This window comes from Pseudomonas sp. 22515 (assembly GCF_052044625.1).
Taxonomy (GTDB): domain Bacteria; phylum Pseudomonadota; class Gammaproteobacteria; order Pseudomonadales; family Pseudomonadaceae; genus Aquipseudomonas; species Aquipseudomonas alloputida.
On record NZ_JBQENN010000023.1, the window covers coordinates 49071 to 105774 of the forward strand.

A 56704-nucleotide genomic window follows, 5' to 3' on the forward strand; every position below is an offset into this window, starting at 1 on the left:
AGAGGCCGGTACAGGCCACTACTTGCCGGAGCGCTGGAACCGCGCCACTTCAACGAACAGGTCGGAGTTGGCCGGGTCGTCCAGGTAGGCCAGCACCCGCGCCGCCGGGCTATCGATCAGCACGCCATCGCCGTTGTCGTCCGGCACTTCGGTACTGCGACCGGTCAGTTCCTTGTTGTCCACCGCCTGCTGTACCTGCTCGACATCCAGGTTGTAGACCACCAGCTCCTTGCCATCGACGATATCGAAGCCGCCAATCAGGAAATTGCCACCCAGGCGCTTGGGCACGCCAGCCGACAAGTACCAGCGGTTGCCATGGCGTGACACGGTGAACACGTACTCTTCAGGCGCCTTGCCCTTGGCCGTGGCCACTGCCTTGTAGGCGTCGCCACCGCTACGGCTGATCACCAGTTTCAACGGCTCCCCCCAGGCGTCCTTGCTACTCCACTTGCCGAGCAAGGCCTTGGGCGCTGCCTGGTTGCTGGGCAAGGGCTCATGGAAGGTCACCAGACAACCGCCCAGCAGCAGGAATGACAAAGTCAACAACACCACACGCCAGGCTTTCATCAGGTTCTCCTTGAAAAGGTCGTTCTCGGCTCAGGCCGATGCCAGCACCAGCTGCAGGTATCGGGTAAGCATAGCGAGCATCTGCCCATCGGCTTGCGCATTCGCTTGCTTGAGCAGGCCTTGATATTCCAACTGCTCGATAATCGCCGTCAACATCTGTGCATCCTGCTCCGGCTGCCGCGAGCCCACGACCTGCAGCAATTGCCGGGTGCCGTGCAGCAGGATCTGCTCATGAGCGCACACCAGCTCAGCCAGTCGCGGGCACAGCAATGCTTCCTGGCGGAAAGCCTGCTCGGCCATCAGGAAGTCACGGCGGTTCAGCAGTTGCCGCTGAACGTAGTCGGCGGTCATGCGCGCCACCTCGTCAGCCAGCCGCGCCCGGGCCTGCGGGCTGCCATCGCCCTGTGCCAGCAACTGGCGCAACACCACCTCGGTGTTGGCCCACAGCTTGGCCATGTAAGCCGCACTGCGCTCGACGTACTGGGCAAAGGTATCGGTGAGCAGGTCCTCGATGTCCTTGAAGTAGTAGGTGGTGGCCGACAATGGTACGCCGGCCTCGGCGGCCACTGCCCGGTGGCGCACACCGCGCACGCCATCGCGCACGACAATGCGCATGGCGGCATCGAGAATCAACTGGCGACGCTGTTCGCTGCCTTGGCGGGCAGTCTTGCGGCCTTGGTATTGCACGCTTTCGGCGACGGCGGTGGCGATGCCGGCGGCGCCTTGGTCAGGCATGGCGGGTGTCACGGGGGATACCTCATGGGCAGTGTTTCGTCAGTGCTGGCCCCTTCGCGGGTAAACNAAGAGGCCGGTACTGACAACATAAAGCTTCAGGCAAGAAAAAGCCGCCTCGAAAGGCGGCTCGTTCAGCTCACTCAGGCCTGCGGACGCATGTGCGGGAACAGGATGACGTCGCGGATCGACGGCGAGTTGGTCAGCAGCATCACCAGGCGGTCGATGCCGATACCTTCACCGGCGGTCGGCGGCATGCCGTACTCCAGCGCACGAACGAAGTCGGCGTCATAGTGCATGGCTTCATCGTCACCCGCGTCCTTCTCGGCCACCTGGGCCAGGAAGCGCTCGGCCTGATCTTCGGCATCGTTGAGCTCGGAGTAGGCGTTGGCGATCTCGCGGCCACCGATGAACAGCTCGAAACGGTCGGTAACGGCCGGGTTGTCGTCGTTGCGACGGGCCAGCGGCGACACTTCGAACGGGTACTCGGTAATGAAGTGCGGCTGTTCCAGCTTGTGCTCGACCAGCTCTTCGAAAATCATCACCTGCAGCTTGCCCAGGCCTTCATGGCCCAGCACCTTGGCGCCGGCCTTCTTGGCAATCTCACGGGCGCGGTCGACGTCCTGCAGGTCGGCAGCGGTCAGCTCCGGGTTGTACTTGAGGATCGAGTCGAACACCGACAGGCGTACGAACGGCTCGCCGAAGTGGAAGACCTTGTCGCCGTACGGTACGTCGGTAGAGCCCAGTACCAGTTGCGCCAGCTCGCGGAACAGTTCCTCGGTGAGGTCCATGTTGTCGCGGTAGTCGGCGTAGGCCTGGTAGAACTCGAGCATGGTGAATTCAGGGTTGTGACGAGTCGAAACGCCTTCGTTGCGGAAGTTACGGTTGATCTCGAACACTTTTTCGAAGCCACCCACGACCAGGCGCTTGAGGTACAGCTCCGGCGCGATACGCAGGAACATGGCCATGTCCAGGGCGTTGTGGTGGGTTTCGAACGGCTTGGCTGCCGCACCGCCCGGGATGGTCTGCAGCATCGGCGTTTCGACTTCAAGGAAGTCACGCTCGATGAGGAACTTGCGGATGTGCGAGATCACCTGCGAACGCACACGGAAGGTGTGGCGGGTTTCTTCGTTGACCATCAGGTCGACGTAGCGCTGGCGGTAGCGCTGCTCGGTGTCGGTCAGGCCGTGGTGCTTGTCGGGCAGCGGGCGCAGCGACTTGGTCAGCAGGCGCACGTTGGTCATTTCGACGTACAGGTCGCCCTTGCCGGAACGGGCCAGGGTGCCTTCGGCGCTGATGATGTCGCCCAGGTCCCAGGTCTTGACCGCGGCCAGGGTTTCTTCCGGCAGGGTCTTGCGGTTGACATAGACCTGAATACGGCCAGTCATGTCCTGGATAACCATGAACGAACCACGGTTGAGCATGATGCGGCCGGCGACCTTGACCGGGATCGCGGCTGCTTCCAGCTCTTCCTTGGTCTTGTCCGCGTATTGCTTCTGCAGGTCGTTGCAGTAGCTGTCGCGACGGAAGTCGTTGGGGAAGGCATTGCCCTTGGCACGCTCGGCGGCAAGTTTTTCCTTGCGCAGGGCGATCAGGGCGTTTTCTTCCTGTTGCAGGTCTTGCGATTCGGTCTTCAGGTCGCTCATGTCGTCATTCTTTCCATCAGGTATTCGTTGCCCGTTCCGGGCAGGGCACGCGCTACCGGCGGCTGGCCAGGTAGCGCGGCATGGGTGTGCGGCTTACAGGCCCTGCTTGAGGCTCGCTTCCAGGTACTGGTCAAGGTCGCCATCGAGGACCTTCTGGCAGTCGCTGCGTTCGACGCCGGTACGCAGGTCCTTGATGCGCGAGTCATCCAGCACGTAGGAGCGGATCTGGTGGCCCCAGCCGATGTCCGACTTGCTATCTTCCAGCGCCTGCGAGGCGGCGTTGCGCTTCTGCATTTCCAGCTCGTACAACTTGGCCCGCAGCATTTTCATGGCGGTGTCTTTGTTGGCGTGCTGGGAGCGTTCGTTCTGGCAGGCCACCACGGTGTTGGTAGGCACGTGGGTGATACGCACCGCAGAGTCGGTGGTGTTCACGTGCTGACCACCGGCACCCGAGGAGCGGTAGGTGTCGATACGCAGGTCGGACGGGTTGATGTCGATCTCGACCTTGTCGTCGATCTCAGGCGACACGAACACCGCCGAGAACGACGTATGACGACGGGCGCCGGAGTCGAACGGGCTTTTGCGCACAAGGCGGTGCACGCCGATCTCGGTGCGCAGCCAGCCGAAGGCGTACTCGCCCTTGATATGCACGGTGGCGCCCTTGATACCGGCGACCTCGCCTTCGGAAAGCTCGATGATGGTGGCGTCGAAACCGCGCTTGTCGGCCCAGCGCAGGTACATACGCAGCAGGATGTTGGCCCAGTCCTGCGCTTCGGTACCGCCGGAGCCGGCCTGGATGTCCAGGTAGGCGTTGTTCATGTCCATCTCGCCGCTGAACATGCGACGGAACTCAAGCTGCGCCAGGTTCTCTTCCAGGCCTTCCAGCTCGGTCACGACGTCGCTAACGGCGTTCTCGTCATTTTCCTCGACGGCCATGTCGAGCAGGTCCTTGCAGTCGGCCAGGCCGCCGGACAGCTTGTCCAGGGTCTCGACGACCTGGGCCAGCATGGCACGCTCGCGGCCCAGTGCCTGGGCGTACTCGGGCTTGTTCCAGACGTTGGGGTCTTCCAGCTCGCGGTTGACTTCGATCAGGCGGTCATGCTTGTGATCGTAGTCAAAGATACCCCCGAATTGACTGGGAACGCTCGGTGAGGTCCTTGATGGTGTTCAGGATCGGTTGGATTTCCATGGGCTGGCTACTCGCGCGAATTCGGTGAAAAGCCCGCGAGTATAACCGAGTCCGCAGCATGGCGGCAGACCCGCCGGGCGGTCGTATGTAGATAGGGCAACCTGCGCTCTCACACAGGCCGCGCCGTCTCCAAGAGCTCAGGCGATGCCGACTTGGTTACGCCCACCGTTCTTGGCCAGGTAAAGACCTTTATCGGCCGCCGAAATCAGCTGCCGGCAATGGCTGCCGATAGCCGGAGTCTGGGTGGCCAGGCCGATGCTCACGGTCAAGCACGTATCAGCCGTCGACGCAGTATGCGGGATGCCAAGGCCCAGCACGGTCTGGCGCAGTTTTTCGGCCACCAGCCGCGCCCCACCTGGCGAGGTGTTGGGCAGCACCAGGGCAAACTCTTCGCCGCCATAGCGCGCCGGCAGGTCGGTCGGCCGCGAGCACGAGCTACGAATGGCTTCGGCCACCTGGCGCAGGGCCTCGTCGCCGGCCAAGTGGCCAAAGCTGTCGTTGTAGGCCTTGAAATAATCGACATCGATCATCAGCAACGACAACTGCTGCTGTTCACGCATGGCCCGGCGCCACTCCAGCTCCAGGTACTCGTCGAAGTGGCGACGGTTGGACAGCCCGGTCAGGCCATCGGAGTTCATCAGCCGCTGCAGCATCAGGTTGGAATCAAGCAACTGCTGCTGGCTGACGCGCAGGGCACGGTAGGCCTCATCGCGCTGCAGCAGGGTCAGGTAGGAACGCGAGTGGTAGCGGATGCGGGCCACCAGTTCGATGGTATCAGGCAGCTTGACCAGGTAATCGTTGGCCCCGGCGGCAAATGCTGCACTCTTGACCAGCGGGTCTTCCTTGGTCGACAGGACGATGATCGGGATGTCCTGGGTCACTGGGTTGTTGCGGTATTCGCGCACCAGGGTCAAGCCGTCCAGGCCAGGCATGATCAGGTCTTGAAGAATGACCGTGGGCTTGATGCGCATGGCCTGGGCCACCGCCTGGTGCGGGTCGGCACAGAAGTGGAAGTCGATGTTGTCTTCATCGGCCAAGCCACGCCGCACCGCTTCGCCGATCATGGCCTGGTCATCGACCAGCAGCACCATCGCCGAGTTCTCGTTGGTGGTCGCGAAACCTTCGATCGGTAAATCATTCATCATTGTTCACCCGATCACTACCGGCCTGGCGGCGTGATTCAATACATTTCGTCATTTTGCGAAAAATTCAGTCAAGCGCCCGGCAATGCGTTCCAGCGGGCGAATTTCCACGGCGGCATCAATAGCCGCAGCAGCCTTGGGCATGCCGTACACCGCGCTGCTGGCCTGGTCCTGGGCAATGGTCAGAAAGCCCTGCTGACGCATCAGCTTCAGGCCCTGGGCACCGTCGCGGCCCATGCCGGTGAGCAGCACGCCCACTGCATCACCATTCCAGTAACGTGCCACGCTCTCGAAGAACACATCGATCGAGGGCCGGTAGATTTCATTCACAGGTTCGGCAGTGTAGGCCAGTTGGCCATTCTGTAGCAGGCGAATGTGGTGGTTGGTACCGGCCAGGAGTACCTGCCCTGGCTGCGGCGGTTCGCCTTCACGGGCCAGACGCACCGGCAGGCCTGCTGCGCTGCTGAGCCATTCGGCCATGCCTGCGGCAAACACCTGGTCCACGTGCTGGACCAGCACGATGGCCGCCGGAAACGCGGCCGGCAAACCCTTGAGCAGCACTTCGAGTGCTGCCGGCCCCCCCGCCGAAGACCCGATTGCCACCAACCCGCGGCGCTGGGAAGCCTCGCGCAGCGGCGCAGCCACCGACCTTGCGGCAGGTGCCCGCTGCTGGCCGACCAGCCAGCCAATATTGAGGATCTTGCGCAACAATGGCGCCGCTGCTTCGCGGGCATCGCCAGCGCCCAGCGCAGGCGTGTCGACCACATCGAGCGCGCCATGGCCCATGGCCTCGAATACCCGGTGTACGTTCTGCTTGCGGTCGACCGTGACGATGACAATGGCGCACGGGGTTTCGGCCATGATCCGCCGGGTCGCCTCGACACCGTCCATCACCGGCATGATCAGGTCCATGAGGATCAGGTCCGGTAACTGCTCGGTGCAGCGCTGCACCGCCCCGGCACCGTTGCTGGCCACCCACACGACCTGGTGTGCGGGCTCCAGGGCAACCGCCCGGCGCAACGCTTCGACGGCCAGGGGCATGTCATTGACGATGGCGATCTTCATCCCTGAGCACCTCCGATCAGTTCCACAACAGCATCCAGCAACGCATCGTCGTGGAAACTGGCCTTTGCCAAATAGTAGTCGGCGCCGGCGTCCAGGCCACGCCGTCGGTCTTCCTCACGGTCTTTATAGGACACCACCATCACCGGCAATGACTGCAGACGCTGGTCGCGACGCACCAGGGTAACCAGCTCGATACCGTCCATGCGCGGCATGTCGATGTCGGTGATCAGCAGGTCGAAGTCCTCACTGCGCAGGGCGTTCCAGCCGTCCATGCCATCAACCGCCACTGCCACGTCGTAGCCACGGTTGCCCAGCAGTTTGCGCTGCAGTTCGCGCACGGTCAGCGAGTCATCGACCACCAGGATGCGTTTGCGGACAGCGCCACGGGCTCCGCTGCTGCCGCGTTCGATGCGTTCCAGGCTGCCGGTGCTGAGCAGTTTTTCCACCGAGCGTAGCAAGTCTTCGACATCGACAATCAGGACCACCGAGCCATCATCGAGCAAGGCGCCGGAGGAAATGTCCTGCACCTTCCCCAGGCGTGGGTCGAGCGGCATCACGACCAGCACCCGTTCCCCCACCAACCGCTCCACGGCCACCCCGTACAGCTGCTCGCGCTCACGAATCACCACTACCCGCAAGCTGGCTTCGTCGCTTTGCCCCGCCGGGCGATTGAGCAACTGGCTGGCCGCCACCAGGCCAATATGCCGGCCTTCGTGCCAGAAGTGCTGGCGCCCTTCGATCTGCACGATCTGCTCGGCGGTCACTTCCAGCGTGCGTTCGATATGCGCCAGCGGGAAAGCGTAAGCCTCCCCGCCCACCTCGACCACCAGGCTGCGAACGACCGACAGGGTCAGCGGCACCTGAAGATGGAAGCGACAGCCCTGCCCTGCCACCTGGGTCAATTCGATCGAGCCGCGCAGCTCGCGGATCAAGTGCTGCACCGCATCCAGCCCCACACCGCGCCCGGACACTTCGGTAACCTTGTCACGCAGGCTGAAACCGGGCAGGAACAGGAACGTCAGCAGCTCCGCCTCACTCATCCGCGTCACCGTGTCAGCGGGCGACAGGGCGCGCTCGACGATGCTGCTGCGCAGGCGCTCCAGGTCGATACCGGCGCCATCGTCGATCAGTTCCAGGCTGAGCATGCCCGCCTGGTGCGAAGCCCGCAGGCGGATCACCCCCTCGTCCGGCTTGCCCGCCAGCAAGCGCCGCTCGGGCAACTCGATGCCGTGGTCGACGGCATTGCGCAACAGGTGGGTCAGCGGTGCTTCGAGCTTTTCCAGCACATCGCGGTCAACCTGGGTCTTCTCCCCTTCCACCACCAGCCGCACCGGCTTGCCCAGCGAACGGCCCAGGTCGCGGACCATGCGGCTTTGCCCGGTCAGCACGTCGGCAAACGGCCGCATCCGGCAGGCCAGGGCGGTGTCATACAACAACTGCGCACGCTGACTGGCCTGCCAGCCGAACTCATCCAGGTCGGCCGCCTGCTGCTGCAGAATCTGCTGGGTTTCTGCCAGCAGGCGCTGGGTCTGTGCCAAGGCTTCGAGCACCTCGTTGCCCTGCCCCGTGTCTTCCAGCTGCATGCGCAAGCCGTCAAGCGCCTGCATACCTTGCCCGTGCATGCGCTTGAGGCGCTGCAGGGTAGCCAGGTATGGCTTGAGCCGCTGGGTTTCCACCAGCGACTTGCTGGACAGGTCAAGCAGGCTATTAAGGCGGTCGGCGGTAACACGCAGTACCCGCTCGGCACCTTCTCCAGCGCGCTTGCCAGCCTTGCGCCGCAGGGCGGGTTCGGGCTCTGGTTCCGGCGGTTCGGCTGGCATTACCCTAGGTGCAGGCGGCAGGGTTGCCAGCGGCGGCTCCGGCGGCACGGATGCAGCCAGCGGCACGACAGGCATGGCAGAGGCGCCCGGGTCGAGCAGGCTGGCCATTTGCGCAAGAAACACCGGCAAGGTCGCCTGCGCACCGGCATCGCCGGGGGTGGCAATACGCATCAACAGGTCGGTACCTTGCAACAGCGCGTCAATATGCTCGGCGGTCAGCCGTAGTCGGCCTTCCTGGGCCGCCACCAGGCAGTCTTCCATCACGTGGGCGACACTGACACCAGCATCCACCCCGACAATGCGCGCTGCCCCCTTGAGCGAGTGGGCAGCGCGCATGCAAGCCTCGAGCTGGTCGGCCTGGGTGGGGTTGCGCTCCAGTGCCATCAGGCCGGCACTGAGCACTTGGGTCTGCGCCTCGGCCTCCAGGCTGAACAGTTCGAGCAACGATGCGTCGCGCATTTGCTCTGGGGTCATGACAGGCTCCGCTGCACGGCAGACAGTAAATGTTGATCGTCCAGAACCCGCACGCTGCGGCCGCGCCACTGCAAGACTGCGGCGGTGAAGCGTGTGGCGTCCCGGCCACTGCCCAGCAACTGCGGGTCGAGCCGGTGAATACCGTCGATTTCCTCGACAGCCATCACCACCGGCCCACCTTCGGCGGCCAGAATCAGCATACGGGGCATCGCCCGTGCGCTGCGTTGCTCGGTGGAGCCGGCCTGCACGCCCAGCAAATCAGCCAGTGACAGGCACGGCACCAACGCTCCGCGTACATTGGCAACCCCGTGCAGCAGCCGCGAGCGCTGGTGCGGCAATGAATGCACCGCCTGCAACGGGGCGATTTCGGCCAGGCAGGCGGTAGCCAGCGCCAGCCACTCTTCGCCCAGACGGAACAGCAGCATGGAGCGACCGGTGTTTTCCGCGTCCGGCTGCACCGCTGCAGCCTGATGCTCCTGCACCAGCGCATAGCGGTCGAGCAAACGCGTGGCCGCAGCGGCATACACCTCGCAATTGCGGCAATGAACATGCCGCTCCAGCAGTGGGCACTGCTTGTCGCCGCGCACGCCAATACGGTTCCAGCAGTCGTCGATGTGCGCGTCATCCTCGGCGAGCAACTGCATCGCGGATTCACTGTTCATCGTTCAGACTCCCGGCCAGCCCGCGCCGCGCGCGCCTGAAGGCGCCGAGCGCCGGCCAGGTCACCCTGGGCCGCCAGCAAGGCGGCCAGGTGCACCAGCGCCTCGGGGTGCTGTGGTTCCAGGTACAGGGCCTTGCGATAGTGGCTCAGCGCCTGCTGCGCATCGCCTTCGGTATCACTGAGCAAACCCAGCCAGTAGTACACCTGTGCCGACGGCGGGTACTGGCTCAGGTAGCGTTGGCATTCGCTACGGGCCTGCTCGCTGGCACCGGCATTGGCCAGCCGGGCAATGTCGGCCAGCAATTCGCTGGCCCCCTCGTGCCTGTGCTCGCGGGCTGGCGCTGGCCTGGCCACCACGGGCAGCACACGCAGCGGACGCGGCAACGGCACACTGGGCTGCGGATAAACCGGTGCGGGCAACGTCGTGAACGCACGCTTGGCGGGTTGGGCGGGTGCCGCTGCCAAGGGGGCGCTGTCGCCGTCATGACGCACATACGCAAACGACTGGGCGATCCCCAATGGACGCATGCCCATGCGTGCCAACAAGCTGCCTTCGGCCGGGCCGATGAACAGCACACCCTGCGGATGCAGCAAGCGCTTGAGCACTTCGAACACACGCTGTTGGGTCGGTACGTCGAAATAGATCAACAGATTGCGACAGAACACGAAGTCATACAGGCCGTCGCGGCTGGCCAGCGCCGGGTCAAGTACATTGCCCACCCGCAGGCTGACTTGCTGGCGTACCCGCTCATGCAGGCGGTGGCCTTCGTCCAGAGCATCGAAGTAGCGCTCGCGAAAACCCAGTTCGCTACCCCGGAACGCATTGCGCCCATACACCGCCTGCACGGCCTTGGCTACTGAACTTGGGCTGATGTCCATTCCATCGACAAGGAATGCCCCAGGCGCCATACCGGCGTCAAACAAGGCCATGGCCAGCGAATAGGGTTCCTCGCCAGTAGAACACGGCAGGCTGAGTAATCGCAGCGGGCGCGCGCCAGCCAGTTTAGCCAGGCGTTTATGGGCCAGGCTGGCCAGCGCAGTGAAGGATTCGGGGTAACGGAAAAACCAGGTTTCCGGGACAATCACCGCTTCGATCAGCGCCTGTTGCTCATCTGCCGACTGCTGCAGGCGCAGCCAGTAATCGTCCAGGTCCATCGCACCCGCAGCCACGCAACGTTGGCGCAGCGCGCGTTCGACCATGGGCGCGCCCACCGACTCCACGTCCAGGCCAATACGCTCGCGCAAGAAGCGGAAGAAACGCTGTTCGTTCATGTTGGCATCCCTGTCGGGTCTTGCGTGTACAGCAATGCATGCACGGTGTCGGGCAGCAGGTCATTGACTTCGATGCGCTGCAGCAGCCCCTGGGCATCCTGGCGCACCGGGCCCAGATAAGGCGCTTCACCGGTGTCCACCCCATAGGGCTGGAACTCGTCCGGTTGGCAACGCAGGGTTTCGGTGGCCTGCTCCAGGATCAGGCCAAGCTGCAGGCCGCCTCGGTAGTGCACCAGTACCAGGCGGGTGCTGGTGCGTTGCACCGCCGGCTGGCCAAAGCTCAAGGCGGCAAGGTCGATGACCGGAACCAACTGGCCACGATGGGCGAGGATGCCCGCGACCCAGGCAGGTGCCTGGGCGATCGGCTTGAGCGGCTGACGCGGCAACACTTCGATCACCTCGTGCACGCTCAGGGCAAAACGCTGCGTTCTGATGCGAAACTGCAGGTACAACGCCCCCTCGGTGTTCGCCGCCCGCGCGGTGCGCAGTTGCAAGTCGTTCATCGCGGTCAGACTTTGAAGCGCGACACGCCGCCACGCAGGCCCGCGGCCACCTGGCTCAGCTCATCGATGGCATAGCTGGCCTGGCGCAGCGACTCGACAGTCTGGGTGCTGGCATCGCTGAGCTGGGCCAGTGCCTGGTTGATCTGCTCGGCACCGGTGGCCTGGGCCTGCATGCCTTCGTTGACCATCAATACGCGCGGCGCCAAAGCCTGCACCTGGTGAATGATCTGGCTGAGTTGCTCGCCCACCTGTTGCACCTCGAACATGCCGCGGCGCACTTCTTCGGAGAACTTGTCCATCCCCATGACACCGGCCGACACTGCCGACTGGATCTCGCGCACCATTTGCTCGATGTCGTAGGTGGCCACGGCGGTCTGGTCGGCCAGGCGGCGCACTTCGGTCGCGACCACGGCAAAGCCGCGGCCATATTCACCGGCCTTTTCCGCTTCGATGGCGGCGTTGAGCGACAGCAGATTGGTCTGGTCGGCAACCTTGACGATGGTTACCACCATCTGGGTGATGTTGCTGGCTTTCTCGTTGAGGATACCGAGCTTGGCATTGACCAGGTCGGCTGCGCCCATCACTTGGTGCATGGTCTCTTCCATGCGTGCCAGGCCCTGCTGCCCGGAGCCTGCCAGACTGGATGCCTGGTCAGCAGCCGTCGTCACTTCGGTCATGGTGCGCACCAGGTCCCGCGAAGTCGCGGCGATTTCCCGCGAGGTGGCGCCAATTTCGGTGGTGGTGGCGGCCGTCTCGGTGGCGGTGGCCTGCTGTTGCTTGGACGTGGCGGCAATTTCGGTGACCGAAGTGGTCACCTGCACCGACGAGCGTTGGGCCTGGGCCACCAGGTTGGCCAGTGCCTCGGCCATTTCGTTGAAGCCGCTTTCGATGGCACCGAATTCGTCCTTGCGATCCAGGCTCAGGCGCATGCTCAGGTCACCGGAACGCAGCTTGTCGAGGGCATGCACGATACGCTGCATGGGCGCTGTGATAGCGCGCAGCAGCAACAGGCCGCAGATGCCGGCAGCGACGATTGCCAGCAGCAGTGAGACCACCATGCTGCCCTTGGCCGTGTTGACTGCGTTGACGATATCGTTGGTGGCGGCATCGGCAGAGGCCCGATTATTCTCGATCACTTCATTCAGGTGCTCGCGCCCATCCTTCCAGGCCGGAGTGAGGACCTCGGTGATCAGCCGCTGGGCCTCGTCGTAGTTGCGCTGACCGTACGCATCCAGCACCTGGTTGACGATTTTGAGGTAGCTTTCTTCCAGTTGCACGAAGCTGTCGAAGCGGACCTGGTCGTCTTTGTCCTGGATGGTGGCCTGGTAGCTGGCCATGTATTGCTTCAGCCGGTTATCGAAGCTTCTGAACAGTTCCAGGTCGGCCGAAGTGATTTCACGATGGTTGGACAGGCCCACCAGTTGCTGGCTGGTGACGTAGCTGTCGACCCAGGCGCTGCGAATCATCGAGCTGTAGTAGACGCCAGGAATGCTGTCGGTCCCCACTGCCTCTTCGGCGGTTTCGATAGCCACCAACCGCGAGTAGGCGGCCACAATCATCAGCAGCATGATGGCGATGATCACGGCGAAACTTGCCAGGATCCGTTGGCGCAAGGTCCAGTTCTTCACATTCAGCCCTCAGGAATTCACAACGAGCGGGAAAAATCGCCGAAGTATAGCCCAGAGGTCTTACGGTTTATCGGGGGAAATGCGCGGAGTGGGTAAAAGCTGGCAAGGCTTGCCGTGACATTTTCCGCGCTCGGCTCGACAAGCGCAGAAAATGTCCTGATAAGCGCTGCTACTGCGCAACCGCATCCCTCACCTGAGCCTCCAGCTCCTGGCGCAATCCCGGGTCCAGCCGCAGTTGGCGTGCCAGCTCATCCAGGTAGGCACGCTCCATGAAGTTTTCCTGATCGACCATCATCACGCTGGCCAGGTACATCTCGGCAGCCATCTCCGGCGTTTGCGCAGCGCGGGCCACTTCGGCCGGGTCCAGCGGCTTGTTCAGCTCGGCATGCAGCCAGTGCTGCAATTCGCGGTCGCTGTCCAGGCGCGTGAATTCGCCCTCGATCAACGCCCGCTCGCGCTCGTCGATATGCCCATCGGACTTGGCCGCCGCCACCAGGGCGCGCAGTACCGCCTGGCTGTGCTGCTCGGCCTGGGCCGGCGGCAGGCGGTCGATGGTTTGAGGCTCGGCTGCGGCCCCCCGCTGGTTTGCCTGCCAGTTGCCGTAAGCTTTATAGGCCAGCACCCCCAGCGCGGCGAGGCCACCGTAAGTCAGGGCCTTGCCACCGTACTTACGGGCCTTCTTGCTACCCAGCAACAGGCCCAGAGCGCCCCCACCCAGCAGGCCGCCCCCTGCTCCGGACAACAACCCGCCCAACCCGCCTGAAGGGTTGCCAGGCTTGGTGGTGCCCCCCTGCTTCTCGAGCAGTTGCTGGCCGGATTTGAGGAGTTGATCAAGCAAGCCCCGGGTATTCATTCGCGTGTCTCCACGTAAGAAGATTCAAACGCCAGAGTAAGGCTTGGCCGAGCACACGCCATGCAGGGATTTGCTTCAGGATGTTGCGTTAGCTGGCAAAAAGCCAACTAGACTCGATATCGCCAATACCTCGCACTCACGCACTACGTTTATAACAATTGCTTCACTGCTTGCCTCATGACTGCCCGAACAAGATCGCCAAGAAGAGGGAACACCATGTCAGTGCACAAGACCGCATTGCTCGGCGCCACCACCTGCGCCATGCTGGCCAGCGCCAGCCTGCAGGCCGCCGAAGCGCCCAAGGCCCTGGGGGCCGGCGAGGGGCGCCTGGACATCGTCGCCTGGCCCGGCTACATCGAACGCGGTGAAAGCGACAAGGCCTACGACTGGGTGACCGGATTCGAAAAGGAAACCGGCTGCAAGGTCAGCGTGAAAACGGCCGCCACCTCGGACGAGATGGTCAGCCTGATGACCAAGGGCGGCTATGACCTGGTCACCGCCTCGGGCGATGCATCGCTGCGGCTGATTGCAGGCAAGCGCGTACAGCCGATCAACACCGCCTTGATCCCCAACTGGAAAACCATCGACCCGCGCCTGCAGAACGGTGGCTGGTATGTGGTCGACAAGCAGGTGTACGGCACGCCGTACCAGTGGGGGCCAAACGTGCTGCTGTACAACACCAACACCTTCAAGCAGGCACCCACCAGCTGGAGCGTGGTGTTCGAGCCGCAGAACCTGCCCGACGGCAAGCCGAACAAGGGCCGCGTGCAAGCCTATGACGGGCCGATCTACATCGCCGATGCAGCGCTGTACCTGAAGTCGGCCAAGCCCGAACTGGGCATCAAGGACCCGTACGAACTGAACGAGGCACAATACAAGGCCGTGCTGGAACTGCTGCGCCAGCAACAACCGCTGATCCACCGCTATTGGCATGACGCCACGGTGCAGATGAGCGATGTGAAAAACGAAGGCGTGGTTGCCTCCAGCTCCTGGGGCTACATGGTCAATGGCCTCAAGGCCGAGAACCAGCCAGTGGCCTCGACCATTCCCAAGGAGGGCGCGACCGGCTGGGCCGACACCACCATGCTGCACGCCGAGGCCAAGCACCCCAATTGCGCCTACAAATGGATGGACTGGTCGTTGCAACCTAAGGTGCAAGGCGATGTGGCGGCCTGGTTCGGCTCGTTGCCGGCTGTGCCGGCGGCGTGCACCGGCAGCGAGCTGCTGGGGGCCGAGGGCTGCAAGACCAACGGCTTTGACAACTTCGACAAGATTGCCTTCTGGAAAACACCGCAGGCCCAAGGCGGCAAGTTCGTGCCTTACAGCCGCTGGACCCAGGACTACATTGCGATCATGGGTGGTCGCTGAGGTTGTCTGAATGCCTGTACCGGCCTTTTCNTCACCGCCTGCAAGGGTGGCGCTCCTCCTGTAGGAGCGGGCTTGCCCGCGAAGAGGCCGGCACAGGAGACATATTCATACCTGGAGTCCACGCATGCCCCTAGCCGTCCAGTTCACCCAGGTTTCCCGCACCTTCGGCGAGGTCAAGGCCGTCGACCAGGTCAGCATCGACATCATCGATGGCGAGTTCTTTTCCATGCTCGGCCCTTCCGGCTCGGGCAAGACCACCTGCCTGCGCCTGATCGCAGGCTTCGAGCAACCCTCCAGCGGTTCGATCCGCATCCAAGGGGTCGAGGCCGCTGGCCTGCCGCCCTACCAACGTGACGTCAACACAGTGTTCCAGGACTATGCGCTGTTCCCGCACATGAACGTGCTGGACAACATCGCCTATGGCCTGAAGGTAAAAGGCGTGGGCAAGGCCGAACGCCACAGCCGCGCCGAAGAAGCCCTGGCCATGGTGGCCTTGGCCGGCTATGGCGCGCGTAAGCCGGCACAGCTGTCTGGCGGCCAGCGTCAGCGCGTAGCCCTGGCCCGGGCGTTGGTCAACCGCCCGCGGGTGCTGCTGCTCGATGAGCCACTGGGCGCGCTGGACCTGAAATTGCGCGAGCAGATGCAAGGTGAGCTGAAAAAGCTGCAACGCCAACTGGGCATCACCTTCATCTTCGTCACCCACGACCAGACCGAAGCACTGTCGATGTCCGACCGGGTCGCGGTGTTCAACCGCGGTCGTATCGAACAGGTCGACACCCCGCGCAACCTGTACATGAAGCCCAGCACAACCTTCGTCGCTGAATTCGTCGGCACGTCCAACGTGGTGCGGGGCGAGCTGGCCATGCAGCTCAACGGCAGCCCGGCGCCCTTCTCCATCCGTCCCGAGCACATTCGCCTGGGCGACCCGGTGGTGACCAGCCATGAGGTACAGGTCAGCGGCGTGCTGCGTGATGTCCAGTACCAAGGCAGCGCCACACGCTACGAACTGCAGCTGGAAAACGGTCAACTGCTGGCAGTAAGCCAGGCCAATGACCGCTGGCAAAAGCAGGTGCAGGCCTGGCAGCCCGGGCAACGCCTGCAGGCGCACTGGCCCCGCGAAGCCATGACGGTGCTGCAGGAAACCGAGGGCCGCTGAGATGAGCACACTGCGCGCCCTGTCCAACCTGCTGTACCGGCGCCCCAACCTGTACCTGGCACTGCTGTTGATCCCGCCGCTGACCTGGTTCGGCGCGATTTACCTGGGTTCGCTGCTGAACCTGCTGTGGCAGGGCTTCTATACCTTCGACGACTTCACCATGGCGGTGACCCCGGACCTGACCCTGGGCAACTTCGCCGCACTGTTCAACCCGTCGAACTTCGACATCATCCTGCGCACCCTGGGCATGGCGGTGGCGGTGTCGCTGGCCAGCGCGGTACTGGCCTTCCCCATCGCCTATTACATGGCGCGTTACACCAGCGGCAAGACCAAGGCGTTTTTCTACATCGCGGTGATGATGCCGATGTGGGCCAGCTACATCGTCAAGACCTATGCCTGGACCCTGCTTCTGGCCAAGGGCGGTGTGGCCCAATGGTTCGTCCAGCAGTTGCACCTGGACGGCCTGCTGCAGGCGGTGCTGGCCTTGCCGGGCGTGGGCGGCAGCACGCTGTCGACTTCGCACCTGGGGCGCTTCCTGGTGTTCGTGTACATCTGGCTGCCATTCATGATCCTGCCGATCCAGGCCTCGCTGGAGCGCTTGCCACCGTCGTTGCTGCAGGCTTCGGCCGACCTGGGCGCCCGGCCAGGGCAAACCTTCGTGCAGGTGATCCTGCCGCTGTCGATCCCCGGCATCGCCGCCGGCTCGATCTTCACCTTCTCGCTCACCCTGGGCGACTTCATCGTGCCGCAGCTGGTCGGGCCGCCCGGCTACTTCATCGGCAGCATGGTCTATGCCCAGCAAGGGGCGATCGGCAACATGCCGATGGCCGCCGCGTTCACCTTGGTGCCCATCGTGCTGATCGCGGTATACCTGGCCATCGTCAAGCGTCTGGGGGCCTTCGATGCACTCTGAAAAAGCGTCTGCAGGGCTGCGCCTGGCGGCCTGGGGCGGGTTGTTGTTCCTGCACTTCCCGATCCTGATCATCTTCCTGTACGCCTTCAACACCGAAGACGCGGCGTTCAGCTTTCCGCCCAAGGGCTTTACCCTGAAGTGGATCGACGTGGCCTTTGCCCGGCCCGATGTGCTCGAGGCAATCAAGCTGTCACTGCAGGTGGCTTGCCTGGCCACTTTGATCGCACTGGTGCTCGGTACGCTGGCCTCGGCGGCGCTCTATCGGCGCAGCTTCTTCGGCAAGGAGAGCATTTCGCTGGTGCTGATCCTGCCCATTGCCCTGCCAGGCATCATCACCGGTATCGCCCTGCTCTCGGCGTTCAAGACGCTGGGGATAGAGCCCGGGGTGTTCACCATCGTAGTCGGCCACGCCACGTTCTGCGTGGTGATCGTCTACAACAACGTGATCGCCCGCCTGCGGCGTACCTCGCAAAGCCTGATCGAAGCCTCGATGGACCTTGGTGCCGACGGTTGGCAGACCTTCCGCTACATCGTCCTGCCCAACCTCGGCTCGGCGCTGCTGGCGGGCGGCATGCTGGCCTTTGCCTTGTCGTTCGATGAAATCATCGTCACCACGTTCACCGCCGGCCATGAGCGCACCCTGCCGATCTGGCTGCTCAACCAGCTCAGCCGCCCACGCGACGTGCCCGTGACCAACGTTGTCGCCATGCTGGTGATGCTGGTGACCATGCTGCCGATTCTTGGCGCCTATTACCTGACCCGTGGCGGAGACAGCGTCGCGGGCGGTGGAAAATGACCCTGGAGGAGCCCCCGATGCAAACGCAGATGCTGATCAATGGCCAGCTGGTCGCTGGCCAAGGCCCGGCCTGGACCGTGCTCAACCCGGCGCTGGGCACTGCCCTGGCGCAGATCAACGAAGCCACCGAGGCACAGGTAGACAGCGCCGTACGCGCTGCCGACCAAGCCTTCGACAGCTGGTCGCAAACCAGCCCTAAAGAACGTTCGCAGGCCTTGCTGGCGCTGGCCGACGCCATCGAAGCCCATGGCGATGAACTGGCCCGGCTGGAATCGCAGAACTGCGGCAAGCCCCTGAACGCTGCACTGAATGACGAGATCCCGGCGATTGCCGACGTGTTCCGTTACTTTGCCGGTGCTGCGCGCTGCCTGGGCGGCTCGGCGGCAGGCGAGTACCTGCCGGGCCACACCTCGATGATCCGGCGCGACCCGTTGGGTGTGGTGGCGTCCATCGCGCCGTGGAACTACCCGCTGATGATGCTCGCCTGGAAAATCGCCCCGGCCCTGGCTGCCGGCAACACGGTGGTGATAAAGCCATCCGAACTGACGCCACTGACGGCCCTGCGCCTGGGCGAGCTGGCCCAGGACTTGCTGCCGCCGGGGGTGCTGAACATTCTCTTCGGCCGCGGCCAGACGGTCGGCAACCCGCTGGTCAGCCATCCAAAGGTGCGCATGGTGTCGCTGACCGGCTCGATCCCCACTGGCGCGCACATCATCAGCGCCACCGCCGACAGCGTGAAACGCATGCACATGGAGCTGGGCGGCAAGGCGCCGGTGCTGGTGTTCGATGACGCAGACATCGATGCCGCCATCGACGGCATCCGCACCTTCGGCTTCTACAACGCTGGCCAGGACTGCACCGCAGCCTGCCGCCTGTACGTCCAGGACGGGATCTACGAGCGCTTCGTCGAACGCCTGGGTAAAGCCGTAGCCAGCCTCAAGCCGGGCTTGCAGGAATCCGAAGAAACCGAACTGGGTCCGCTGATCAGTGCCCAGCACCGCGACAAGGTCGCCGGGTTGGTGCAGCGGGCCATCGCCCAGCCGCACATTCGTCTGGTAACCGGTGGCAAGCCGATAGCGGGCGATGGCTTTTTCTTCGAGCCTACCGTGCTGGCCGACGCCCTGCAGGACGACGAGATCGTGCGCAACGAAGTGTTTGGCCCGGTGGTTTCGGTCACCCGCTTCACCGATGAAGCGCAGGCACTGGAATGGGCCAACGACTCCAACTACGGCCTGGCCTCATCGGTATGGACCCGCGACACCGGCCGCGCCCACCGCCTGGCGGCGCGCTTGCAGTACGGCTGCACCTGGGTGAATACCCACTTCATGCTGGTCAGCGAAATGCCCCATGGCGGGCAGAAGCATTCGGGGTATGGCAAGGACATGTCGATGTATGGGCTGGAGGACTACACCTGTGTGCGGCATGTGATGATCAAGCACTAAGTGCTCGCGTTGACCGAGGGGCTTGAATGCCCCTCGGTCAACGTCTCAGAATTTTCCTTCAACCGTGATCTACGCCCTCCTACTGCACGTTCATTGAGCTCTCTTGACTGGTATCATAATCTGATACCATGAATAATCATCAGCAAGCCACACTTGAAGCACTACTTAAAAGGCCGGTTCCCAGAACACTGGAGTGGGCGCGGGTGGAGTCTCTGCTGGTATCGCTGGGTGCCAGGGTCGTAGAAGGAAGAGGATCACGGGTTCGCTTTGAACTCAATGGAGCAGTGGCAACCTTCCACCGCCCTCATCCGGACAGGCACGCCAAGCCCTATCAACTAAGAGACGCCCGCCAGTTCATTGAGCAGGCAGGAGTATTACCATGAATGTAATGACTTACCGCGGATACGCCGCTCGTATCGAATACAGCGACGAAGACCAGTTGTTGATCGGCCATGTCGCCGGTATTCGCGACGTGATAGGTTTTCATGGCGAATCAATCAGTGAGTTGCGCCAGGCGTTTGAAGAAGCCGTTGACGATTATCTTGAGACTTGCGAACGCCTTGGGCGGGAACCGCAGAAAACGTATTCCGGCAAGCTCAGCCTACGCCTTGAGCCTACCCTTCACGCCAGTGTGGCGGCCAAGGCGGAGCTGGCCGAAAAAAGCATCAACCAATGGGTAAGCGATATTCTCAGCAAGGCTGCCTATAGCTGAACCCAGGGCCGCTTTGCGGCCCTTTCGCGAAACACGGCCGCTCCTGCAAGGGCCGCGCAATGCATGGGTCAGTCGCGCAAATCCGACTCGTGAATCGGGTTGGCGCGGCTGGTCGCTCGCTGGTACTGCGCAGGCCAGGTGGCCTTGTTGCCGCCCAAGTCGTCGTCGGCATGCAGTGGCCAGTACGGGTCGCGCAACAGTTCGCGGGCGAGGAAGATGATATCGGCCTGGCCGGTTCGCAGAATGTGCTCGGCCTGGGCCGGTTCGGTGATCATGCCCACAGTGCCGGTGGCGATTTCCGATTCCTTGCGCACGCGCTCGGCAAAGCGGGTCTGGTAGCCGGGGCCGGTGGGGATCTCGGCGTTGACCGAGGTGCCGCCAGAAGAGACATCGATCAAATCCACGCCCAAACCCCGCAGGCGGCGTGCCAGTTCGACGGTTTCATCCGGATTCCAGCCATCCTCCACCCAATCGGTAGCCGATACCCGCACGAACAGCGGCAATTCGGCAGGCCAGGCCTTGCGCACGGCCTCGACCACCTCCAGGGTCAGGCGGATACGGTTTTCGAAGCAACTGCCATAGTGATCACGGCGCTGGTTGCTTAGCGGTGACAGGAACTGGTGCAGCAGGTAGCCATGGGCAGCATGGATTTCCACCACCTTGAATCCAGCCTTCAAGGCGCGCTCGGTCGAGGCGACGAAGGCGGCGATCACCTCCTGGATCTCGTCCTGGCTCAACTCGCGTGGCGGTGTGTGCTGCGGATCGAAAGCGATCTTCGACGGCCCCACCGGCTGCCAGCCGCCCTCCTCCAGTTTGACGCTGCCTTGTTTGCCAAGCCACGGGCGGTAGGTACTGGCTTTGCGCCCCGCGTGGGCCAGCTGGATGCCAGGCACGGCCCCCTGGGCACTGATGAAGCGGGTGATGCGTTGCAACGGCGGGATCTGGGCGTCGTCCCACAGGCCCAGGTCTTCGGCAGTGATACGGCCATCGGCGGTCACCGCCACGGCTTCAGTGATTACCAGGCCGGCGCCACCGACGGCGCGGCTGCCTAAATGGACGAGATGCCAGTCGTTGGCCAAGCCATCGACGGCTGAATACTGGCACATTGGTGACACGGCGATGCGGTTGGGCAAGGTCAGCTGACGCAGGGTGTAAGGCTCGAGCAGCAGGCTCATGAGGGCACCTCCCAAGGACTCCAATGGTGATCCGGCCTGGACACTCAATTACACGTCCCTGGCCCAGGTCCGGTCATAACTTCAGACTAGACCAGAATGGGTGGGGGGGAGGTTCCATGGGATTTTGGGTGGGGTGTGGGGTGCGGGTGTCAGGCTCTAAGGTGATGTCGCCGGTGAGATCGAGCGCCGCCCGCGCGGCGCATCGCGACGCAAGGCTCCCACATTTGTTGCAACGTGCCAATCCTGCAAGGCCATGGTTGCGCGCCTTGTCGGTCTGACGATGCCTGTGCGTTGTCGCTGTTATCGCCCCCCCAGCCTTCAGTCATGCGCCAAGGCTGACAACCATGGCCTCACAGACATGGCCACGTTGCAACAAATGTGGGAGCGGCCTTGCGTCGCGATGCGCCGCGCGGGCGGCGCTGGATTTCCGCTACACCACAAGAATCAAGGCAAGCCCCGCAAAACCGTCAGCGCGGCTCCATGTGGGCAATCATCAACTGCACACTTTCATTGCCGCGAAACTCGTTCACATCCAGTTTGTACGCCAACTCGACCCAACGCACGGTCGGGTTCGGCCACACTTCGCGATCGACGCCGAAGGCAATGCCATCCAGCCGTACCGAGCCACACTCGCTCTTGAGCACCACCTTCAGGTGCCGCTCGCCAACCACACGCTGCTCCACCAGCTGGAACACGCCATGGAACAATGGCTCAGGGAAGTGTTGGCCCCATGGGCCGGCATGGCGCAGGGCCTTGGCCAGGTCGAGGTGGAACTCCTCTACCGCCAGGCTGCCGTCGGACAACAGCCGGCCGGTCAGGTCTTCTTCGCGCAGTTGACGCCGCACCTCTTCGTCGAAGGCCTCGGCGAATGCCGGGAAGTTGCCTTCTGGCAACGACAAACCGGCAGCCATGGCGTGGCCGCCGAACTTGCTGATCAGGTGCGGGTGGCGCGCGGCCACGGCATCCAGCGCATCGCGAATATGGAGCCCCGGCACCGAGCGCGCCGAACCTTTGAGCATGCCGTCGCCAGCATCAGCGAACGCAATGGTCGGCCGGTGGTAACGTTCCTTCAGACGCGAAGCCAGAATACCGATCACCCCTTGGTGCCAATCGGCATCGAACAGGCACAAGCCGTAGGGCATGGACTCGACCGGCAGGTCCTTGAGCTGGGCCAGGGCCTCGCGCTGCATGCCCTGCTCGATGGATTTGCGGTCCTGGTTCAGGTCGTCCAGCTGCTGGGCCATGTCCTGGGCCAACGCCGCGTCTTCGCACAGCAGGCATTCGATACCCAGGCTCATGTCGTCCAGCCGCCCTGCGGCGTTCAACCGCGGGCCGAGGATGAAACCGAGGTCGGTCGAGGTGATGCGCCGGTGATCACGGCGGGCCACTTCGAGAATGGCCTTCAGCCCTGGTCGGGCTCGGCCGGCGCGGATGCGCTCGAGGCCTTGGTGCACCAGGATGCGGTTGTTGGCATCCAGCGGCACCACGTCAGCAACACTGCCCAGCGCCACCAGATCGAGCAGCTCGCCAATGTTCGGCTGTGGCTGCGCCTCGTAGCGCCCAAGGCTGCGCAAGCGAGCGCGCAGGGCCATCAACACATAGAAGATCACCCCTACCCCGGCCAGTGACTTGCTCGGAAAGCTGCAGCCCGGCTGGTTGGGGTTGATGATGGCATCGGCATCGGGCAACTGCTCGCCCGGCAGGTGGTGGTCGGTGACCAGCACCTTGAGCCCGGCGGCCTTGGCGGCCGCCACCCCGTCGACACTGGAAATGCCGTTGTCCACGGTAATCAGCAACTGCGGCTGGCGCTGCAGCGCCACCTCGACGATTTCCGGGGTCAGGCCGTAGCCATACTCGAAGCGGTTGGGCACCAGGTAATCGACATGGGCCGCACCCAGCAGGCGCAGGCCCAGCACCCCGACGGTGCTGGCGGTGGCACCGTCGGCATCGAAGTCGCCGACGATGAGGATGCGCTGGCGCTGGTCGATCGCTTCGACCAGCAGGTCCACACCGGCCTCGATGCCCTTGAGCTGCTGGTACGGCAGCAGGCGTGCCAGGCTCTTGTCCAGTTCGGCCTCGCTCTGCACGCCGCGCGCGGCGTAAAGGCGGGTCAGCAAGGGTGGCAGGTTACCCAGAAATGGCAGGGTCGGCGGCAGCGGACGAGGTTCGATACGCATGGGTTGCTTCAACCACGCTCACCGAGCAGCCACTGCAGTTGTACTTCATGCTGGCCACGGTCATCAGTCACGAATACCGTACCTTCACTGATCATCACGTCCCACTTGATGCTACGCGGCATGTCGGTCGCCAGGGTTTCCAGCACCTCTTGCGGCACAGCGGCAATGCTCAGGTTTTTCAGGTTCTTGACCGCGCTCACCACTTTACCCTCCCACACTCGCAGGCTGCCGTAAGCCAGCAAGCTGGTGCGTTCGGTACGACGCGAGCACCAGGTCAGACGATCGGCATCGGGCTGGCCAACTTCAATCCAGTGCAGCACGCGATCGTCCAGGCTCTTTTCCCACAGCGCTGGCTCATCGACATCCGACAGGCCGCGGCCAAACGACAAGTTCTCGTTGTACCAGAGCGCGTACGCCAACAAACGAACTGCCATGCGCTCTTCGGTTTCCGAAGGGTGCCGAGCGATAGTCTGTTTGACGCTTTCGTAGACGTTGCGATCAAGGTCGGTGAGATTCAATTCGAACTTGTAGGTGGTGGACGGCTGGGCCATGGTCGACGGGCTTCGTGCAAAAGAAAGTGGCACAGTCTACCCCATCCGCACCTTCCATGCCCCGCAGCAGTACCCGGCGTAACCGACGTGTGATAAAACCACGGCTCTGCCCAACTGCCACGGACACCCCATGTCGACGCCCAGCAAACCCCTCGCCGGCCTTAAAGTTGTCGAACTCGGTACCCTGATCGCCGGGCCGTTCGCCTCGCGTATCTGTGCCGAATTCGGCGCCGAAGTGGTCAAGGTCGAATCGCCCGATGGCGGCGACCCGCTGCGCAAGTGGCGCAAGCTGTACGAGGGCACCTCGCTGTGGTGGTTCGTGCAGGCCCGCAACAAGCAGTCGCTCACCCTCAACCTCAAGCACCCCGAGGGCCGCGATATCCTCAAACGCCTGCTCGCCGAGGCCGACATCCTGATCGAAAACTTTCGCCCGGGCGTGCTGGAAAAACTTGGTTTGGGGTGGGATGTGCTGCATGCGCTGAACCCGCGCCTGGTGATGGTGCGCCTGTCGGGCTTTGGCCAGACCGGGCCGATGAAAGACCAGCCAGGCTTCGGTGCCGTAGGCGAGTCGATGGGCGGCCTGCGCTACATCACCGGTTTCGATGACCGCCCGCCAGTGCGCACCGGGATTTCCATCGGGGACTCGATTGCCGCCCTGTGGGGGGTGATCGGCGCGCTGATGGCGCTGCGCCACCGGGAAGTCAATGGCGGCCAGGGGCAGGTGGTGGACGTGGCACTGTACGAGGCGATCTTTGCCATGATGGAGAGCATGGTCCCGGAATTCGATGTGTTCGGCTTCATCCGCGAACGCACCGGCAACATCATGCCAGGCATCACGCCCTCCTCCATCCACACAAGCGCCGACGGCAAGCATGTACAGATCGGCGCCAACGGTGATGCGATCTTCAAGCGCTTTATGCAGGCCATCGGTCGCGATGACCTCGCCAACGACCCGACCCTGGCCAGCAACGACGGCCGCGACCTGCGTCGTGACGAGCTGTACGGGGTAATCGACCGCTGGGCCAACAGCCTGCCACTGGAGCAACTGATGCAGGTGCTGACCACTGCCGAAGTGCCGGCCAGCCGTATCTATTCGGCCGAAGACATGTTCAACGACCCCCAGTACCTGGCACGCGAGATGTTCCTGCAGGCCAAGCTGCCGGATGGCAAGCCATTCCACATGCCCGGCATCGTGCCCAAGCTGTCGGAAACACCCGGCTCTAGCGAATGGGTCGGCCCGGCCTTGGGCGAGCATACCGAGGCGCTGCTCGGCAGCCTGGGCTACGACGCAGCGGCCATCGCCAGCCTGCGCGCAGCGGGCACGGTCTGATCCTGGCGCTGACCGGTTCCATGTGCGCGCCCCGCTGCCTACGCCACCTGGTCCTGCTCTGCGGGCTGCTACCTGCGTTGCTGTTGCAGCCCGCACATGCCAAGGAGCACCTCTTCTGGCTGGTACGCGACCTGCCACCGTTCACCATTTTTGATGGCCCGGAAGAAGGCCGGGGGGTCATCGACCAGTTGTTACCGCTGCTGATAAGGCAGATGCCCGAGTACGAACACAGCATCGTGCGGGTCAACCGCGCCCGCAGCCTCCAAATGCTGCAAGACCGTGACACCTTCACCTGCGACCCAACCCTGCTGTGGACACCGGAACGGGCCAAATATGTGCATTTTTCTGTTCCATCGCTGGGCGTGCTCAGCGGCGGCCTGGTGTTGCGCAAGGAAAACCAGGCGCTGGTGGCACCCTACCTCAACGGCCAGCAGGTAGACCTGCATGGCCTGCTGAGCAAGGCGCCGCTAAAGCTGGGGATTGTCGCGGAACGCAGCTATGGCACGCAGATTGACAGCATCTTGCGCCAGTTACCCGACAGCGCGCTCAGCCGCCACTACGGCAACGAGGCCACCGCCAACCTGCTGCAGATGCAGCAGTTGGGGCGCCTGCGCCTGGTGCTCGGCTACTGGCCTGAAGTGCGCTACCTGATCCAACAACAAGGCGGGTCACTGGCTGACTACCAGTTTCATACTGTGCAGGGCGTGGATCGCTACCAGTTTCTGCATGTGGGCTGTTCAGACAGCGAATTGGGGCGTGCGGCAGTTGCCCACATCGACCAGTTGCTGCCCACCCTGCGCCGGGATGTGTTGCCAGGGTTGTATGCCCGCTGGCTGGACCTGGCATTGCGGGAGGACTATCTGGAGGAAAGCCGGCGTTTCTTTGAGGACAAATAAGCCTAGCCGGTCTGCACGGTCGTTGCAGGAGCAGCCGAGGGATACGTGCCTGCCCAGAAAAAGAAACCCCAGGCGCTGGGGAAGACGCCCGGGGCCAAGCGAAAGCCCTTGAGGACTTCCCGTGACAGCCTTGCCGGCGCCGGAGCAAAGCACTGGCTGGCTGCCCTACACTGTCTGATAGGCCACTCAGGCAAAGGTTCCCTGCGGTTGTTGGCGATGCTGCAATGCCGCGATCACACAAGGCTGCAACCGCCCCTCAGCTATCTGCAGGTCTCGGTGCAAGCCGTCCACAAGGTCGATCAGCAGGCGTTGCTCCTGCAATTGGCGCTCGCTGACCGTGCGCCGCAAGGTAATACCTGAGAGAGGGTCGTGAACGGTCAGTTGACGATTACCACTGGGATCGGCGATGCCGAGGTGGGTTTGATAGGGCGTCAGGGCTTCGTTGAGCAGGCTGCAGATTCTTTCCATCCGGATCACTCGCTGCGTGGTGGGACCTAAAGTAACTGACCAGCAGGCGCCGCAGAAAGTTCGTCAAGCGCGCCCGCTTCAGTGAGCATGCGGGGCTGGCATGACAGTTTGAATACGCGACCCTGGGCGCACCTGCAGTGTTTGCAAGGCGTGCTGCAGGCGTGGCATCGACAGCGGCCAGGGCAACTCGTCGAGCACCCACATGCCACATTTTCTGGCCTCCTGGGCAAGGTTTTGACGCGTTGGGGCAGGCCGGCCGACGAACAGCAATGCGCGCACTCGTCGCTGCTGGGCGAGCAAAGCAAGGCCGGCCCGGGCTGGCATGGCGTGGTCAAGGATCAGCAAGTCAGGGCGACGCTCAGCGCAGAGGCAGGCGTCGAGGTCAGCGACGCTTTCGCTGATGCGCACGTTGAAGACGCCTTGGCCATTGAGGGCCTGGTGCAAGAGGATCTGGTGGGATGGGCGAGCCTGGTGAATCAACACATAGGGCTGGTGCATGAGCCGCTCCTGATGGGAGGACCGGCTAATTTATGCTTGGCGCTCGGCAGGCCGAATAGGATGTTTCTGATAGACCGGAGGGAAAAGGCTGAGACGTTGGGGCTGCGCTGCAGCCCCAAACGCCATGCAATTACAGCGGCTTGCCGCGGTTGCCATGCTGGCTGACAAAGCCCTGTACAGCCTTCAGGTCATTGGCCAGGACCGTGCAACGCTCTTCACGGCTGAACAGGTCGCTGAGGTGCGCGGGTAGCTCCAGCGCCTTGCCCACACCGGCCTTCTCCACCGCGTCCGGGAACTTGACCGGGTGCGCGGTACCCAGCACCACCATTGGCGTGTCCAGGCTGCGGCGGCACTCGCGGGCAGCCTTCACGCCGATTGCGGTATGCGGGTCGAGCACTTCACCGGTGGCGGCGAACACTTCTGCGATGGTCTCGCAGGTTTGCTCGTCGCTGACAGCCAGCGAGTCGAACAGTTTGCGGGCTTCGGTCCAGCGGTCTTGCTCGACGCTGAAGCCGCCACCTTGCTTGAAGTTGGCCATCAGCTCGGCAATCGCACCACCGTTGCGGCCATGCAGGTCGAACAGCAGGCGCTCGAAGTTGGACGAGACCATGATGTCCATCGACGGCGACAGGGTCGCGTGCAGGGTTTCCTTGACGTACTGGTTGCCGCTCATGAAGCGGTGCAGGATGTCGTTGCGGTTGGTGGCGACGATCAATTGGCTGACCGGCAGGCCCATGTTGCGCGCCAGGTAGCCGGCGAAGATGTCGCCGAAGTTGCCGGTCGGTACCGAGAACGCCACCGAGCGCGCCGGGCCACCCAGCTGCAGGGCTGCATGGAAGTAGTAGACGATCTGGGCCATGATCCGCGCCCAGTTGATCGAGTTGACGGCGACCAGGCGGGTGCCCTTGAGGAACGACTGGTCGGCGAAACTGGCCTTGACCATTTCCTGGCAGTCGTCGAAGTTGCCTTCGATGGCGATGTTGTGGATGTTGTCGCCAAAGATGGTAGTCATCTGGCGGCGCTGCACTTCCGATACACGCTGGTGCGGGTGCAGGATGAAGATGTCGACGTTGTCGCAACGGCGGCAGCCTTCGATTGCAGCGGAACCGGTATCACCGCTGGTGGCACCGATGATGACCACGCGCTCGTTGCGCTTGGCCAGCACATGGTCAAGCAGGCGACCGAGCAACTGCAGGGCAAAGTCCTTGAACGCCAGGGTCGGGCCGTGGAACAGCTCCAGCACCCACTCGTTGCTGTTCAGCTGACGCAACGGGGCGACCGCAGCGTGGGCGAACTCGCCGTAGGTTTCTTCGAGGATCTTCTTGAAATCGGCGTCGGCGATGCTGCCCTCGACGAACGGACGCATCACGCGGAAGGCCAGCTCGTGGTAGGGCAAGCCGGCCCACGAGGCGATTTCTTCCTGAGTGAAGCGTGGCAGGTTTTCCGGCACGTAGAGGCCGCCGTCGCTGGCCAGGCCAGCCAGCAGCACGTCTTCGAAATTCAGGGCCGGTGCCTGGCCGCGGGTACTGATATAGCGCATGGGTGCAAACCTTCGATGCTGGGGCCGGGGCCGCGCGGGCGGCCCATCGGCAATATTTGTTAGTTGAGCTGCTCGACGCGAATGCGCACAACCTTGCCGACCACGTCCTGCAGGGCTTCCAGGGCGACGATGGCGTCATTGATACGCTGCTCGACCACGCCATGGGTCACCAGGATCATTGGCACCAGGCCATCCTGTTCCTCGGCTTCCTTCTGCATGATCGACTCGATGTTGATACCGCGCTCCGAGAGGATGCTGGCGACCTGGGCCAGTACGCCCGGGTGATCCTTGGCCTGGATACGCAGGTAGTAGGCGCTTTCGCAGGCTTCGATCGGCAGGATCGGGTGGGCCGACAGCGAGTCTGGCTGGAAGGCCAGGTGCGGCACACGGTTTTCCGGGTCGGAGGTCATGGCACGGACCACGTCGACCAGGTCGCCGACCACTGACGAAGCGGTAGGCTCCATACCCGCGCCGGCACCGTAGTACAGGGTGGAGCCGGCAGCATCACCGTTGACCATGACAGCGTTCATCACGCCGTTGACGTTGGCGATCAGACGGTCGGCCGGGATCAGCGTCGGGTGCACGCGCAGCTCGATACCTTCGGCGGTGCGACGCGCCACGCCCAGGTGCTTGATGCGGTAGCCCAACGCCTCGGCGTAGTTCACGTCTGCCGTTGTCAGCTGGGTGATACCTTCGGTGTAGGCCTTGTCGAACTGCAGCGGGATACCGAACGCGATGGACGCCAGGATCGTCAGCTTGTGCGCAGCGTCAATGCCTTCTACGTCAAAGGTCGGGTCGGCTTCGGCGTAGCCCAGCGCTTGAGCTTCGGCCAGCACGTCCGGGAAGGCACGGCCCTTCTCACGCATTTCGGTGAGGATGAAGTTGCCAGTGCCGTTGATGATGCCAGCCAGCCAGTTGATGCGGTTGGCCGACAGGCCTTCGCGGATGGCCTTGATCACCGGGATGCCACCGGCTACGGCCGCCTCGAAAGCGACAATCACGCCCTTCTCGCGAGCTTTGGCGAAGATTTCGTTGCCGTGCACGGCAATCAGCGCCTTGTTGGCAGTGACCACGTGCTTGCCGTTTTCGATGGCCTTCAGCACCAGGTCGCGGGCGATGGTATAGCCACCGATCAGCTCGATGACAATGTCGATCTCCGGGTTGCTTGCAACTTCGAACACGTCAGCGGTAATGGGGGTACCGGTAATCTGGCAGTTCGGGTTCTGCGAGCGCATGGCGATCTGTGCCACTTCAATACCGCGCCCGGCACGGCGGGCAATCTCCTCGGCGTTGCGCTGAAGTACATTGAAGGTTCCGCCACCGACGGTCCCCAACCCACAGATGCCTACTTTGACCGGTTTCACTGTGAACTCCCCATTGAACGGCCGACACGTTTGCCGACCGTGAAACTTGCCGTCACCCCATGACGACGGCGTACTGAACTGGATTACTTGGCAAGTGCCAGCTTGGCGACCTGCGGTGCCGGCTGGTAGCCCGGAATGACTTGGCCGCTTTCAAGAACAATGGCCGGCGTGCCGTTGACACCGATCGACTGACCCAGCTGGAACTGCTTGCTGACCGGGTTGGTGCACTTGGCGGCCTTGATTTCTTCACCTTCGACCATTTTGTCCATCGCCCCACGGCGGTCGCTGGAGCACCACACCGCCTGCAACTGCTGGTCACCCGCCGAACCGAGGCCCTGACGCGGGAAGGCGACATAGCGCACTTCGATACCGCGACGGTTCAACTCAGGCACTTCGGCGTGCAGTTTGTGGCAGTACGGGCAGGTAGTGTCGGTGAACACGGTGATGTGCGACTTGGTCTCGCCTTTGGCAGGATAAACCACCATCTCGGCGGCTGGAATGCCGTTGATGAGCTTGGCGATACCTTGGCGTTCGGTTTTTTCGGTGAGGTTGACCGGCTTGCCGTCCTGGATCTGGAACAGGTAGCCCTGCATCACGAATTGGCCGTCAGCGCTGGCGTACAGCACGCGGCCGCCCTGCAGCTTGACTTCATACAGGCCGTTGAGCGGGCTGCTGGCCACGCTTTCCACGGGCACTTCCAACTCGAGGTTCTGCAACGATTTACGGATGGCCTGCTCGGCACCGGCGTTGCTATCGGTTGCCGCGGCAACGGCAAAGGTACTGGCCAGCGCCAACGCGGCGGCGGCGAAAAACTGGGTCACGCGCATGGGAACTCCTGAAGGCGGACAGGGGCCGGAGGGCGCCACCTGCGGAAAAAACGCGGTGACCGTGCGGCCCTTGGTGCAAACCGCTCAAGCCTACCACATCACGCTGCCAGTGAAGGGGGTCGCAAGGACCGGTCGGCGGAACATGAAAAACATTCATCCACGCGGGTGGTGCTGGGCGTGCAACTGCTGCAGGCGGGCCTTGGCGACGTGGGTATAGATCTGCGTGGTCGACAGGTCACTGTGGCCCAGCAGCATCTGCACCACCCGCAAGTCGGCACCGTGGTTGAGCAGGTGGGTGGCGAAGGCATGCCGCAGGGTGTGCGGCGACAGCGGCTTGTCGATGCCGGCAACCCGTGCGTGGTGTTTGATACGGTGCCAGAAGGTCTGGCGCGTCATCTGCTCGCCGCGCTGACTGGGGAACAGCACGTCGCTGGGTCGGCCATTGAGCAGTTCGGCGCGACCATCGCGCTGGTAGCGCTCCAACCACACCACCGCCTCTTCACCCATGGGCACCAGGCGCTCCTTGCTGCCCTTGCCCATCACCCGCAGCACACCCTGGCGCAGGTTGACCTGGTCGAGGGTCAGGCTGACCAGTTCGGTAACCCGAAGGCCGCACGCGTAGAGCACTTCGAGCATGGCACGGTCGCGTTGGCCAATGGCTTCGCCCAGGTCCGGAGCCTGCAACAGGGCTTCGACGTCGGCTTCGGACAGCGACTTGGGTAGCGGCTTGCCCAATTGCGGCATGTCGACCTGCAGGGTCGGGTCGATGGCCACCAGCTTTTCCCGCAGCAGGTAACGGAAAAAGCCGCGCAGGCCGGAGAGGAAACGCGCCGTGGAACGTGGCTTGTAGCCCTGATCCAGGCGCCAGGCCAGGTGATCGAGGATCAGGTCGCGGCCGGCGTCTGGCAGCGATACCGAATGCTCCTGCAGCCAGCCATTGAACAGGGCCAGGTCGCTGCGGTAGGACACGCGGGTGTTGTCGGACAGGCCTTTTTCCAGCCATAGGGCGTCAAGGAACTGGTCGATCAGGGGGTGGTCGAGGGCGGGCATGAAATCTCGGTGGCAAACGACGAAATGGCGCTTAGTCTTTCATAACAACGTCGGCATAGGGAGCCCGCATGAGCGAACAGCAGATCCTTCTGAGTGTGGGCGGCATCGGCGCAGCAGCGCTCGCCTGCCAGTGGCTGGCCTGGCGCCTGAAGCTGCCGGCGATTCTGTTTCTGTTGTTGGCCGGGATCCTTGCCGGCCCGGCGCTGGGATGGCTCGACCCCGAGGCGCTGTTCGGTCCATTGCTGATGCCGCTGGTGTCGCTGGCGGTGGCGCTGATCCTGTTCGAAGGCAGCCTGACCCTGCACCTGTCGCAGTGGCGCGAGATCGGCAGCGTGGTGCATCGCCTGGTCACGGTGGGTGCACTGGTCACCTGGCTGGTGATTGCACTGGCAACCCACTGGCTGCTCGGGTTCGACTGGCCGCTGGCGATTCTTTTCGGCACCCTGACGCTGGTGACCGGCCCCACGGTGATCGTGCCGATGCTGCGCGTGGTGCGGCCAAAGTCTGCGATCGCGAACATCCTGCGCTGGGAAGGGATCATGATCGACCCCATCGGCGCACTGCTCGCCGTGGTGGTATACAGCTTCATCATCGCCAGCGCCGAGGGTAACGGCCTGAGCCAGAGCCTTATCACTTTTGCCGGTGTGATCTTCTGCGGTACCGCCCTGGGCGCGGCAGGGGGCTGGGTACTGGGGCAAATCATGCGCGAACAGTGGCTACCAGAATATCTGCACAATCTCGCGTCTTTGGCGGCGGTACTGGGCATTTTCATCGCCGCCAACCAGATCGTGCACGAGTCCGGGCTGCTGGCGGTGACCGTGATGGGCATGTGGCTGGCCAACATGCGCGGGGTTGATGTGCGGCAAATCCTGCACTTCAAGGAAAACCTCAGTGTGCTGCTGATCTCCGGCCTGTTCATCCTGCTGGCTGCACGCCTTGACCTGCATGCCCTGCTGGGCCTTGGCCCTGCTGTGCTGGCATTGTTGCTGGTGATCCAGCTGCTGGCACGTCCGCTCAATGTTTGGCTGGCCACACTGGGCTCGACACTCAACTGGCGGGAGCGCGCGCTGCTGGCCTGGATTGCGCCACGCGGCATCGTTGCTGCGGCCGTTTCCGCTATTTTTGCCATCCGTCTGCACCAGGCCGGCCACCAGGATGCCTTGCTGCTGGTACCGTTGACCTTCGCGGTAATCATTGGCACGGTGGTACTGCAAAGCGCCACGGCCAGGCCGCTGGCACGCTTGCTCAAGGTCGCCGAACCGGCACCCAGCGGGTTTCTCATCGTCGGTGCCAACGAACCGGCCCGGGCTATCGCCAAAGCCCTTCAACAATTGGGCTGCCGGGTTTTGCTGACGGACTCCAGTTGGGAAAACATCCGCGCCGCACGCATGGACGGGCTCACGACCTACTTTGGCAACCCGGCCTCGCAGCATGCCGACGCCCATCTGGACCTGGTCGGCCTCGGGCACTTGCTGGGCCTCTCTCCCGCCGGCGAAATCAATGCCCTGGCCTGCGCCAGGTTCCGTCATGATTTCGGCCACAGCCGGCTGTTCGTGCTAGCCAGTGGCCTGGAGAAACAACGTAGCGACAAGCATCGGGCGGCCGAAGAACACCGTGGGCATCTATTGGGGGCTAAGCCGATGACCTACCTGCAACTGGCCAACCGTCTGCATCAAGGCGCCGAGCTGTATAGCACCAACCTGACCGAAGGCTTTGGCTGGGATGCCTACCAGGCACTGCATGGCGAACGGGCAAACTTGCTGTTCGCGCGCGATGGCCATGGCTGGGTCCATGTAGCCAGCCCTGATAACCCGTTGCAGCCACAACCGGGCTGGACCTTGGTGGCATTGATCGAGCCAGCAGCGCAACCGTAATGCTCAGGTGCCTGGTAGCACGGGCACCGGGCGCTTGTCCTCGTCAATGGCGACGAAGCTGAACACCCCATGGATTGCCCGATCACGGCCATCCAGGTACATGTTCTCGACAAACACATCCACCTGCACCTGCAAGCTGGTATTGCCGACCTTGATCACCGTACCCACCAGCTCGACGATCGAGCCCGCCGGAATCGGGTGCTTGAAATCGATACGGTCGGTAGACACGGTCACCAGCGGCAGGCGGCAGAAACGCGTGGCAGCGATGAACGACACTTCGTCCATCCAGGCCAGGGCGGTGCCGCCGAACAGGGTGTTGTGGTGGTTGGTGGTATTGGGGAACACCGCCTTGGTCACGCGGGTAACCGACAGTTCGGTGCGGCGCTGGATTTCCTGGTCTCGGGTCGTCATGGCAATCACATTCTTGGGGTTTCAAAACGCAAAAAAGCAGCCCGAAGGCTGCTTTTTTCTCGCTAGGCGGCCTCGGCCACCGGGCAAACTGCACTCAGGACAGTTTTTCCTTGATGCGAGCGGCTTTGCCGGACAGGTCGCGCAGGTAGTACAGCTTGGCTTTACGCACGTCACCACGACGTTTCACGGCCAGGCTGTCGATTTGCGGGCTGTAGGTCTGGAAGGTACGCTCTACGCCAACGCCGCTGGAGATCTTGCGCACGGTGAAGGCGCTGTTCAGACCGCGGTTACGCTTGGCGATAACGACGCCTTCGAACGCCTGCAGACGGGAACGCTCACCTTCCTTCACTTTAACCTGAACGACAACGGTGTCGCCTGGTGCGAAGGTCGGGATTTCCTTGCTCATCTGCTCGGCTTCGAGCTGCTGGATGATCTTGTTGGTCATGCTGTGCTCCTAAGATGGATACGCGATCCACCATCGATACGTTTAACTATCGTCCCGCTCGCGGAGATATTCCTCGAGCAGCTTCTTCTCTTCTCCAGAAAGCGAGCGACTTTCCAGAAGATCGGCGCGTCGTTCGAAGGTCCTACCAAGGGACTGCTTCATCCTCCAACGCCGGATATGTGCATGGTTGCCACTTAGCAACACGTCGGGAACACGCTGATCCGCATACACCTCAGGCCGGGTGTAGTGCGGGCAATCGAGCAGACCGTCGGTGAAGGAATCTTCTTCCGCCGAGTCCACATGCCCTAAAGCTCCGGGCAGCAGTCGCGTAACCGCATCGATCAGTACCATGGCCGGCAGCTCGCCACCGGAAAGCACATAGTCGCCAATCGACCACTCCTCATCGACATGAGCCTCGATAAAGCGCTCGTCGATGCCTTCATAACGACCGGCGATCAGGATCAACGATTCCTGTTCGGCCAGGCCTTTGACCGCCTGCTGAGTCAGCTTGCGGCCTTGTGGCGAAAGGTAGATCACCTTCGCCGCTGCTCCGGTCGCCTGCCTGGCGCTAACCAAGGCGTCTTCCAGAGGCTTGATTTTCATCACCATGCCCGGACCACCGCCAAACGGCCGATCATCTACCGTGTGGTGACGATCTGTGGTGTAGTCCCGCGGGTTCCAGCAAGTCACCTGAAGCAACCCTTGTTTCACCGCGCGGCTGGTAATGCCGTACTCCGTGATGGCCGAGAACATCTCGGGGAACAACGTGATGACGTCTACGCGAAGGTTACCCATCGTTTAGAAGTCCGCGTCCCATTCGACCCGCATCACGCCTGCTTCGAGGTCGATTGCCAGCACACATTGCTCCGTATAGGGCAACAGACGCTCGCGATCATCCAGGCTGCCTGCGCAGGGCTTGACCACCATTACATCGTTCGCACCGGTCTCCAACATGTGATCGACCTTGCCGAACAGTTGTTCGTCCTGGTTGATAACCTTCAGACCTACCAACTGGTACCAGTAGTACTCGTCGGCAGCCAGGTTGGGCAAAAGGCTCCGCGGGATGCAGATTTCGTAACCGCTCAGAAGACGGGCTTCATCGCGATCGTCGAGACCTTTCAGCTTCACGACCAGGCCCTTTTGGGAGCCACGACCGCTGACCAGCTCGACCTGCTTTACCTTGCCTTCGTGCCGAAGCGTCCAGCGTGGATAATCCAACAGGTTTTCAATCGGATCGGTAAAGGAATACACCTTCACCTCGCCGCGAACGCCGTGAACCGAAAAAATCTTGCCAACGACGATGAGGTCGTCAGCCTTTTCTGGCGTCGCGTTCATACTATTCAGGCAGCGGCCTTGGCAGCTTCCTTCAGCAGCTGAGCAACACGCTCAGACGGCTGTGCACCCTGGCTCAGCCAGTAGGTGACGCGCTCTTGGTTGACCGACAGCTTAACTTCGGCGCCAGCAGCGATTGGGTTGAAGAAACCTACGCGCTCAACGAAACGGCCGTCACGGGCGTTACGCGAGTTGGTCACGGTCAGGTGGTAGAATGGGCGCTTTTTCGAGCCGCCACGGGCCAGACGAATGGTTACCATGTGAACATCGTTCCTATAGTCGGTGCTGCAGTTGATACAGCAGCTGTACTGCAAATCTGAATGCCAAATAGGCACACGGGTGCCCAAAAGGCCGCATATTCTCGGGGAATACACGGACATTTGCAAATGACTTTTTCGGCAAGGCCTCGCCCTGCCGTCCAGATTTGCCGGTTGCGCCGCGAAATTCGCGGCTGTTGCCCCGCTACAGCGGGGGTTCTGGGCGCTTGCCCGACAAAAGGCAGGCACCCGAATCAGGGGTTACAGCTTTGGCATGCCGCCACCTGGCAGCATCCCACCGAGGCCGCGCATCATCTTGGCCATGCCGCCTTTGGCAGAAAACTTCTTCATCATCTTCTGCATCTGCTTGTGCTGCTTGATCAGCCGACCGATGTCCTGCACCTGGGTACCGGAACCCAACGCAATACGGCGCTTGCGCGAACCGCTGATCAGGTCAGGGTCGCGGCGCTCGGCCGGGGTCATGGAGTTGATGATCGCTTCCATCTGCTTGAACTGCTTTTCGGCCGCGCCCTGGGCGTTGCCCATTTGTGACAGGTTGACCCCGCCGATGCTTGGCAGCTTGTCCATCAGGCCGCCGAGGCCGCCCATGTTCTTCATTTGCTGCAGCTGGTCACGGAAGTCTTCGAGGTCGAAGCCCTTGCCTTTCTTCAGCTTCTTGGCCAGCTTGTCGGCCTTGGCCTTGTCGATGGTCTGCTCAGCCTGCTCGATCAGACTGAGCACGTCGCCCATGCCGAGGATGCGCGAAGCGACGCGGTCGGGGTGGAACGGCTCGAGGGCCTCGGTCTTCTCACCCATACCGATGAACTTGATCGGTTTGCCGGTGATTGCACGTACCGACAGCGCAGCACCGCCGCGGGCGTCACCGTCGACCTTGGTCAGCACCACACCGGTCAGCGGCAGCGCCTCGCCAAAGGCCTTGGCGGTGTTGGCAGCGTCCTGGCCGGTCATGGCGTCGACCACGAACAGCGTCTCGATCGGTTTGACGGCAGCGTGCAGCGCCTTGATCTCGTCCATCATGTCGGCGTCGATGTGCAGACGGCCCGCGGTGTCGACGATGACCACGTCGATGAACTTCAGCTTGGCTTCACGGATGGCGGCTTCGGCGATGGCCACCGGCTTCTGGCTGATATCGGACGGGAAGAAGGTGACGCCGATATCGTTGGCCAGTGTTTCCAACTGCTTGATCGCCGCCGGACGATAGACGTCGGCAGACACCACCATCACGCTCTTTTTCTTGCGCTCTTTAAGAAAGCGCGCCAGCTTGCCGGCGGTGGTGGTCTTACCGGCGCCCTGCAGGCCCGCCATCAGCACGACAGCAGGCGGGGCGGCGTTCAGTGCGAGGTCTTCGTTGGCCGCGCCCATCAGGCTTTCCAGCTCGGCCTGGACGATCTTCACGAAGGCCTGGCCCGGGGTCAGGCTGCGCGACACCTCGGTACCGACCGCACGATCCTTGACGCTGTTGACGAAATCCTTGACGACCGGCAGGGCAACGTCGGCCTCGAGCAGCGCCATGCGCACTTCGCGCAGCGTGTCCTTGATGTTGTCTTCGGTCAGCTTGGCCTTGCCGGTGACATGGCGCAGCGTCTGTGACAGGCGGTCGGTCAGGTTTTCGAACATGGTGATCCTTTCAGGCCCAGTAAAGCCGAGGTTTGTCAGGTGCCAGGGGGGAAATACACACCCGCCGGGCACAGCAAGGCGGCGATTATAGCGAAGTGCAGCGGCGACGCACACCTTGGTAGATATTCGGTGGCTGTGCTGGCCTCTTCGCGGGCGCGCCCGCTCCCGCAGGATCTTCACGGCTTGCAGGCCTGGGCCGTACCGGTGGGAGCGGGCGTGCCCGCGAATGCCCTGACACAACCCTTCAGTCTTCCTAGAGCGGCAGAATCTATGCCAAACTCCGTCTCTTTAAAGGCTCGCCAACCAGGACTTATGGTCTCCTCTCCCAGCCTCATTCCCAACCTGATCGCCGCCGGCCTATATATAGCAGCGGCCATCTACCAGGGCTCTCACCTGGCCCAGGGCCGCAAGGCCGACAAGCGCCTGCTTGGCCTGCTGGGTGCCTTCGCGGTGCTGGCCCAGGCCGGCGCACTGTTCTTCCAGCTGATCACCCCGCTGGGGCTGAGCCTGGACTTCTTCAGCGCCGCCAGCCTAATCGCCGTGGCAGTCATTACCCTGACATTGCTGGCCTGCCTGCGCATACCGGTAGAAAACCTGCTGGTGCTGCTGTTCCCGCTGGGCGCGGTAACGGCACTGCTGGCGCAGTTCGCGCCCCCCGGTACGGTGCCGCTGATCAATGAAGAACCGGGCATCCTTGCGCATATCCTGTTGTCGATCCTGGCCTACGGGCTGTTCACCATCGCGGTGTTCCAGTCGCTGCTGTTGCTGCTGCAGGACCGCCAGCTGAAGAACAAGCACCCGTCCGGGCTGATCCGCAACTTCCCGCCACTGCAAACCATGGAAAGCCTACTGTTCGGCTTCCTCTGGGCCGGTTGGTGCCTGTTGTCGCTGTCGCTGATCTCCGGCTGGCTGTTCCTCGACAACCTGTTTGCCCAGCACCTGGCGCACAAGACCTTGCTGGCCTGTGTCGCCTGGGTGGTGTTCAGCGTGCTGCTGTGGGGACGCACCCGCCTGGGTTGGCGGGGCCACATGGCCATCCGCTGGACGCTGGCCGGTTTCTGCCTGCTGATGCTGGCCTATTTCGGCAGCAAGCTGGTTCGCGAATTCATCTTGCATATCTGACGGCCGCCCATGGACACCCTGCCGTACGCACCGCTATTCGGCACTCTGGCACTGGCCCTTTTGTGGTCAGCACTGTTCACCGCCGTGGATGCAGCCCGCCTACAGCTCAATGGCGCACTGCGCGCCGGCGAAGACGGCCATCCCGTGCTGCCGGCCCAGGCCTTGGTGCTGTGCGCCAGCCTGGGCAAGCTACTGGTGCTGGGGCTGGCCTGCCTGATGGGCCAGCGCCAGAGCGGCGAGCACGGCTTCTGGCTGGCAGGCCTGGCGGCGACCCTCGCCTTACTGGTGTTTGCCGAATACCTGCCGCGGCGCCTGGCCCGGCGTAACCCGCAGGCGTTTGTGAGCCTTGGCGCCAGCCTGCTGAAAGTGCCTCTCGCACTGCTGCAGCCACTGGCCTGCCTGCTGGACGGCGCCGCCAAGCTCATGCTGCGCCCGTTCCGCGCACAGCCCACCGCTGTGGCCCTGCACACGCAGGATGCCGACGACTTCGATGAGGATGAACCGCACGAAGCGCCTCGCCATGGCCTGCTCGACGGCTTGCAGTCGCTGGACAAGATCACCGTCAACGACATCCTGGTGCCGCGCAACGAAGTGGATGGCATCAACCTCGACGAGCCGATCGAACGCATCATCGAGCAGTTGATCGTCAGCCGCCACACCCGCCTGCCGGTCTACCACAACGACATCAACCAGGTCGAAGCGATCCTCAACACCAAGCTGATCAGCCACCTGCTGCCCAAGGCCGAGCTGACCCTGGAAGCGCTGCACAGCGCCTGCTACGAACCCTATTTCGTACCGGAAAGCACGCCCCTGCAAATGCAGTTGTTGAACTTCCACAAGCAGCAACGCCGCTTGGGCGTGGTGGTGGACGAGTACGGCGAAGTACTGGGTATCGTCACCCTGGAAGACATTCTCGAAGAGATCGTCGGCGAGTTCGAGGACGAGCAAAGCCTGGAAAACCCACATGTGCATCCGCAACCCGATGGCACCTTCGTCATCGATGGCACCGCTTCGTTACGCGAAATCAACCGCACCCTGAGCTGGCACCTGCCCTGCGACGGCGGGCCGAAAACCCTCAACGGGCTGGTCACCGAAGCGCTGGAAAGCATCCCGGAAAGCGCTGTTTGCCTGAAGATAGGCCGCTATCGCCTGGAAATCCTCGAAACAGAGGACAATTGCGCCAGCAAGGTACTGGTGTGGACCGTGACCCGATAGCTATACTCGGGTCACGCTTACCCAGCCCTGCCGTCACGCCTGCTACCCGCACCCGGCGCTCCACGGCCAGTCCGCTCCACTGATACGCCCTGCGGTCCTGCGTCAACACCCCCGAACAGTACCCGCCCCCCGCCCCTACCCCCCTTGGGCCATCGTCAGTCGGGCGCACACAACAAAACGCTCCGGCGTCCGCGTCACCGTGCCTTTTACAGGGCACGCCACTGCGGGCCAAGCCCATGGAGCCGGACCAGACTGTCAGGGACCTATTCAATGACAAGCAGCAGCACTTACGCCCAAGCGCCTGCCACACCCGTCAACTCGCCTGCGCGGGTCGCCACTGCCAGCTTCATCGGCACCGCCATCGAGTTCTATGATTTCTACGTCTACGCCACCGCCGCAGCCTTAGTGATCGGCCCGGTGTTCTTCCCGTCCGGGTCGGGCACCGCGCAAATGCTGGCCGCCTTCCTCACCTTCGGTATCGCCTTCCTCGCCCGGCCACTGGGCTCGGCGTTGTTCGGCCACTTCGGCGACCGCATTGGCCGCAAGTCGACGCTGGTCGCCTCGCTGCTGCTGATGGGCGTATCCACCACCGCCATTGGCGTGCTGCCGGGCTACGACAGCATTGGCGTGTGGGCGCCGATCATTCTCTGCCTGCTGCGTTTTGGCCAAGGCCTGGGCCTGGGCGGCGAATGGGGTGGCGCGGCCCTGCTGGCTACCGAAAACGCGCCGGAAGGCAAACGGGCCTGGTTCGGCATGTTCCCGCAGCTGGGGCCGTCAATCGGCTTCCTGGCGGCCAACGGCCTGTTCCTGACCCTGGCCCTGGTGCTCAGCGACGAGCAGTTCCGTGAGTGGGGCTGGCGCATTCCGTTCCTGCTCAGCGCCGCACTGGTACTGGTAGGCCTGTACGTGCGCCTGAAGCTCGAAGAGAGCCCGGTGTTCGCCAAGGCCGTTGCCCGCCACGAGCGGGTGAAAATGCCGGTGGTCGACCTGTTCTCGAAATACTGGCTGCCAACCCTGCTGGGCGCTGCGGCCATGGTGGTGTGCTATGCACTGTTCTACATTTCCACGGTGTTCTCGCTGAGCTACGGCGTGACCACACTGGGCTACAGCCGCGAAACGTTCCTTGGCCTGCTGTGCTTCGCGGTGGTGTTCATGGCACTGGCCACACCGTTGTCGGCCTGGCTCAGTGACCGTTACGGGCGTAAGCCGGTACTGATCGTCGGCGGCCTGCTGGCGATAGCTTCGGGCTTTACCATGGAGCCACTGCTGACCTCGGGATCGACTGCGGGGGTGGCGCTGTTCCTGGCCATCGAGCTGTTCCTGATGGGCGTGACCTTTGCGCCGATGGGGGCACTGCTGCCAGAGCTGTTCCCGACCCACGTGCGTTATACCGGTGCCTCGGCGGCGTATAACCTGGGCGGCATCGTTGGCGCCTCGGCGGCACCGTTCTTTGCCCAGAAGCTGGTGAGCATGGGAGGGTTGAGCTGGGTGGGCGGTTATGTGTCGGCGGCGGCAGTGATCAGCCTGATTGCCGTGCTGTGCCTGAAAGAGACGCGCAATACCACGCTGTAAGCCACTGGGGCCGCTTTGCGGCCCTATCGCGACACAAGGCCGCTCCCACAGGAATAACGCAGCTTCCAGGCTTACNCGACAGGGCTGCAAAGCAGCCCCAGCACTCTCGGATCAGAACTCGACCTTGACCGCCTGCGAAGCACGGGTCGCCTTGGCCCGCGCCAGTTCGACCGATTCGTCACGCGCCAGGCACACGCCCATGCGGCGGGTACCGTTGATTTCCGGCTTGCCGAACAGGCGAATGGCGGTATCCGGCTCGCTCAGCGCTGCGCCCAGGTTGGCGAAGCTGGTCTGTTGGGACTGGCCTTCGGGCAAGATCACTGCCGAGGCCGACGGGCCGAACTGACGCACCACCGGAATCGGCAGGCCGAGAATGGCGCGGGCATGCAGGGCGAATTGCGACAGGTCCTGGGAAATCAGGGTGACCAGACCGGTGTCATGCGGGCGCGGCGACACTTCGCTGAACCACACCTGGTCGCCCTTCACGAACAGCTCCACACCAAACAGGCCGCGACCGCCGAGGGCATCGGTGACCGCCTTGGCCACGCGCTGCGATTCGGCCAGCGCCTTCGGGCTCATGGCCTGTGGCTGCCAGGACTCTTGGTAATCGCCCTTCTCCTGACGGTGCCCGACAGGTTCAAGGAAGGTGGTACCGCCCACGTGGCGCACGGTCAGCAGGGTGATTTCATATTCGAAGTCGATGAAACCTTCGACAATCACCCGGCCCTTGCCAGCGCGGCCGCCTTCCTGGGCATAGTCCCACGACGCCTGCAGGTCAGCATCGCTGCGCAGCAAGCTCTGGCCCTTGCCCGACGAGCTCATCACCGGTTTGACCACGCACGGGTAACCCAGGTCGGCTACGGCCTTGGCGTAGTCTTCATAGGTGTCAGCGAAGTGGTACGGCGAGGTTGGCAGGTCCAGCTCTTCGGCAGCCAGGCGGCGGATGCCTTCGCGATTCATGGTCAACTGGGTGGCGCGGGCAGTGGGCACCACGGTGAAGCCTTCGTTTTCCAGCTCGACCAGGGTGGCGGTGGCGATGGCTTCGATTTCCGGAACGATGTAGTGCGGCTTCTCGGCTTCGATCACCGCGCGCAGGGCAACGCCATCGAGCATGTTGACCACATGGCTGCGGTGCGCCACCTGCATTGCCGGAGCATTGGCGTAACGGTCGACGGCGATTACTTCGACGCCCAGGCGCTGCAGCTCGATTACCACTTCCTTGCCCAGCTCGCCACAGCCGCAGAGCAGTACACGGGTCGCGGTGGGCGACAATGGGGTTCCGATACGGGTCATTTCAGGTCCTCGAAGGCATCCGGGGCCGCGCCAGGCTAGGCGCCACCCGCTGAAAAAGGACCGCTATTCTACACCATCAACCGGCCACGGCGGCCCGCCGGGCGCGAAATGCCATGGCCAGCCACACCGCGGTTACACCGGCGAACTTCGAGGCCATCGCGGTGCCGATGACTGCCGGGGTCAAAGCGCCGATCATGCCGAAGAAAATGAAGGTATCCACCGGGATGCTCAGCGCCGAACTGAGCCACAGGCGGTCGCGCAGCGGCCGACGGGTGATGCTGAACACCAGCCAGTCGATCAGCTCGGAAATGAAGAACGCAGTGGCGCTGGCCAGGGCGATGGCCGGCTCCGAGGTGACATAGGACAACACCAGCGCCGCCAGCATGGCCACCAGCGCGCCGTGACCGAAGCGGGTTTGCACCATGTCGCGCAGGATGAACACCAGGCCGCCCCAGGCGGACCAGATGATGTCCAGATGCGGGGCACTGGAGAAGGCGTAGTTGATCAGCACTACGCTGCTGATATAGGCAATCAGATAGAACATGGCGGGCTGTCTGTGGGCAAGCCGTACAGATTACCGCTGGGCCGTTCGCGGGTAAACCCGCTCCTACAGGGTTCGCGTCAGGCCTGCAAGATGAGGCCGGCTTCTACTGCCCGTTCATGGCAACGCTTGAGCACCGCCCGGCGCTGGTCGTTGTCCATCCGCCCCCAGCGGCCAATCTCGGCCACGGTACGCTGGCAGCCGGTGCAGATATCCTGCTCGTCCAGCGCGCAAATGCTCACGCACGGCGATGCCACCGGCCGCTCTGCTACATCACTCATCATCAACCACCAACGCTTGCGCATAACGCTGGGCATTATGCACGTAATGTGCGGCACTCGCTTCCAGCATGCGTTTCTGCTGCTCGGTCAGCTCGCGTACCACCTTGCCCGGCGAGCCCATCACCAGCGAACCGTCCGGGATTTCCTTGCCCTCGGCAATCAGTGCGTTGGCGCCGATGATGCAGTGCTTGCCGATGCGTGCGCCATTGAGGATCACTGCGTTGATACCGACCAGGCTGAAGTCGCCCACCGTGCAGCCATGCAACATGGCATTGTGGCCCACGGTCACGCCCTTGCCCAACGTCAGTGGCGAGCCCATGTCAGTGTGCATCACCGTGCCATCCTGCACGTTGCTGCCTTCGCCAATGTCGATCAGCTCGTTATCACCGCGCAACACCGCGCCAAACCACACACTGGCATTGGCTTGCAGGCGCACGTTGCCAATGAGCGTGGCGTTGGGTGCGGCCCAACTGGTGGGGTGGCTCTCGACCCGCAGGTCGCCCAGGCGATATTTCATGCTTGTTCCTCAGGCTGCGACGCAGACGGCGGGGTAGGCCCCGCTCAATTTTCGATGTAACGCTCCGGGGGTTGATGCAGGCTGATACCGGCATCGAACAGCAGGTTGACCAGCTCGACGATCATGATCGCCGACAACCCCCAGATCTTGTATTCACCATAGCGGTAACTTGGCACATACCAGCTACGCCCCTGGTAATCGATACGGTGGGTATGGTCACGCGGGTCCTGGCGGAAGAATTCCAGCGGCACGGTGAATACTGCCGCGATCTCGGCATCATTGGCGCGATACTCGACGAAGTCCGGGATAAGCCCGACGAATGGCGTCACTTTCAGGCCATGTAGCGAAATCAGCGGGCTGAGCGGGCCAATCACCTCCACCAGGCCAGGGGGCAGGCCGATTTCTTCTTCAGCCTCGCGCAGGGCAGTAAAGACCAGGTCCGGGTCTTCCGGGTCGCGGCGGCCACCGGGAAAGGCGACTTCACCACCGTGGGTAGACAGGCCCTTGGCGCGCAGGGTCAAAACCAGTTCGGGCGCTTCGCTGCGGGTAATGGGCAAGAGGACCGCCGCTTCGGGGAACCGCCTGTCGGTTTCCAATGACGCGGGTTGGTGGTTGCTCATTCGGCGAAGTAGCTCGTCCAGCATTGCGCACGCTCGTATCCAGGTCCTGTGTTGCATCATGCACCAAAGCCGCGAAGCACCCAAGCCCCAGCGCTTGCGGCGGCACGGTGGCCGCGCCAAGATAGCCTTGAACATAAGGAACCACACATGAAATTCTGCAGCGCGTGCGGCCAACCGGTCACTCAGCAGATCCCCGAGGGCGACAGCCGCCTGCGGTATGTCTGCGGCTCTTGCCAGACCATCCACTACCAGAACCCCAACATCGTGGCCGGCGTATTGCCGACCTGGGGCAGCCAGGTGTTGCTGTGTCGCCGCGCCATCGAACCGCGCCGGGGTTTCTGGACCCTGCCCGCCGGTTTCATGGAAAACGGCGAAACCCTCGACCAGGCCGCGCGTCGCGAAACCGTCGAGGAAGCCTGCGCCCGGGTCGGGCCGACGTCCCTGTACCAGCTATTCGATCTGCCGCACATCAACCAGGTGCATGTGTTCTTCCGCGCCGAGTTGGCGGACCTGGACTTTGCCGTGGGTGCCGAAAGCCTGGAGGTGCGCCTGTTCGAAGAACATGAGATACCGTGGAACGCGCTGGCTTTCCGCACCGTCACTCGCACACTAGAATGCTACTATCGCGACCGCATCGGCCAGCACTACCCCATAGGCCATGAATACCTGCCGCCGATGAACGTTTCGCCACACACCTAAACGCCTTCAGGGATACTGTTACATGCGCTGGTTGCTTGCCCTCTTCTGCCTTTGCGTTACCTCGGTGTCCCAGGCGGCCTTCACCGAAACCATCATCCGCAAGCCCGCGCCGGCAGCGCAAACCCCATCGCCTTCGCAGCAAGCCATGCAACCGTTGATCGACAAGGTACTGGTGATCAAGTCCGAGCGCCGCCTGCAGTTGATCAGCCGTGGCGAGCCGCTGAAAACCTACCGCATCTCGCTGGGTAAGCAGCCCAAGGGCGCCAAGGAACGCGAAGGCGACAAGAAAACCCCCGAGGGCTTGTACTGGCTGGACTGGCGCAAGCAGAGCGACCGCTTCAACCTGGCCATGCACATCAACTACCCGAACATCAGCGATGCCGCCCGCGCGACCCGGGCAGGGGTGAGTGCCGGCAGCATGATCATGATTCACGGCACGCCGATCAATGATGAATACCCGGAGTGGTACTTCCATACCTTGGACTGGACGGATGGTTGCATTGCCATGCGCAACCGCGACATGCAGGAAGTGTGGGACCTGGTTCGGGATGGAACGCTGATCGAGATCCGCCCTTGATATAGAGCCTTCCGGCAAAAGTTGTAGGAACCTTCCCACCACTTAGCGCGAATTTGCCTGACAGGTGCTTAGGCAGGGTACTGCATCCATACGAGTGGCTTAATTTCTAGCATCCACGCAGACGAGTACGAAAACCGTACATCATTTGCGGGGTGCTTCAATGCCGTGCCTGATTCACCGCATCGCCCATTGGCTGTCGGCCGGTTGCCTTTCCGGCTTACTGTCCGCTCCCCAGGTACTGGCCGACGACCCTGCCAGCCAGCAGCTGCGTGATCAACAGTATGGGCTGCGGCAGCTGGAGCAACAGCAGCGGCTGGAACGCTGGCAGCGTATACCCGTCCCGGCTGAACCGACCAACAGCACTTCCCTCCGCCCGCACGACGATCACTGCTGGGCAGTCGATGGCGTGCGCGTGGCGGGCATGCACCGGCTTTCGAGCTCGGCACTGGCGCCCACCCTCCGTGCGCTCACGCCTGCCTGCATGGGCATCGCCGACATCAATCGGCTGCTCAAAGCCATCACCCAACGTTATGTACAAGCCGGCTACCCAACCAGCCGACCCTACCTGCGACAGCCCCCAGAACAAGGCATGCCGTTGGACATCGTCATTGTCGAAGGCTTTGTCGAAACCATCGAACTGGCAGGTCCCGACCTGCCCCTGTCCCTCTCCAGTGCCTTCCCAGGCCTGCTCGGGCAGCCACTGTACCTGCCCGACCTTGAGCAAGGCCTGGACCAGCTCAACCGCCTTCGCGCCTATGAACTGGGCGCCACCTTGCTGCCCGGCGAACTGCAAGGCGGCACCCGCGTGGTCGTGCAGCCGGGCAAGGTTGCTTCACGCTGGCACCTGGACAGCCGCTTCGACAACCGGGGCAGCGAGCTGACGGGCCGCCACCGCGTCAACCTCGGCATTGGCCTGGACAGCCCGCTTGGCCTCAATGATGAGCTGCGCCTGTCGTGGACCCGCACGGTGCTCGATACGCCCGGCCAAAGCCAAGGGATATCGTTGTACTACAGCATCCCCTACGGCGCCTGGACCTTTGCCCTCAGCGCCAGCCAGCTAAGCTATCAAGCCCCACTCCCCTACAGCGACAAGGCTGCCGACGGCAGCAGCAGCTATCAGGGCCTGAGTGTCGAGCGGGTGTTGTGGCGCAACCAGCAAGGCATGCTCAGCGCCAGCGCCCGGCTGGACCGCAAGCAGCTGATCAACCGCAGCGCTGGCGCAGTTATCGTCCAGCAGAGCCCGACGCTGGCCACGGTAGAGGCCGGCCTCAACCTGCTGTGGCTCGAAAGTGGCCTGTGGAACGGTTACTTCGGCGTTGCCCAAGGCATTGACGCATTGGGTGCCGACCGCTCGCCCCTGGGTGCTCAACGCCTGCGCCCGGACTTTCGCAAATACCGCGCCAACCTGCTGCACCTGCGTCAGGGCCCGGCACCCAACCCTTGGCGCTGGCAGAGCGAGCTGGCCCTGCAGTACAGCCGCGACCTGTTGCCTGCCGTCGAACAACTGCTGGTCAGCGACGATTCGGCTGTCCGCGGCTTCCGTCTGCACACTTACTCCGGTGCCAGCAGCGCCGTCTGGCGCAATACGTTCAGCCAAGCGCTGCCACTGACCTGGGCCCACCCCTTCGAGATACGCCCCTACATCGGCCTGGACCAGGGCTGGGTTCGCACCGCCGAAGGCAAACCGTCACAGCGCCTGGCCGGGGCCGCCGCAGGGTTGGAGCTGAGCCTGCCCGGCAGCCGCCTGCGCCTGGACTACCAACGCGCCTTGTACACCAGTGACCTGCCCCGCCCACTGCTGGAGCCCGGCTTCTGGGTGCTGGACTGGACCCTGAACATCTGATTCACCCACAACAAAGAGAACGAGAAAATGCAAACACTCTCGCAGTTACCGCCTGTTCGCCCGGATACCTTGCGCTGGGCAATCTTCTTCGCTGTGTTCGGGCCCAGCGCCGCACTGGCTCAGACCGGGCTGGAAGCAGCCAGCGGCCCCGGGGGAACCCCGGTCATCCACGACGGCCACGGGGTGCCGGTCATCGACATCGTGCCGCCCAACGCCAAGGGGCTGTCACACAACCAGTTCATCGACTACAACGTGGCCACCCCTGGCCTGGTGCTGAACAACGCCACCGCAGCCGGGCAATCGCAACTGGCCGGTGCCCTGGCGGCCAACCCGCAGTTCCAGGGCCAGGCCGCCTCGACCATTCTTAACGAAGTGGTCAGCCGCAACGCCTCGCTGATCGAGGGGCCGCAGGAAATCTTCGGGCGCCCGGCCGACTACATACTGGCCAACCCCAATGGCATCACCCTCAATGGCGGCAGTTTCATCAACACCACCCGCGCAGGCTTCGTGGTGGGCACCCCGCAATTCGAGGAGCAACAGCTCAGATACCTCGATACGCTCACGGCCAGTGGCACCCTGCAGGTACTGGAGCATGGCCAGGGCAATGCCGGTGGCGCACTCGAACTGATCGCACCACGCGTGGACAGCAAAGGCCTGCTCATGGCCAGCGAAACGCTCGACATCACCGTCGGTCGCAACCGTATCGACAGCCGCAGCGGCGAGGTGGTCGAACACCTGCCCAGCCCCTCGTCGAGCATTGATGCCAGCCTGTTCGGCGCCATGCGCGCCGGGCGTATCCGTGTGGTAAGTACCGCCGAAGGCGCGGGTGTGCGTGTGGGGGCCTCGCAGATTCTGGGCGCCGAGGGGGTCGACATCAGCTCGGCCGGGGGCCTGCATGTCAGCGGCAGTGGCGACCGCCCGACCGAGCTGCGCAGCGAGCGCGGCGTGCTGAAAATCACCGCTGCCGATGACCTGATGCTTGAAACGGTCGACGGTCAGGCCCCGCGAATCGAAGCAAGGGCGGGCAAGAAACTCACACTGGACGCCAAGACAATCGAGCACATCAAGCACGACAGTGACAGCTGGAACAAGAAGTTCTGGTTCGTCACCCGCGAAACCTACAACAGCAAAACCACCACCACCCACCAGCAGCAACAGGGCAGTCAATTGCTGGGCACTGACAGCGTGCTGTTGCAGTCCGGCGACGACATGCGCATGACCGCAGCGAAGGTGGACGCCGGTAACGCGCTGACGGTCGACAGCGGTGCCGGTCTGGACATCCTCGCCGGCATCGACAGCAAACGCACCGAACAGCAGGTGCGTCATCGCAAGGATTTATGGCGCGGTGACAGCGATAGCGACCAGCTCAAGGAAACCGCTAAGGGCAGTACCCTGAGCGCCGGGCACATGTCGATAAAGGCGAGCGACAACCTCAACGTGCAGGGCAGCAGCCTGCACAGCCGCGGCGATCTGGCTATCCAGGCAAAACAGGCCGACATCGGCACCACCACCTTGCAGGAACACGGTACCCAACGCGACTACCGAGGCGACCTGGTGTCCGGCACATTTTTTGGTGACCGTAAAGGTAACGACACCGAGGGCCAGGTCGTCGCGGGCAGCACCATAACCAGCGATGGCGAGCTCACAGTCAGAGCCGACCAGGTCGCCATCAAAGGCAGTACCGTGTTCGGTAAAAAGGACGCGGTGCTCTACAGCGAGAACGGTTCGCTGGCCATCGCGGCGGACCATGGCAGCACGACCTCCACCCAGCGCACCAGTGACAGTAAGCTGTTCGGCCTGATCGGCAGCACGCACGAAAGCACGGACCGCAAACAGCAGGTACTGGTCAGCGACGTCAGCTCGACCAGCAACCTGCGCCTGGCCAGCGCCGAAGAGATGCGCATCCAGGGCGCCAAGGTCGAAGCGGGCAAGCATCTGCAAGTCGAAGCCAAAGGCGACCTGCTGATTGGCAGTGCGCAATCGGTCGATGAACGCGAAACCCGCCACCAACAACGGGGTTTCACGGCCAGCGCCAGACAGACCCAGGAAGCCGAGGATGGCAAGCCCGAGTCTCGCCAATACGCGGCTGGCGTGGCGTATGAGGTCGTGACCACCACCAGCAAGCAGCGCGCGACCAGCCAGGTTGCCAGTGAGCTCAAGGGTGCCTCGGTGGGCATGAGCAGCAGCGCGCACCTGCAGGTCAACGGCAGCAAGGTCCAGGCCACTGCCGGCGACCTCGATGTGCAGGCGCGGGAAGTGACACTGGGGGCGACCCGCAACGACCGTGACGTAGTCACCAGCACCACCGAAAGTGGTGGCGGGCTGACGGTAACCGGTGGCATCGACCGCCTGGGCAGTTTGTTCGAAGGCCATCACAACCGCGAGGTGCAAGCCGAACGCGAAAGCAAGGTACAGCGCAGCGAGTTGCAGGCCAGCGGCGATCTGAAATTGCGCAGTGATGCACTGCTCACCGAGGCCGCGCACGTCGAGGCCGGCAACACCCTGCAGGTGACCGCCAAACGCATCGACAACCGTGCAGTGCAGGATACCCATGAACATGAACAAAGCCGTGACGACTGGTCGGGTAGCCTGGGCGCCAGTATCGAATACCGCGACCTGACCCGCCCTATCGAACGCCTGGTGCTGGGTGAGGAAGCCGCACGCTTCCAGCAAGCTTCGCCCGAAGACGCCATGGCGCCTCCCAGCGTGGGGGCCGACATGACGGTCGAACACCTCAAGCGCCTGGAAAACCAGCGCCGTGGCATTGCTCAGGTCAGCGAGTTGTCCGCAGCAAAGGTCGAGGTCAAGGCTGACACACTGGCCGACCAGGGCACCGCCTGGCGGGCCAATGCCGGCTCGCTGAAAATCGAGGCGCAGCAGCACCAGGTGAGCGCCGCCGAAAATACCCAGGAAACCACCGTTCAACGCCTGGCCTATGGTGGCGACGCGCGCCTGGACACCAGCACCGGCGAGGACCTGAATGTACGCGCCGCCGGCAAAGGAGGGTCGCTGGATAAAAAGGATATCGCCAGCACCGCCGTGCCCGGCAGCCTTTACGGGCAACAGGGTATCCAGGTACAGCTGGGCAGCGATGGCCGCTACGAAGGGGCCCGCATCGATGGCGGTGAAGGCAGCGTGGTCATGCACAGTGCAGGGTCGTTGGCCCTACCCCAGGCGACCGACCAGGCCGAACAGCAGTCACGCCAGCTCGATGGCAATGCCTGGGCCAAAGTCGGCAACCGCCCGGGCAGCACCGGCGTCGATGGCCGGGGCTATCTGGACCATGGCCAGAAGCTGAGCACGCAGAGCAAGGCACAAGTGGCACAAATCGACGCCAAGGGCGAAGTTCAACTGACCAGCACAGGCGACCTGTTGCTCGAAGGCACCCGCATTGGCAACCGCGAGGCCAAGGCCGGCGACATACGGGTGCTAAGCGGCGGCCAGTTGCAGGTCAAGGCGGCCAGCAACACCCAGCAGGCCACAGGTGCCAACCTGGGTGGCGGCATGGAGCTGGCGGCCAAGGCTGGCCAGACCCAGGGGGGAGCCATAGGCGGCCACTTCAGCCACGGCAAGCAGGACGAACATGCACGTCAGGCGGTCGATGCCCAGTTTGCCAGCAACGGCACACTGACCCTGACCAGCAGCGCCCGCGAGGACATCGCCCTGCACCTGCAAGGCCTGCAGGCCTCGGCCGAACAGATCACCCTCGACGCCTCGAATGGCGGCATGCTGGTTGAAGCCTCTTCCAGCCAGGAGCGACGCGACAACCTCGACATCTCGGCCGGCGCCGGTTTCAACATGGCCAAGGGCGCGTTGGACACCCGCGGCCTGCATGGCCGGCTCAAGGTAGAGCTCGACAAGCGCGACAACCTCACCTGGAATACCAGTGACCTGCGCGCCGAGCGCATCGACCTGCAAAGCCGCGGCGATACCCGTATCGAGAGTGCCACCCTGGATGCAAAGCACATTGGCGGCACAATCGACGGTGACCTGCGCATCGCCAGCCTCAAGGACAACGTCAACACCCTGAGCGTGAAGGGTGATGTCAGGCTGAGCCAGGAGAAAAACCCGCAGGGCTATGTCAACGCGGCCAAATCGGTGGCTGGCCCGCTGGGAGGCAAGGTCGAGAAAACGGCCGGTTCTGCCCTGAGCAAGGCAGACCCAGGGTTCTCGCCGACCGTCAGCCTCGACGTGTCGCATGCACAGCGCGACAACGTGGCGCGTCAGACCACGCTTAAAAGCAGCGACGGCATCGACCTGCAGGTCGGTGGCAACGCTCATCTGGTAGGGGCACGCTTGCAGTCGGCCAAAGGCGACGTGAGGCTCGACGCCAACTCGGTCACCCAGAAAACGCTAAGCGGCAATGACTATCGCCGAGACCTGTCGCTCGATGCGTCCAACTCACCGGTGGATCTGGGCACGGCAATCGCCGAGATAGCCAAAAGCAAAATGGCGGCGGATGGGGAAAATGCGCTGGACCTGGGTGTGTTGAGAACCAGTGGGCATAGTCGCAGCGAGCAATGGGCTTCGAGCATGCAAGGGAAGAAGCACTAAGACGCAATCGCGGCCCTGGCAATTTGGGGGCATCAGAAATCTTGTGCCCTGCTGCTGATACCCAGGCACCGCGTGTCCCCCGCTTCCACAGCGAATACCACAGCCCCCTGGGCGTGTGATTGCTCTGTGGGAGCGGGCTTGCCCGCGAAGAGGCCGGTACAGGTCAAGCCAACCTGTGCAGCCCCCGCCACCGATCCAGCCCAAGCAACACCAGCCCTATCCCCCAGAAACCCGCCAGCACCCCAAGGGCGTTGAGCATCACCTGCCCATACCCCAGACTGGCCACATCAATGAACGGATAGGCATACACGCCAATCTCGCTCCCCCGCCACAACGCATAACCAAAGTAGACCGCCGGGTACACCGCCCACACCAGCAAATGCCATAGCCGCAACCTGCCCTTGGGCACCTCGCACCACCAGTACAGGGCATACAGCACCGGCATCACGTCGTGCAGCAACTCGTCCGCCAGCCATTGCCAACCCTGTGGTTGCCACAAATGACGCAGCAGCACGCTGTAGGCCAGCGCCACCAGCACGATACTGGCGGCCACTGCAGAGCTTACCGAGGGCGACAGGAAAAAGCGTTTGCCACGGCCTTCCCGGCCGAATGCGGCATAGCTGAGCACCGTTGCCACCAGGGTATTGGTCAGCACAGTGAAATAGCCAAACACATTGATCAGGCCGCCAATCAGGCTGGCCTGTTCCTGCCAACGCGCCAGCAGTACCAGGTTCACCTGCACGGCCAGGCCGAACCAGCCAAGCACAGCCATGCCGGTCAGCCAAGGGCGACGCGACATGTCAGGCCTGACGCTGCAGCTTCACGTACAGCTGCTCGACCTTTTCCCGCGCCCATGGCGTTTTGCGCAGAAAAGTCAGGCTCGACTTGATGGTCGGGTTGCTCTTGAAACAGCGCACGTCTATGCGCTCGGCCAGGCCCTGCCATTGGTAGTGCGCCACCAGCTCGGTGAGGATCTGTTCAAGGGTCTTGCCGTGCAGCGCGTTGTGTTGGGCCGTGCTCATGCTGTGCTCCGTAGGAAAGATGCGCACCTTACACGAGTGTAGTGGCGGGTGGGATCAGTCATGGCGACAGAAAAATCGCTGGCCATGGGCAAAACCTATGCGCTGAAATAGTTATGTTATGTTGTAACACTATAAAAGCCTCTGCCAAGGAACGCCCCATCCCCATGCTGTACTCACCGCTTCGCCTCTCTCCTCTCGCCGTTGCGCTCTGGCTGGCCTCATCGCCCAGCCAGGCCGTAGAGCTCGAACCCCAGGTCATCACCGCCAACCCGCTGGGCAACCGCCAACTGGCGGCTCCCAGCACCGTGCTCGAAGGCGACAACCTGCTGCAACAGCAGCACGGCAGCCTCGGTGAAACCCTGAACAAGCAGCACGGTGTCGCCTCTACCTGGTTCGGCCCTGGCGCCAGCCGACCGGTCATTCGCGGCCTGGACGGCGACCGCATCCGCATTCTGCGCAACGGCGTCGGCGCCCTGGATGCCTCGTCGCTGTCCTATGACCACGCCGTGCCCCTGGACCCGGTGACGGTCGACCGCGTCGAAATCGTCCGCGGCCCGGCCGCCTTGCTGTATGGCGGTAACGCCATCGGCGGCGTGGTCAACACCTTCGACAACCGCATCCCGGACTCGCCGATCGAGGGCATCCACGGTACCGGTGAACTGCGTTACGGCGGCGCGGACACCACCCGCAGCAGCGCCGGCAAGCTGGAGGCCAGCGACGGCGCCTTCGCCCTGCACCTGGACGCCAACAGCCGCCAGTTCAACGACCTGCGCATCCCGGGCTACGCACGCAGCGCCAAGGTGCGCGATGCCGACGAGCCCGGCAGCAAACACCGCCTGGAAAACAGCGACGGTCGCCAGGACGGCGGCGCAATCGGTGGTGCCTACCACTGGGACCACGGCTACGCCGGCCTGTCGTACAGCCGCTACGACAGCAACTACGGCTCGGTGGCCGAGTCCGGCGTGCGCCTGGACATGAAACAGGATCACTACGCCTTCGCCTCCGAACTGCGCGACCTCGACGGCCCGTTCAGCTCGGTCAAGGTAGATGCCGGCTACACCGACTACGAACACAGCGAAATCGAGGAAGGCGAGGTCCATACCACCTTCAAGAACAAGGGCTACGAAGCCCGCATCGAAGCCCGTCACCAGCCGCTCGGACCGGTGGAAGGGGTGATCGGTGCCCAGGTCAGCCGCAACGAATTCTCCGCCCTGGGCGAGGAAGCCTTCGTCCCGCACACCGATACCGACAGCCTGGCGCTGTTCATGCTGGAGCAGTGGCAAGCCACCGAACGCCTGAACCTGAGCCTGGGCGCGCGCATGGAACACACCCGCGTAGACCCAGACGCCAAAGGCAACGAGAACTTCGTCGACGCCGACAGCGCCAGCAGCTTCAACGCCTTCAGCCTGTCGTCGGGGGCCGTGTACCAACTCGACCCCATCTGGTCGCTGGCCGCCAACCTCGGCTACACCGAGCGCGCCCCTACCTTTTACGAGCTGTACGCCAATGGCGCGCACGTAGCCACCGGCGCGTTTGAAGTCGGTGACGCCAGCCTGAACAAGGAAAAGGCGATTTCCGCCGACCTGGCGCTGCGCTTCGACAACGGCACCCACAAGGGCAGTGTTGGGGTGTTCTACAGCCACTTTCGCAACTACATCGGCCTGATCGGCACCGGCAACCTGCGTGAGGGCGGGCATGATCACGACCATGACGAGGATGACCACGACCACGATCATGACGACGGCTTCCCGGAATACCAGTACCAAGGCGTGCGGGCGCGCTTCTACGGCATCGAGGCCCAGGACCGCTGGCAGTTGGCCGAGAACCGTTACGGCAGCTTTGCGCTGGAGTTGTCCGGTGACTACACCCGGGCCAAAAACCTGGACAGCGGCGAGCCACTGCCCCGCATCGCCCCGCTGCGCCTGAACAGCGGCCTGGTCTGGGAACTGGACCGCTGGCAGGCGCGAGTAGACGTGCAGCACGCTGCGTCGCAGCACCGCAAACCCGCCAACGAAACCGGCACCGATGGCTACACCACCTTGGGGGCCAGCGTTGGCTACCGCTTCGACATTGGCCAGAGCCAGTGGCTGGCGTTTGTACGCGGCGAAAACCTCACCGACCAGACCGTGCGCTACGCCAGTTCGATCCTGCGCGATATCGCACCGGCGCCGGGGCGCAGTGTGGAAGTCGGGTTGCGTACCACCTTCTGAACCACAAGCGACGAAGATCGGTGTAGGAACGGGTTCACCCGCGAAGACGATGGTAGGTCAACCGGCGCATTCGCGGGTGAACCCGCTCCTACACCTGCCTCGATTAATGACGACTGTTGCCCGTTCAACAACAATCCTCTGCGACAATTTGTCTTTTTTTCTTACAACTTCCCCTATATCCTCCCCGCCGCAAGCTGAAACGCTTCATCGAACAACCTTGTCGCCATATCCATTGAGGGGCTCGCCCTTCGATGCGCTTGCCGTTTTTTCAATAATCAAAAGATAGCGCTATCTCATGTTCCAACTGCCTAAAACCTGTTACATCGGCCTCGCCCTCAGTGCCTTGGCAACCCCCGCCAGCGCCAGCGAAATGTTCGCCAGCGACTCCCCGTGGATGCTCGGCGACTGGGGTGGAACCCGCAGCGAACTGCTGGAAAAGGGCTACGACTTTACCCTTGGCTACACCGGCGAGATGGGCAGCAACCTGCACGGCGGCTACGACCACGACCGCACCGCGCGCTACAGCGACCAGTTCACCTTTGGCAGCCACCTGGACCTGGACAAGATCCTCGGCTGGCACGACACCGAACTCCAGCTGACCGTCACCGAGCGTCACGGCGACAACATCAGCAACGACCGCATCAACGACCCGCGTGTCGGCGGCTTCACCTCCGCCCAGGAAGTCTGGGGCCGCGGCGAAACCTGGCGGTTGACGCAGATGTGGATCAAGCAGAAGTACTTCGACGGTGCGCTGGATGTGAAATTCGGCCGCTTCGGTGAAGGCGAGGACTTCAACAGCTTCCCTTGCGACTTCCAGAACCTGGCCTTCTGCGGCTCGCAGGTGGGCAACTGGGTAGGTGGCATCT

At 63.0% G+C, this 56704-nt stretch carries 53 protein-coding genes (1 of these 53 running past the window's edge); 19 read left to right on the forward strand and 34 right to left on the reverse strand.

Translation table 11 applies throughout. From position 1 onward, the window contains the following. Positions 1-18 precede the first annotated feature (18 nt). From ACTJJN_RS20225 to ACTJJN_RS20280, 12 genes are all read right to left on the reverse strand, one after another. Entirely contained in the window at positions 19-567 is a 549-nt protein-coding gene (locus ACTJJN_RS20225; RefSeq protein WP_014754305.1) for a hypothetical protein, read from the reverse strand. A gap of 30 nt (positions 568-597) precedes the next feature. Then, positions 598-1302, reverse strand: coding sequence for a TetR/AcrR family transcriptional regulator (locus ACTJJN_RS20230; RefSeq protein ID WP_003252210.1), 705 nt, complete (start codon positions 1300-1302; stop codon positions 598-600). Between the two features lie 140 nt (positions 1303-1442). After that, complete coding sequence (gene lysS / locus ACTJJN_RS20235; protein ID WP_003252208.1) at positions 1443-2945, reverse strand: lysine--tRNA ligase; 1503 nt, start codon at positions 2943-2945, stop codon at positions 1443-1445. Between the two features lie 93 nt (positions 2946-3038). Continuing rightward, positions 3039-4134 (reverse strand): peptide chain release factor 2 gene (gene prfB / locus ACTJJN_RS20240; RefSeq protein ID WP_103340239.1). Its coding sequence is split into 2 segments (ribosomal slippage): positions 3039-4061 and positions 4063-4134, totalling 1095 coding nucleotides; the frame shifts between segments, so codons are not numbered across the junction. 137 nt (positions 4135-4271) lie between these two features. Continuing rightward, the gene (gene wspR / locus ACTJJN_RS20245; protein ID WP_012053571.1) at positions 4272-5276 is read right to left on the reverse strand and encodes a Wsp signal transduction system regulator diguanylate cyclase WspR; all 1005 of its coding nucleotides are present in this window, start codon (positions 5274-5276) and stop codon (positions 4272-4274) included. A gap of 51 nt (positions 5277-5327) precedes the next feature. Continuing rightward, positions 5328-6341: a Wsp signal transduction system protein-glutamate methylesterase WspF gene (wspF, locus tag ACTJJN_RS20250; protein WP_440781560.1), complete on the reverse strand. Its 1014-nt coding sequence runs from the start codon at positions 6339-6341 to the stop codon at positions 5328-5330. Beyond that, positions 6338-8635 carry a hybrid sensor histidine kinase/response regulator gene (locus ACTJJN_RS20255; protein WP_012053573.1) on the reverse strand — a complete coding sequence of 766 codons (2298 nt, stop codon included), beginning with the start codon at positions 8633-8635 and terminating at the stop codon, positions 6338-6340. The genes wspF and ACTJJN_RS20255 overlap by 4 nt, the downstream gene beginning before the upstream one ends. Beyond that, on the reverse strand, positions 8632-9297 hold the full coding sequence (locus ACTJJN_RS20260; protein ID WP_003252198.1) for a chemotaxis protein CheW: 666 nt from the start codon (positions 9295-9297) through the stop codon (positions 8632-8634). Before ACTJJN_RS20260 ends, ACTJJN_RS20255 begins: the two co-directional genes overlap by 4 nt. Continuing rightward, the gene (locus tag ACTJJN_RS20265) at positions 9294-10568 is read right to left on the reverse strand and encodes a CheR family methyltransferase (protein ID WP_012053574.1); all 1275 of its coding nucleotides are present in this window, start codon (positions 10566-10568) and stop codon (positions 9294-9296) included. The genes ACTJJN_RS20260 and ACTJJN_RS20265 overlap by 4 nt, the downstream gene beginning before the upstream one ends. Beyond that, a complete protein-coding gene (locus ACTJJN_RS20270) occupies positions 10565-11071 on the reverse strand; it encodes a chemotaxis protein CheW (RefSeq protein WP_014754308.1) in 507 nt (168 codons plus the stop codon). Before ACTJJN_RS20270 ends, ACTJJN_RS20265 begins: the two co-directional genes overlap by 4 nt. A 5-nt stretch (positions 11072-11076) precedes the next feature. Then, positions 11077-12699: a methyl-accepting chemotaxis protein gene (locus ACTJJN_RS20275; RefSeq protein WP_017147930.1), complete on the reverse strand. Its 1623-nt coding sequence runs from the start codon at positions 12697-12699 to the stop codon at positions 11077-11079. 169 nt (positions 12700-12868) lie between these two features. Next, positions 12869-13552: a tellurite resistance TerB family protein gene (locus tag ACTJJN_RS20280; RefSeq protein WP_014754311.1), complete on the reverse strand. Its 684-nt coding sequence runs from the start codon at positions 13550-13552 to the stop codon at positions 12869-12871. A gap of 216 nt (positions 13553-13768) precedes the next feature. On the opposite strand from ACTJJN_RS20280, the gene ydcS reads away from it, so the two are divergent. From ydcS to ACTJJN_RS20315, 7 genes are all read left to right on the forward strand, one after another. Further along, positions 13769-14920 (forward strand): putative ABC transporter substrate-binding protein YdcS, encoded by a 1152-nt coding sequence (gene ydcS, locus ACTJJN_RS20285; RefSeq protein WP_017147931.1) that lies wholly within the window; start codon positions 13769-13771, stop codon positions 14918-14920. Positions 14921-15044: 124 nt separating this feature from the next. Continuing rightward, on the forward strand, positions 15045-16076 hold the full coding sequence (locus tag ACTJJN_RS20290) for an ABC transporter ATP-binding protein (protein ID WP_012053577.1): 1032 nt from the start codon (positions 15045-15047) through the stop codon (positions 16074-16076). Between the two features lies 1 nt (position 16077). Then, positions 16078-16989 (forward strand): ABC transporter permease, encoded by a 912-nt coding sequence (locus ACTJJN_RS20295; protein WP_012053578.1) that lies wholly within the window; start codon positions 16078-16080, stop codon positions 16987-16989. Next, positions 16979-17785 carry an ABC transporter permease gene (locus tag ACTJJN_RS20300; RefSeq protein ID WP_003252179.1) on the forward strand — a complete coding sequence of 269 codons (807 nt, stop codon included), beginning with the start codon at positions 16979-16981 and terminating at the stop codon, positions 17783-17785. The genes ACTJJN_RS20295 and ACTJJN_RS20300 overlap by 11 nt, the downstream gene beginning before the upstream one ends. A 17-nt stretch (positions 17786-17802) precedes the next feature. Further along, positions 17803-19227 carry a gamma-aminobutyraldehyde dehydrogenase gene (locus ACTJJN_RS20305; RefSeq protein WP_088513356.1) on the forward strand — a complete coding sequence of 475 codons (1425 nt, stop codon included), beginning with the start codon at positions 17803-17805 and terminating at the stop codon, positions 19225-19227. A gap of 128 nt (positions 19228-19355) precedes the next feature. Continuing rightward, positions 19356-19610 carry a type II toxin-antitoxin system HicA family toxin gene (locus ACTJJN_RS20310; RefSeq protein ID WP_014754315.1) on the forward strand — a complete coding sequence of 85 codons (255 nt, stop codon included), beginning with the start codon at positions 19356-19358 and terminating at the stop codon, positions 19608-19610. Next, positions 19607-19939: a type II toxin-antitoxin system HicB family antitoxin gene (locus ACTJJN_RS20315; RefSeq protein ID WP_003252175.1), complete on the forward strand. Its 333-nt coding sequence runs from the start codon at positions 19607-19609 to the stop codon at positions 19937-19939. Before ACTJJN_RS20310 ends, ACTJJN_RS20315 begins: the two co-directional genes overlap by 4 nt. 68 nt (positions 19940-20007) lie before the next feature. Here ACTJJN_RS20315 and ACTJJN_RS20320 read toward each other — a convergent pair whose 3' ends face one another. The 3 genes from ACTJJN_RS20320 to ACTJJN_RS20330 all read right to left on the reverse strand — a co-directional run bounded on the left by ACTJJN_RS20320 (position 20008) and on the right by ACTJJN_RS20330 (position 23842). Continuing rightward, positions 20008-21114 carry an NADH:flavin oxidoreductase/NADH oxidase gene (locus ACTJJN_RS20320; protein ID WP_088513355.1) on the reverse strand — a complete coding sequence of 369 codons (1107 nt, stop codon included), beginning with the start codon at positions 21112-21114 and terminating at the stop codon, positions 20008-20010. Positions 21115-21581: 467 nt separating this feature from the next. Beyond that, positions 21582-23291 (reverse strand): single-stranded-DNA-specific exonuclease RecJ, encoded by a 1710-nt coding sequence (recJ, locus tag ACTJJN_RS20325; protein ID WP_088513354.1) that lies wholly within the window; start codon positions 23289-23291, stop codon positions 21582-21584. Between the two features lie 8 nt (positions 23292-23299). Further along, positions 23300-23842 (reverse strand): YaeQ family protein, encoded by a 543-nt coding sequence (locus tag ACTJJN_RS20330; protein WP_003252169.1) that lies wholly within the window; start codon positions 23840-23842, stop codon positions 23300-23302. Between the two features lie 130 nt (positions 23843-23972). Between ACTJJN_RS20330 and ACTJJN_RS20335 the strand changes: the two genes are divergently transcribed. Both ACTJJN_RS20335 and ACTJJN_RS20340 read left to right on the forward strand, forming a co-directional pair. Further along, positions 23973-25172 (forward strand): CaiB/BaiF CoA transferase family protein, encoded by a 1200-nt coding sequence (locus ACTJJN_RS20335; RefSeq protein ID WP_010952569.1) that lies wholly within the window; start codon positions 23973-23975, stop codon positions 25170-25172. Positions 25173-25192: 20 nt separating this feature from the next. Beyond that, positions 25193-26068 (forward strand): TIGR02285 family protein, encoded by an 876-nt coding sequence (locus ACTJJN_RS20340; protein WP_088513353.1) that lies wholly within the window; start codon positions 25193-25195, stop codon positions 26066-26068. Positions 26069-26254: 186 nt separating this feature from the next. On the opposite strand, the gene ACTJJN_RS20345 is transcribed toward ACTJJN_RS20340, so the two are convergent. The 6 genes from ACTJJN_RS20345 to xerD all read right to left on the reverse strand — a co-directional run bounded on the left by ACTJJN_RS20345 (position 26255) and on the right by xerD (position 31815). Further along, on the reverse strand, positions 26255-26536 hold the full coding sequence (locus tag ACTJJN_RS20345; RefSeq protein WP_003252163.1) for a DUF3509 domain-containing protein: 282 nt from the start codon (positions 26534-26536) through the stop codon (positions 26255-26257). Positions 26537-26614: 78 nt separating this feature from the next. Beyond that, positions 26615-27034, reverse strand: coding sequence for a response regulator (locus ACTJJN_RS20350; RefSeq protein WP_088513352.1), 420 nt, complete (start codon positions 27032-27034; stop codon positions 26615-26617). A gap of 130 nt (positions 27035-27164) precedes the next feature. Beyond that, the gene (thrC, locus tag ACTJJN_RS20355; RefSeq protein ID WP_003252159.1) at positions 27165-28574 is read right to left on the reverse strand and encodes a threonine synthase; all 1410 of its coding nucleotides are present in this window, start codon (positions 28572-28574) and stop codon (positions 27165-27167) included. A 59-nt stretch (positions 28575-28633) separates the two neighbouring features. Next, positions 28634-29938, reverse strand: coding sequence for a homoserine dehydrogenase (locus ACTJJN_RS20360; protein WP_003252157.1), 1305 nt, complete (start codon positions 29936-29938; stop codon positions 28634-28636). A gap of 83 nt (positions 29939-30021) precedes the next feature. Further along, positions 30022-30765, reverse strand: a complete 744-nt coding sequence (locus ACTJJN_RS20365) for a thioredoxin fold domain-containing protein (RefSeq protein WP_003252155.1) — start codon at positions 30763-30765, stop codon at positions 30022-30024. Positions 30766-30918: 153 nt separating this feature from the next. Further along, the gene (xerD, locus tag ACTJJN_RS20370; RefSeq protein WP_003252154.1) at positions 30919-31815 is read right to left on the reverse strand and encodes a site-specific tyrosine recombinase XerD; all 897 of its coding nucleotides are present in this window, start codon (positions 31813-31815) and stop codon (positions 30919-30921) included. 68 nt (positions 31816-31883) lie between these two features. Between xerD and ACTJJN_RS20375 the strand changes: the two genes are divergently transcribed. Then, positions 31884-33689, forward strand: a complete 1806-nt coding sequence (locus tag ACTJJN_RS20375; protein ID WP_004575448.1) for a cation:proton antiporter — start codon at positions 31884-31886, stop codon at positions 33687-33689. A gap of 3 nt (positions 33690-33692) precedes the next feature. Here the strand turns inward: ACTJJN_RS20375 and ACTJJN_RS20380 are convergent, their stop codons facing one another. From ACTJJN_RS20380 to ffh, 6 genes are all read right to left on the reverse strand, one after another. Continuing rightward, on the reverse strand, positions 33693-34100 hold the full coding sequence (locus ACTJJN_RS20380) for an acyl-CoA thioesterase (protein ID WP_003252150.1): 408 nt from the start codon (positions 34098-34100) through the stop codon (positions 33693-33695). A gap of 94 nt (positions 34101-34194) precedes the next feature. Further along, entirely contained in the window at positions 34195-34545 is a 351-nt protein-coding gene (gene rplS, locus ACTJJN_RS20385; protein ID WP_003252148.1) for a 50S ribosomal protein L19, read from the reverse strand. Between the two features lie 42 nt (positions 34546-34587). Next, positions 34588-35340: a tRNA (guanosine(37)-N1)-methyltransferase TrmD gene (gene trmD / locus ACTJJN_RS20390; protein WP_003252146.1), complete on the reverse strand. Its 753-nt coding sequence runs from the start codon at positions 35338-35340 to the stop codon at positions 34588-34590. Between the two features lie 3 nt (positions 35341-35343). Continuing rightward, positions 35344-35880, reverse strand: coding sequence for a ribosome maturation factor RimM (gene rimM / locus ACTJJN_RS20395; RefSeq protein ID WP_012053586.1), 537 nt, complete (start codon positions 35878-35880; stop codon positions 35344-35346). Between the two features lie 5 nt (positions 35881-35885). Beyond that, complete coding sequence (gene rpsP / locus ACTJJN_RS20400; RefSeq protein ID WP_003252142.1) at positions 35886-36137, reverse strand: 30S ribosomal protein S16; 252 nt, start codon at positions 36135-36137, stop codon at positions 35886-35888. 258 nt (positions 36138-36395) lie between these two features. Beyond that, on the reverse strand, positions 36396-37772 hold the full coding sequence (gene ffh / locus ACTJJN_RS20405) for a signal recognition particle protein (RefSeq protein WP_003252139.1): 1377 nt from the start codon (positions 37770-37772) through the stop codon (positions 36396-36398). 312 nt (positions 37773-38084) lie between these two features. Here ffh and ACTJJN_RS20410 point away from each other — a divergent pair, with 312 nt between their 5' ends. The 3 genes from ACTJJN_RS20410 (at position 38085) to ACTJJN_RS20420 (ending at position 41681) form a co-directional block, all read left to right on the forward strand. Then, entirely contained in the window at positions 38085-38894 is an 810-nt protein-coding gene (locus ACTJJN_RS20410) for a cytochrome C assembly family protein (protein WP_003252138.1), read from the forward strand. Positions 38895-38903: 9 nt separating this feature from the next. Further along, on the forward strand, positions 38904-40109 hold the full coding sequence (locus ACTJJN_RS20415) for a transporter associated domain-containing protein (RefSeq protein WP_014754322.1): 1206 nt from the start codon (positions 38904-38906) through the stop codon (positions 40107-40109). A gap of 270 nt (positions 40110-40379) precedes the next feature. Next, positions 40380-41681, forward strand: coding sequence for an MFS transporter (locus ACTJJN_RS20420; protein WP_014754323.1), 1302 nt, complete (start codon positions 40380-40382; stop codon positions 41679-41681). A gap of 111 nt (positions 41682-41792) precedes the next feature. Here ACTJJN_RS20420 and purT read toward each other — a convergent pair whose 3' ends face one another. The 5 genes from purT to ACTJJN_RS20445 all read right to left on the reverse strand — a co-directional run bounded on the left by purT (position 41793) and on the right by ACTJJN_RS20445 (position 44957). After that, entirely contained in the window at positions 41793-42974 is a 1182-nt protein-coding gene (gene purT / locus ACTJJN_RS20425; protein WP_012053590.1) for a formate-dependent phosphoribosylglycinamide formyltransferase, read from the reverse strand. 76 nt (positions 42975-43050) lie between these two features. After that, a complete protein-coding gene (locus ACTJJN_RS20430; protein ID WP_003252131.1) occupies positions 43051-43518 on the reverse strand; it encodes a VUT family protein in 468 nt (155 codons plus the stop codon). Between the two features lie 77 nt (positions 43519-43595). Continuing rightward, the gene (locus ACTJJN_RS20435) at positions 43596-43799 is read right to left on the reverse strand and encodes a DUF1289 domain-containing protein (protein ID WP_121784017.1); all 204 of its coding nucleotides are present in this window, start codon (positions 43797-43799) and stop codon (positions 43596-43598) included. Continuing rightward, entirely contained in the window at positions 43789-44313 is a 525-nt protein-coding gene (locus ACTJJN_RS20440; RefSeq protein WP_003252127.1) for a gamma carbonic anhydrase family protein, read from the reverse strand. The genes ACTJJN_RS20435 and ACTJJN_RS20440 overlap by 11 nt, the downstream gene beginning before the upstream one ends. Before the next feature lie 44 nt (positions 44314-44357). Next, on the reverse strand, positions 44358-44957 hold the full coding sequence (locus tag ACTJJN_RS20445) for a CoA pyrophosphatase (protein WP_003252125.1): 600 nt from the start codon (positions 44955-44957) through the stop codon (positions 44358-44360). Between the two features lie 123 nt (positions 44958-45080). Here ACTJJN_RS20445 and ACTJJN_RS20450 point away from each other — a divergent pair, with 123 nt between their 5' ends. The 4 genes from ACTJJN_RS20450 to ACTJJN_RS20465 all read left to right on the forward strand — a co-directional run bounded on the left by ACTJJN_RS20450 (position 45081) and on the right by ACTJJN_RS20465 (position 52606). Further along, positions 45081-45632, forward strand: a complete 552-nt coding sequence (locus ACTJJN_RS20450; protein WP_003252122.1) for an NUDIX hydrolase — start codon at positions 45081-45083, stop codon at positions 45630-45632. Positions 45633-45654: 22 nt separating this feature from the next. Then, positions 45655-46209 (forward strand): L,D-transpeptidase family protein, encoded by a 555-nt coding sequence (locus ACTJJN_RS20455; RefSeq protein WP_003252119.1) that lies wholly within the window; start codon positions 45655-45657, stop codon positions 46207-46209. Positions 46210-46369: 160 nt separating this feature from the next. Further along, positions 46370-48052 (forward strand): ShlB/FhaC/HecB family hemolysin secretion/activation protein, encoded by a 1683-nt coding sequence (locus ACTJJN_RS20460; RefSeq protein ID WP_440781561.1) that lies wholly within the window; start codon positions 46370-46372, stop codon positions 48050-48052. 27 nt (positions 48053-48079) lie between these two features. Further along, positions 48080-52606 carry a hemagglutinin repeat-containing protein gene (locus ACTJJN_RS20465; RefSeq protein ID WP_440781562.1) on the forward strand — a complete coding sequence of 1509 codons (4527 nt, stop codon included), beginning with the start codon at positions 48080-48082 and terminating at the stop codon, positions 52604-52606. 163 nt (positions 52607-52769) lie between these two features. Here ACTJJN_RS20465 and ACTJJN_RS20470 read toward each other — a convergent pair whose 3' ends face one another. After that, complete coding sequence (locus tag ACTJJN_RS20470; RefSeq protein WP_004575440.1) at positions 52770-53405, reverse strand: Pr6Pr family membrane protein; 636 nt, start codon at positions 53403-53405, stop codon at positions 52770-52772. Between the two features lies 1 nt (position 53406). Beyond that, complete coding sequence (locus ACTJJN_RS20475; protein ID WP_003252112.1) at positions 53407-53628, reverse strand: VF530 family DNA-binding protein; 222 nt, start codon at positions 53626-53628, stop codon at positions 53407-53409. A gap of 164 nt (positions 53629-53792) precedes the next feature. Between ACTJJN_RS20475 and ACTJJN_RS20480 the strand changes: the two genes are divergently transcribed. Next, complete coding sequence (locus ACTJJN_RS20480) at positions 53793-55838, forward strand: TonB-dependent receptor (RefSeq protein ID WP_440781564.1); 2046 nt, start codon at positions 53793-53795, stop codon at positions 55836-55838. A gap of 295 nt (positions 55839-56133) precedes the next feature. Then, positions 56134-56704 carry the beginning of a carbohydrate porin gene (locus ACTJJN_RS20485; RefSeq protein ID WP_440781565.1) on the forward strand. Its footprint extends 764 nt past the window's final position, so the window shows 571 of its 1335 coding nt (coding positions 1-571); it begins with the start codon at positions 56134-56136; the stop codon falls past the right edge of the window.

Coding starts and splice junctions, on each gene's coding strand:
- ACTJJN_RS20225 (WP_014754305.1), bottom strand. CDS start 567: ATGAAAGCCTGGCGTGTGGTGTTGTTGACTTTGTCATTCCTGCTGCTG.
- ACTJJN_RS20230 (WP_003252210.1), bottom strand. CDS start 1,302: ATGCCTGACCAAGGCGCCGCCGGCATCGCCACCGCCGTCGCCGAAAGC.
- lysS (WP_003252208.1), bottom strand. CDS start 2,945: ATGAGCGACCTGAAGACCGAATCGCAAGACCTGCAACAGGAAGAAAAC.
- wspR (WP_012053571.1), bottom strand. CDS start 5,276: ATGAATGATTTACCGATCGAAGGTTTCGCGACCACCAACGAGAACTCG.
- wspF (WP_440781560.1), bottom strand. CDS start 6,341: ATGAAGATCGCCATCGTCAATGACATGCCCCTGGCCGTCGAAGCGTTG.
- ACTJJN_RS20255 (WP_012053573.1), bottom strand. CDS start 8,635: ATGACCCCAGAGCAAATGCGCGACGCATCGTTGCTCGAACTGTTCAGC.
- ACTJJN_RS20260 (WP_003252198.1), bottom strand. CDS start 9,297: ATGAACAGTGAATCCGCGATGCAGTTGCTCGCCGAGGATGACGCGCAC.
- ACTJJN_RS20265 (WP_012053574.1), bottom strand. CDS start 10,568: ATGAACGAACAGCGTTTCTTCCGCTTCTTGCGCGAGCGTATTGGCCTG.
- ACTJJN_RS20270 (WP_014754308.1), bottom strand. CDS start 11,071: ATGAACGACTTGCAACTGCGCACCGCGCGGGCGGCGAACACCGAGGGG.
- ACTJJN_RS20280 (WP_014754311.1), bottom strand. CDS start 13,552: ATGAATACCCGGGGCTTGCTTGATCAACTCCTCAAATCCGGCCAGCAA.
- ydcS (WP_017147931.1), top strand. CDS start 13,769: ATGTCAGTGCACAAGACCGCATTGCTCGGCGCCACCACCTGCGCCATG.
- ACTJJN_RS20290 (WP_012053577.1), top strand. CDS start 15,045: ATGCCCCTAGCCGTCCAGTTCACCCAGGTTTCCCGCACCTTCGGCGAG.
- ACTJJN_RS20295 (WP_012053578.1), top strand. CDS start 16,078: ATGAGCACACTGCGCGCCCTGTCCAACCTGCTGTACCGGCGCCCCAAC.
- ACTJJN_RS20300 (WP_003252179.1), top strand. CDS start 16,979: ATGCACTCTGAAAAAGCGTCTGCAGGGCTGCGCCTGGCGGCCTGGGGC.
- ACTJJN_RS20305 (WP_088513356.1), top strand. CDS start 17,803: ATGCAAACGCAGATGCTGATCAATGGCCAGCTGGTCGCTGGCCAAGGC.
- ACTJJN_RS20310 (WP_014754315.1), top strand. CDS start 19,356: ATGAATAATCATCAGCAAGCCACACTTGAAGCACTACTTAAAAGGCCG.
- ACTJJN_RS20315 (WP_003252175.1), top strand. CDS start 19,607: ATGAATGTAATGACTTACCGCGGATACGCCGCTCGTATCGAATACAGC.
- ACTJJN_RS20320 (WP_088513355.1), bottom strand. CDS start 21,114: ATGAGCCTGCTGCTCGAGCCTTACACCCTGCGTCAGCTGACCTTGCCC.
- recJ (WP_088513354.1), bottom strand. CDS start 23,291: ATGCGTATCGAACCTCGTCCGCTGCCGCCGACCCTGCCATTTCTGGGT.
- ACTJJN_RS20330 (WP_003252169.1), bottom strand. CDS start 23,842: ATGGCCCAGCCGTCCACCACCTACAAGTTCGAATTGAATCTCACCGAC.
- ACTJJN_RS20335 (WP_010952569.1), top strand. CDS start 23,973: ATGTCGACGCCCAGCAAACCCCTCGCCGGCCTTAAAGTTGTCGAACTC.
- ACTJJN_RS20340 (WP_088513353.1), top strand. CDS start 25,193: ATGTGCGCGCCCCGCTGCCTACGCCACCTGGTCCTGCTCTGCGGGCTG.
- ACTJJN_RS20345 (WP_003252163.1), bottom strand. CDS start 26,536: ATGGAAAGAATCTGCAGCCTGCTCAACGAAGCCCTGACGCCCTATCAA.
- ACTJJN_RS20350 (WP_088513352.1), bottom strand. CDS start 27,034: ATGCACCAGCCCTATGTGTTGATTCACCAGGCTCGCCCATCCCACCAG.
- thrC (WP_003252159.1), bottom strand. CDS start 28,574: ATGCGCTATATCAGTACCCGCGGCCAGGCACCGGCCCTGAATTTCGAA.
- ACTJJN_RS20365 (WP_003252155.1), bottom strand. CDS start 30,765: ATGCGCGTGACCCAGTTTTTCGCCGCCGCCGCGTTGGCGCTGGCCAGT.
- xerD (WP_003252154.1), bottom strand. CDS start 31,815: ATGCCCGCCCTCGACCACCCCCTGATCGACCAGTTCCTTGACGCCCTA.
- ACTJJN_RS20375 (WP_004575448.1), top strand. CDS start 31,884: ATGAGCGAACAGCAGATCCTTCTGAGTGTGGGCGGCATCGGCGCAGCA.
- ACTJJN_RS20380 (WP_003252150.1), bottom strand. CDS start 34,100: ATGACGACCCGAGACCAGGAAATCCAGCGCCGCACCGAACTGTCGGTT.
- rplS (WP_003252148.1), bottom strand. CDS start 34,545: ATGACCAACAAGATCATCCAGCAGCTCGAAGCCGAGCAGATGAGCAAG.
- trmD (WP_003252146.1), bottom strand. CDS start 35,340: ATGGGTAACCTTCGCGTAGACGTCATCACGTTGTTCCCCGAGATGTTC.
- rimM (WP_012053586.1), bottom strand. CDS start 35,880: ATGAACGCGACGCCAGAAAAGGCTGACGACCTCATCGTCGTTGGCAAG.
- rpsP (WP_003252142.1), bottom strand. CDS start 36,137: ATGGTAACCATTCGTCTGGCCCGTGGCGGCTCGAAAAAGCGCCCATTC.
- ffh (WP_003252139.1), bottom strand. CDS start 37,772: ATGTTCGAAAACCTGACCGACCGCCTGTCACAGACGCTGCGCCATGTC.
- ACTJJN_RS20410 (WP_003252138.1), top strand. CDS start 38,085: ATGGTCTCCTCTCCCAGCCTCATTCCCAACCTGATCGCCGCCGGCCTA.
- ACTJJN_RS20415 (WP_014754322.1), top strand. CDS start 38,904: ATGGACACCCTGCCGTACGCACCGCTATTCGGCACTCTGGCACTGGCC.
- ACTJJN_RS20420 (WP_014754323.1), top strand. CDS start 40,380: ATGACAAGCAGCAGCACTTACGCCCAAGCGCCTGCCACACCCGTCAAC.
- purT (WP_012053590.1), bottom strand. CDS start 42,974: ATGACCCGTATCGGAACCCCATTGTCGCCCACCGCGACCCGTGTACTG.
- ACTJJN_RS20430 (WP_003252131.1), bottom strand. CDS start 43,518: ATGTTCTATCTGATTGCCTATATCAGCAGCGTAGTGCTGATCAACTAC.
- ACTJJN_RS20435 (WP_121784017.1), bottom strand. CDS start 43,799: ATGATGAGTGATGTAGCAGAGCGGCCGGTGGCATCGCCGTGCGTGAGC.
- ACTJJN_RS20440 (WP_003252127.1), bottom strand. CDS start 44,313: ATGAAATATCGCCTGGGCGACCTGCGGGTCGAGAGCCACCCCACCAGT.
- ACTJJN_RS20445 (WP_003252125.1), bottom strand. CDS start 44,957: ATGCTGGACGAGCTACTTCGCCGAATGAGCAACCACCAACCCGCGTCA.
- ACTJJN_RS20450 (WP_003252122.1), top strand. CDS start 45,081: ATGAAATTCTGCAGCGCGTGCGGCCAACCGGTCACTCAGCAGATCCCC.
- ACTJJN_RS20455 (WP_003252119.1), top strand. CDS start 45,655: ATGCGCTGGTTGCTTGCCCTCTTCTGCCTTTGCGTTACCTCGGTGTCC.
- ACTJJN_RS20460 (WP_440781561.1), top strand. CDS start 46,370: ATGCCGTGCCTGATTCACCGCATCGCCCATTGGCTGTCGGCCGGTTGC.
- ACTJJN_RS20465 (WP_440781562.1), top strand. CDS start 48,080: ATGCAAACACTCTCGCAGTTACCGCCTGTTCGCCCGGATACCTTGCGC.
- ACTJJN_RS20470 (WP_004575440.1), bottom strand. CDS start 53,405: ATGTCGCGTCGCCCTTGGCTGACCGGCATGGCTGTGCTTGGCTGGTTC.
- ACTJJN_RS20475 (WP_003252112.1), bottom strand. CDS start 53,628: ATGAGCACGGCCCAACACAACGCGCTGCACGGCAAGACCCTTGAACAG.
- ACTJJN_RS20480 (WP_440781564.1), top strand. CDS start 53,793: ATGCTGTACTCACCGCTTCGCCTCTCTCCTCTCGCCGTTGCGCTCTGG.